The organism is Shinella sedimenti, assembly GCF_022601905.1.
GTDB lineage: Bacteria > Pseudomonadota > Alphaproteobacteria > Rhizobiales > Rhizobiaceae > Shinella > Shinella sedimenti.
Genome location: NZ_JAKVIN010000015.1, coordinates 1 through 44,928 on the forward strand (window position 1 = coordinate 1; position 44,928 = coordinate 44,928).

Sequence of the window (44,928 nt, forward strand, 5' to 3'; positions counted from 1 at the left end):
GACCTCGAAAAGGACCATGACCCCGGCACGGACAAAACAGACTTGACTAAGTCCCGCAATTAAAGGGCCGAAACACAGGAAAGGCAGAGATCTAATCGAAGAGATAACATGCGTGGGAGACGCCATAGATTTTCTCGAAGAGTGGCCTCGGAATGATCGTGACATCGCACACAACGCGACCATCAAAACGTGCCACATGGCTTTCGATGGCCTCAAACCGATAAAAGCCGGTCGCGATGCCATCCGCTCGTTTGGGGACAAGAAGGGCATTCTGATGAAAGCTCCCGGCGTGCAACCGTGGACGATCAGCTCGCGCTCCGGCGGCGGTCGCGTATCCTCTTAGTGAAATGAATGATGGTGGGAGGGACTGCAATCGCAGCCTCCGCTTGAGGGAACATTCTACCGCCGCCCGCTTTTCCTATAAACTAGCCGCTCCAAAGGAGGACATCATGGCCATTGCACCAGCTGAGCCCACCCCGAAGGATCCACCCGGCATTCCCAGTCCGGCACCCGATCTGCCAGCCCCCCCGATCAAGGAACCCGCACCTGACGTCTTGCCCGATGAATTACCGAACCCGAACCCAGACGAAAACGAAGACTTCCCGAGAAAAGTCTGACTTTTCGTGGTGATCTTGAGAGAGACGCTGACTTGGAAAATACGGTTAAGCTGTCTATCCTGGCGGCAGGGTTTTGTCACTGGTTCTTTACCTAGCTCTCCCAATTTTGGATGACGGAAAATGTTTTTATATTGCATTAAATTTAATACAGAGGGCTGATGTTTCATCCTTTAACAACGTAATACGAACATCTTCGAAGCGGCCATATAAAGTTTTATAGGCGTGAACCGGACCCCCTATCTGAAGGAATGATTCTGAAGGTGGAGCGTTACTGACAATGGACGATCCTTTCCAACTCAATCGATTTGTCGAAGCACAGGAGCCTATCTTTTCAACTGCTCTTGGAGAGTTGCGCGCAGGCCGCAAACAAACCCATTGGATGTGGTTCATCTTTCCGCAGCTTCGCGCCCTCGGCCGCTCGCCCACCGCAGAGCTCTACGGAATAGCTTCACTGGATGAGGCCCGGGCGTATCTACTGCTTCCTGTTCTGGCAGGCCGACTGGTGGAAGCGATCGATGCGGTTCTGATGCACCACGACCGACCGGCCAACGCTATCTTCGGCTCGCCCGACGACTTAAAGTTCCGATCGTCAATGACGCTGTTCGATGCAGCCGCTGATCACGATAACGCGCAGTTTCGGATTGCCTTGGAACGCTTCTACAGCGGCAAGCCAGATGAACGGACGTTGCAACTTCTTGGATGCTGGAGCGATTGAGACCTTGGAGGTCGCAAAGTGAAGCTCGCTACCTATAATGTTAACGGTGTCAATGGCAGGCTCCCTGTCCTGTTGCAATGGCTGGAAGAAGACGCACCCGACATCGTCTGTCTTCAGGAGCTCAAGTCTCCGGACGAGCGCTTCCCCCGGCGCGAGCTTCAGCGGGCGGGATACCAAGCCGTGTGGCACGGGCAGAAGAGTTGGAACGGCGTTGCGATCCTGGCCAGAGGTGCCGCGCCCATTGTGACGCGACGTGGCCTGCCGGGCGATCCGGATGACACACATAGCCGCTATATCGAGGCTGTCATCGATGGCTTTCTGATTGGCTGCCTTTATCTTCCAAATGGCAACCCGGCACCCAGCCCTAAATTCGACTACAAATTGCATTGGTTCGAGCGCCTCCAATCCTACGCGGCCGAGCTTCTGTCGCTAGATGTGCCAGTGGCGCTCGTTGGGGACTTCAACGCAATACCTGCCGATCTCGACGTCTATGCACCAGAGCGGTGGCGCGATGATGCGTTGTTCCGGCCAGAGGTCAGGAATGCCTATGCTAATCTCCTAGCCCAGGGCTGGACGGACGCTGTCCGCAATCTCCATCCGCACGAACGCGTCTATACGTTCTGGAAATATTGTCGAAACGCTTTCGAACGCGATGCGGGCTTGCGCATCGACCATTTCCTCCTTAGTCCGACGCTAGCGCCCTGGCTGAAAACAGCAAGTGTGCGCCTCGGCCCGAGAGGCTGGGATCATACCAGTGATCACGCGCCTGTTATGATCGAGATTGGGCCGCCATCAGATTAACGTTACGTTCCCGATAAAGAGCTTATCGGCTATTTGGACCCGACCCGAACGACATGGGGCGCGGCGTAGAAAACCGATGGGGATGCAATGGCAAGAGCGCTGATAGCGATCCGCGCCAACCTCATCGGAAACCCCTGAGAAATCCGCTTCCAGGACGAACGTGACGCCGTTTCGGTTTTAAACCAGTCGAGCTTCGCCCTTCAGGTCGGCGGCGAGCAGGCGCTCGATCAGCGTGGTGCCTACCCTTTGCGGGTGGGCAGGACGACCTCGGGGCCGCCGCGCTCTTGGAGTGTCTTGCCCAGGAACGGGCTGGTTTTCCTATCGTACTGCCAGGCAGTGGACACTCGCCCAGTCGGTGCCGAGAGCGCACCGTACTTCGCGGCATTCGGTGCCAGTTCGTGAAGCGCGAGCGTCACAGGAATCACGGCCTTTGGCGGGAGCGAGCCCGTATGGCCGTCTATAATTAACATCTCTGCGGAATATGGTGGTGTTGCCTGCTCAACGAATCGCCCGAAGATCCGCTTTCTGCCAACCTCTGCGAACCACAATGTCCTGCGCGCGGCTACGCGATGATTTCGCAGGAGCGATTGGCGCAATCGAGAAACCGCATACGATGAACGGAATTCAGAACGCTCTGCGATATCTCAAAGCACCTATCTCCGGTGCCGAGAGGCCCATCGCACCTGCAGGTCTCACGCTCGCCGTCTAATCAGACAGGCCATTTATCGCCGGTCTTCCTATGAGAGGACAAGCTCGCATCGAGGCTAGAAAACGGGACAAGGTGCGCAGTGGTCTATGAGACACAACGCGCCTGCACTCCATGATGCTCCAGGTGACGTCGTACACGTCTTAAGGCATATCTCAACAGTCCTGTAGGATCAGCACGGGTAAAGACCTTTATTCTAACTGTTCCGAGACACTGCAAATCCAGATGCGAAACCGAGGCAGCTCTAAGTTGATACCTTACCTAGGAACCCAATCAGATCGCGGTTCAGCCGATTTGGAACAGTTGCGAACAGCCCGTGGGGCTCGCCATCGTATTCTATCAACTGTGCCCCGGGAATGCCTTGCGCAGCTGCACGCCCCGCAGGGCCGATCGGCACCGTTTCGTCGGACGTGCCGTGAATGATCAACGTCGGCATGGTGAAGGACTTGAGATCAGATCGAAAGTCTGTGTGTCCGAAAGCATCAATGCAGTCAATCGTGGCCTTCGGACTTGCCATGACGCCAAGGATAAACGACCAGTCGAGAATGCCCTGACTAACAGGTTTGCTAACCAAGCCCACGCCATAAAACGTCTTAGTGAAACTTTGGAGGAACGCGAAACGGTCTGCCCTCACCTGCTCTTTCATCTCGGCAAATACGCTGGAGTCCACGCCGTCGGGGTTTGTCGAGTCCTTCAGAAGATAAGGGACAACCGACGCAATCAATACGGCTTTCGACACCCGGCCGGCACCATGGCGTGTCAAATATCGGGCTATCTCACCGCCGCCCATCGAAAAGCCAACGAGATGCGCTCTCTCGAGGTGGAGACCTTCAAGGACGGCGCAAAGGTCGTCAGCAAAGACATCGTAGTTGTACGTGCCTGCGGGATGCCCGGACTGACCGAAACCGCGGCGATCATACGTGATGACCCGATAACCGGCTTCGAGAAGTGCCAGTGACTGGTACTCAAACATGTCGCCTGTTAGAGGCCATCCGTGGATCAACACTACGGGGTAGCCTGATCCGATATCTTTGACGTGAAGCTGCGTGCCGTCCTCTGCCTCAATGTAAGCCATTCTTGGTTCCTCAGTTTCTTGGCGTGATGAAACGAAGGTGGCCGACAGTTCGTTCCCTATGAACTTAGGGCGGATTAGACGTATTGACTTCAAGCAACTCTCCACAGGCGCACTCCACCTGCTTAATGAGTGCTCCGCCCTACCGAGAGCAAAAGTGTTCCGCTTTTCAAGCATCACGGATTCTTAGATGAGAAAAGGTGCTGCGTTTTACATCTCTAGCGATTTTGGCCTCCCTTTCGGTCGTTGTCCCAGCCCCGGCCTTTGCAATCGATTGGATTGGCAACAGGTTTGATTAAAATTTTGAAGACCACCTTCGAACCCATCAACAACAGGGTGCTCGACAGTATAATCGCCGCCAAAAGAAACTGCCTAATACTGAACAGCCACGCGCGCTCAGGCGCCATCGCAGCATGTCAGCCGAAGCGGAAAACGAGCGCGTGCCGAAGACCGACGCATTTTGGAAAATCATCGCCCCCGCATTGAGCGAGAGCACCGCCGTCGGGTTGCTCGTGACGGCAAAGCGTGTGCAGATGGACGGTTATAACAAGAGGCGTTTAAGATCGGCGCCCGAGCCGGTCGGCAAATGACGGAAAAATGGTGACAAGTAACGTCACGACCGCGGCTGTGCCGGCCCGAGCTTCTTGGCGTCTATCCTTGCCTCCTCCCAAGGCAATCAGGCTTGTAGCGGAGGATGTGCAGACACTTGGCAGGGGCGGTAAACCTTCGATCTGGTGTCAGCTAGAGGCTCTTCCAAAATCTATTCTGCTTCGGGGGCACCCCGACGCCAATAGGAAACGACGAGATGCTGACTGCTTGCGAGTTGTCGCTCTTGGCGGGCAAAAGAGCGGATAGCGCGGAAAGTATCAAATTCGCAACCGGCCCATAGATAGAGCCGCCCATCCTTACCTGGAAACTCGGTCTCGCGAACTGCATCGAACAAAAGTGTAGTGGTGCCGGGAGGGCGGTCGCCTCGAAAGAGCCACACGACCTCGATTTTTGCTGCCATATCCAGCGTGTGAGTATCGGCACTACCAGCCACTTCAAGGAACGCCTTTCCCTTCGCACCGGCCGGCAGATATTCCAGCATTCGGGCGATCGCGGGAAGTGCTGTTTCGTCTCCCGCAAAAAGATACCAGTCGGCCTCGACTAAACCACCACCGCCGGGACCGACGACGCCGACCTTGTCGCCCATTCGCGCTTTTTCTGCAAAGCCTGAGCCAGGGCCGGCCTCGTGCAGCACAAAGTCAATGTCGAGCGTTCCGGCGGCGAGATCGACGGAGCGTACGGTATACTTGCGCATGAGGGGCCGAAGCTCGGGCTGGTCCCAGGCGATGATGCCGTCGTTTCCCACATGCGGCCACTGTGGCTCGACGGCCTCCGGGCGCTGAATCATGAGGTTGAGATGCAGCGCATCGAGGCCAGCGAAGCGCGCAATGTTTTCACCGGAAAATGTCAGCCGACGCATATGCTTAGTCAGCGCCCGACAGCTCACCACCTCTAGGATCTGGAAATTCGGGGGACGGACGATTTCTCCGCCATCGCCCGTCCAGGCGATGGCCGGCGGGTCGTCGCCGGAAAATTCGAGAATATGGGATGCAATTGACATGCGTGCGAAGTAGAGACCCTCCAGATCGGGCGCAGTGACATCAACCACCGTTTCCTCGCCGTCCTTGGAGAAAGCGGCGCGCGTACTGCCGAACCGAAGCTCTGGACCGTCCGCACGTACGGTCACCTTGGCATCGTGTTCGAGCATGTGATCACAGAACTGCGCGATAACCCGTTCGGGTTCACGGAGCGCGATCCGGGCCTGAGCGGTGTAGTCGCTACCTTGCATATTCTATCCTACGGCTGGAAATCGACCCAGAACGTACCTTCGAGCGGCACGGCCAGAAAGCGTTTGTTAATCTCTGCGAGGGTTTGGGCGGGATCGACATCAACGAAGATCGCGGGATGCATCCACTTGGCAAAACACTCGAAAATGAGGATGTTGAGCACCGAAATGGAGAGCTGATGCGACACGGCGTGAGCCCGGCCTTCCCTCACCGCCGTCAGCGCGTTGCGCATATCGCTTGCGAAAATGGCAGCAAGTGATGTTTGTGCGGCAGCCACGCTGACACCGCCGCCCAGAACGAGACCACCCTGGGCGGCAAGATGTGGCCCGCCGGTCGCGATGTAGACCGTGGGGTCGGCGTCGAGCACATATTCGGAACTCAGCAAGCCGTCATATCCCGGCAAGTCGGCGCCAATATTTCTTCCTCCGGCGAACCGAAGATACTCCGTAATGCGATTTCCCTTGCCGGGCGTCGTGCAGCAAGTCGCGCCAGCATGGGCATCCAATAGCACCGAAACCGGTTCAAGCCCCGCCGTGCGATCTGTGATGCGCTTGTATCTCGCTCGCACGAAATCACCAAAGCTTTTACCCTCTTCCGCCTGCCCTACAGCCTCTGCGAGAAGCTCGACCGAGAACGCGGTCGTTTCTCCGGGGCCCTTGCCGTCATTGACCGGCCCATCGAGAAAGAGAACTGGAACGCCGGCCGCTTCAAGCGTCGTCGCGACTTCCGCCCAGCCGGTCTCCCAGATCGAAACGACGAAGAGATCCGGCTTTACTGAAAGGACCGCCTCGACAGAGGTTTTCGCCGGTAGCACGCTGCCAACCGTCGGTACCCTGTCGATCGCGGGAAAACGCCGTCGATATGCCTCGTACATGCCGCGGTCGATGCGCCGCGGCGCCGCCCAGCCGGCAAAACGCGCCACAGGATCAGCATCGACGAGGGCCAGCGACAATAGAATGAGGCTTTCATTCGTGACGATGCGCCGGGCAGGCTTGGCGAGTGTTACCGTGCGCCCGGCTGCATCGGAAAGGACGATCTGCGCCTGTGCCGGCGCAGCCTCAAGCGTTGCCAGCAGGAGCAACACCACCAAAATCCTGAAGAATGCCGCCGGCAGGCCCGTGCGGCTTCTTCCCCGGGCTTGTCTGCTCGCCAAGCTTACCATGAGTACTTCAGCGACGCCGTGATGGCGCGACCCGCACCATAATTGCAGCTCCCCCCGGTGCTATTGAGGCAATGCGAAACGTAGACTTTGTCGAACAGGTTCGTGACGTTCACGCGAAGCTTCGTGCCTGCGAAATCCTTGTCGAGTGCAGCAAAGTCGTATTCCGCTCCGATATCGACCAATCCACGTCCTGAAATGCGCAGTTCGTCCTTGTAGGTACTGTCCGTCTGGTAGGAAGACAGGGCGCGCACGCCCGCACTCAGGGTCAGGCCTTCAAACACCTCCGGCCGATACGCGAGCCAAAGGCTTCCCTGATGTTCAGGCAGACGCAGGACTTCCCGCCCGAGCTCCACGGGATTGTTGGTCTCAAACACCTTCGAATGCGAGTAGGCATATGAGGCAAGAATATCGACGTTCGGCGTCAGCTCGTATTTGCCCTCGATCTCAATGCCACGAACGCGCTGGCGGCCAGACTGGACGTTATAGAGCGTATCGGTCGGATCCGGCGTCAGCCCATTCTTCAGCGTTAGATCGAAGAACGATGCGGCGACCATGCCACGCCCCTCCGGCGGCTCATATCTGATACCGAATTCGTACTGTGCGGCCGTCTGCGCCTTAAAGGCCTTGCCATCCTTGTCTGTCCCCAGCGTCGGTAGAAAGGCGGTGGAGTAGCTGGCATAGGGCGCAACGCCATTGTCGAAGAGATAGGCAACGCCGGCCCGCCAGGTCAGTTTCTGGTCGTCGGTCGAGACGACCGGCGACGGTGTCAGCATCCTGTTCGCGCTGTCAATATCGGAGAAATCGTAACGCATGCCGACCGTGCCCACCCAGTTATCATATCGAACCTGGTCCTGCACGTAGAGACCAACCTGCTGGCGTTCCTGAAGCCCAGAACGCTGGATGGCGGGCACGGGAATATCGACTTCGCCGTAGCGCGGATTGAGAAGATCTAGCGATGGAACACCGGCAATGGCGTTGCCGAAATTGGTGGATGACGTTGCCTTTAAATAGTCGAGGCCGAAGAGCATGGTGTGGTCTAGTGCACCGGTGCCGAAGCGGGCCTCCACCTGCGTGTCGACATTAAAGCTCGATACCCAGTCGTCGGAAATCGCCGCCGCGCGGTTCAGCGTGTGGCCATCCGGCTGGTACGCGAAGGCCGGGTTGACGAGAACGAGCAGCATGTTCTGGTCAGAGCGACCGTAGCGCAGGTTTTGCTTCACCGTCCAGGTTTCATTGAACTCGTGCTCGAACTCATAGCCCAGCATGTAGAAGTCACGCTCGAAGGTACCAAGGTTGGGATCGCCGAAATTGATGTCGAGCGGGATTTGGCCAATCGGGTTTTCCAGAAGCGTGCCCACGGCGGGGTAAAAGCGGGGATTGAAGTTTTCGGGGCGATCTTTCTGATAGTATCCATAGAGTGTGAGCGATGTCTGGTCGGTGGGCGCCCAGGTGAGGCTGGGCGCGACGACCAGTTGCCGTTCACGTTCCCGATCGACCTGTGTTCCCATGTTCTTGCCGAGAGCGGCGACCCGGTAGAGCCACTCGCCGTCCTCCGTCAGCGGGCCTGTCATGTCAAGCGTAGCCTGCAAACCGCCGTTCGAGGAGGTTTGCAAACCGACTTCGTTATGCGCGGTTGCCTGCGGCCGCTTGCTGACCTGATTGACGAGCCCGCCCGACACCGAGCTTCCGTAAAGCACGGAGGTCGGCCCCTTGATAACGTCGATACGCTCCAAGGCGAAGGGGTTGACACTCGGCGTCGCGTAATTGCTGGGATCTCCCGCCAGAGCGAGACCGTCGAGCCACATCGTGCCGTAATTGCTGGAGCCGCGTATGTAGAGCCAATCATAGCGGATATCGTAACCGTTAGGGTCCGGAAGAACGCCCGGCGTATAACGCAGTGCCTCGGCGACCGTATTCGCGCCCTGCTGATCGATTTGGTCGCGCGTCACGACGCTTACCGCTTGTGGCGTCTCACGTATCGAGGTGTTCGTCTTGGCAGCGCTGCGAGCACTTTTGGCGACGATGCCTTTCTCCGGCTCGCGGCCGCCATGTGCGCCTCCTTCGATGGTGATGGTTTCCAACACGGTCGCGCCAGAATCCTGCGCATGCGACGGGGCCGCAGATCCGGTAACGAAAAGTGCAACGGAAGAGATCAGCCACAAGCGCCTGCGCAATGCCCCGCCCCTTCTCGTCTGCCCTGCATTCATGTCTGCGCTCTCAAACAAAATCATCATCACGGCCTCACCCGACACGTCGCCTCGTATAAACTTGACCAACTAAATCAAGTTAATATATCTCTTAGGTCAGCATTGGCACGACAGGCAATGGCGGTTCCTTTGCGGAACGCGCAGACATCTTTGCAGTCCGAGAATTCTCGGCGCGCTTCAAGGATCGACAAGACCAGGCGGTCAATGTTGGCGGGTTTTTACGCGGGGCAAATGAAGGATTGAGCATGGACGCCGCATCGGGCGAAGCCGGGAAAGGAGCGAACGAGGGGCGATTGCGCGTGCGCGACTTCCTGCGGCACGACGGCATTGCGCTAGACAGCCCTGATGACCGCCTCTCCCCCGACGATACGCTGATGAAAGGGGCGTTCCTGCACAAGGAGCTGCGCCGCGGCCTCGTTCTGCATGTCAGCGATGCGATAGAAGAGCGGGCCTTCACCGCAACCTCGCTCCTGCCGGAGGAGCTGTCGTGCATCTTCTTCCTTGAGGGCACCGTCGACCTGTCGATCGGTGACCGCCGCTTCGCCTTTCAGGCACATCGCGGTGCGGCTCAAGGGGTAGCGATTATGAATACCTGCCCCGAGCATTTCGCGCGCGCCTCACGCGGACACCAGCACCTGCGTCATCTCGTCGTCTCCGCCACGCCGGAGTGGCTGCACCGGGATGTGCTTGAAACCGTTGTCGACAACAAGGGCGGCGCGCGCCTGCTGCGCGATCATCTGGCCGAGCACCGCTGGACGCTCACACCTCGCATGGTTGCGCTCGTGCGCGAGATTTTCGCACCTTCACCGCTCATTCCGCAGCTGTGGGACCTTTATCTGGAAAGCCGGGCCGTGGAACTTGTGGCCGAGACCATGGCCGCGGTGCTCAAAGCCGACCGCAACGAACGCGGCGGGAGCATCGTGACACGGCACGATGCAAACTGCCTCCAGCGTGCCAAAGATTTCATCGATACCCGTATCGCCGAACCGATCAGCGTCGATACCATCGCCCGGGAAGCCGGCATCAGCGCTAGTGGTCTGCAGCGCCTGTTCCGCATCTCGGAGAACCGCAGTATCTTTGACTACGTGCGCAACATCAGGCTCGAACGCGCATTCACCGTTCTCGCAAGCGGCGATGTCAGCGTACAGGACGCGAGCGCAATCGCAGGCTACACGAACCCCGCAAACTTCGCGACCGCATTCCGCCGCCGGTTTGGCGTCGTTCCCACCGCAGTGAGAAAGAAGGCATAGTGGTGCGCGCTCGGACCCGCCATAGCCTCCCGCAGCATTTAATCCCCGAAAGGTGGTAGCCGAAGAGAACTAGGGGGGCGAGTGTGAGGTCATGGTGCGCCCGCCATGGATCGTGTCCGCGACAGACGTCCGCAGAGGCGACCATCTTGTCAATAATCCTTGTAAGGTTGGCGTATCAACAAACACTCTGGCAGCAAGGTCGCCCGTCGGCATGCCGTTGACGGCCTCCAGCGCCCTCAAAACCCGCTACTGTTCAATTGAAAGCCATAGGGCTTGATTTCTAGTTCATCCGAGGTCGCACATTCTAGAACGACACCTACCTGGTATTTTTTCTCCTAGTTACACATCCGAACGTAGTTAATCTACGATCATTGAGCGTTCTACGTCCAGCCTTACTAAGGGGAGCTTTCCCGCAGCACTATTTTTGGAGAGGGCTATAAAGTAGGGGAAACATCATTGCCTATCACGGAAACCCCGCCGCTATTTTGAAGTGAGGGCGCGTTATTCCATCAGCGCATAGGCGATCTTTGCCTTCCGTCGGCTGAAAACATCTGGATTTTGCTTTAATCTACAATTTTATGGAGAATTATCGAGCCAACCGGAGAATAACGGCGCTCGTTAGAAGGATCGCGAGACGATCGTGCATTCTCGGAGGGATTCTCAGTAATCCTTCATTGACACGGTCTAAGCAAAACCGGTCGATTTCAGCGTACAAACAAGCCATTTTTCGGGTTAGGATCACGTTTGGATATTCACGCCAATACCTGCCGGATACTTCGCTACAAATACGTTACTCGTCATCAATTTGCGGCATCGATGCCACAGGGCCCGGCCACCCGATTTTTTAACCTTAACGAAGCATCTCAAAGAAAAAACTGGAAATCAACCGGATATCATTATAAATAGATCGTAAATTCTAAGCTTTTATGCGCCGACATTGGCAATTTATGGCACAATAGTATCCCTAAATAAGCTGTCACAGCAATATTAAGTATTATTTTGCAAATCGACAGAATCTATAGCGGGCATTAAACACGGACCTCGATGAAATGAGTAAACAATCTGCTGATAGATTCGATACATCCGTAGACTTATTGCCATGTATATCACATTATTGTGATCACCCGTTGTTTGGAGAAGCACTTCGGCGGGCCGCCTATCATATGATAGCAATGCACGACGCGGCGCCGCGTATCGTACGTTACACTGCAAATTTACAGAAGTGGCTTCTAACGCAAACTATAATTGCTCTTCACTTCGAGCACCTCGTCGACTCTTCCCAGCCTGAACTCACTGCGGCGCGTCTTATCGAATTCATGGTGAACAAAAGTATTGCGAGTAAAAATACCGCCGTTGCGCATCTTTCCGAAATGCGAAACTATCAGTTGGTTGTTGACGGGGTCCGTTGTAGCGACAAACGTGCTCGCCCTCTCATTGTTTCAGCTCTTGCCGAAACTTTAATTCGCCAATGGTTTGAAGGGCATCTCCATTCGCTCGACACTCTCGATCAAGCAGGACGCCTGGAGATTTCGCGTGGTGATCCTACCCTGATGAGCCGCGTACACCCCCGCGCGATACGCCATCTCCTAACAAATCCTGCTTGGTGCAATCCTCCAGAAAGTGTTGCCACATTCGTCTGGACAGAGTCGGGGAGTAATATCCTTCATGACCTGATCGCAAGGACGGCGGCGACAACGCCGCTTGAAGCTCCCATATGGGTTGGTCCTCTCAGGCTCACAGAGATCACTAATCGCTACATCATCTCTCGCAGTCATGCGCAAAGGGTGTTCGCGCGCGCGCGTGAACTCGGTATCGTCGGGTGGGAGCTCCCAGGCAACAGTGGCTCGTTCTGGATTTCGCCGAAACTGATTAATGACTACAGAGCTTGGCAGGCAGTGAAATTTGCCGCTTTGGATGAGGCTTTCACATGGACGTCTCTACAGCGCTAGCGTGAACGGCCACTTCAAAGCACGGCTGACAACCAAGCCAGAATCTTAAAGTTTTATGAATGGTAACATTGCATTTTTATCATTCAGATTATTCGATCATTTTCCAAGTACATGATGATGTTGCTTAATTTCTTGGAGCTATAACTTGTCTCATCAACAACGGGGAGACAAGAAATGAACAACGTAGCCGCAATTTCTATTTTTCTTTTCGGATCGCTCGCAAGTGTATCTACAGCATCAGCTGGAGCGGAACTCTCTTCGCCAGCTTTTGTGCAGCAGGCTAATGCCGGCGGCGCGGGCTTCGCCTCCATCGACACAGCCGCGATCATGAAGCCTGTTATGGATCTCGTCGTGTCTTCCGCTCCGGTCAACACAACTTCCACAACCGGAAACCTGTCGTTTGTGTATCAGAGCGGCGACTTTAATACCGCCTCGATCGAACAGAGCGGCTCGCGCAACGTCGGCCTCATCCAGCAGATCGGTTACATGAATGCGGCATCGATCACCCAGTCGGGTATGGGACATCAGGCATTCATCGCCCAAGAGGGTCGTAACAACGTGGCCATCATCCGGCAGCGTTAATTGATAGCTTCGCGTAGGGACAACTGCGCGTTATGCTTCCGTTCGAAGGAGCCCGATATTCGGGCTCCTTTGCATTTCGTCAGTTACCGTCATCAACGTCAGGAAGCTCAACCGGATCCGGGTTGGGCTGCGGAACACCGCCGAAATCGGGAAAATCGATGGTAAAACCAGGGCCGCTCGAGCTTGCGCCTTCGCCTTGCGCACTTGCTTGTGAAAGCAGCCAGTTGCCGTTCAGCGGATCACCACCAAACGACGGATTGATCGGTCGATAGACAAGTTCGGAAGCAAATCCAGCGCCAGCGGTCGAAAGCGTGAGCGCTGCAGAGAGCAGTGCGAGATGAAGCACTTTCATGGGAATCTCCTTTTTCATATGACCAATTCGTCAGCGTTTCGGCAGAACGTACATCCGGCCAGGCACGACAACGACTGTTTTGTTTTCCAGTCCCCGCAGACCCGTGGGCATCATGTAACGACCGCTCTGCTCGGTCTGGATAGCGACGACGGTTGAATTTTTTGAGTCGCGCACATCAAGCACGCCGGCCAAGCTGTTACCGTCTTGAACATAGGCAATCTGATTGTTTTCACCGGAAACGCCGACAAGCTGGAAGTTGTTATCCCCCCTGCTAGCTTGAACCACCGAGTTGTTTTTACCGCCTTGCACGAGCAGCGCAGCAGAGCTGTGCCCTTCAACTGCCTGGACGGCGCGGTTGCCTGTGCCAGCCTGCTGTATCACAGCAAGACTGCCGTTACCATTAATCCCGGCATGCGCACTGTTGCCTTCTCCGAGCTGTATGATCGAGGTGGTCGAGCCAGCTTCACTGCCAAGAAAGGGTTGAATCGGCTCCATCAGCGCGTTGATTGTCGCCGGGCTGGCTTCATAATCGGCGATCAACATGCCTTCAGCAGCCGCTGGCGCAATCGTCGCTGCCAGGGTCCCGACAACCAATGCCCCTTGAAGAAAGCTTGCTAGTGAATTTCTGTAGCGTTTCATCTTCGTATCCGCCCGTTTATCCTCTGTCAGATCGGCGTCGGCGTTTGCTCGAGCTCGATGATCTGATCGACGTTACACAATTGGTTTCCCGTCTCGTCCGTCACCGCTAGTGCGATGCGTGCTCGGCCCGAGCGGTCAACGACGACCTCCGCGTTATCGAGCGTGCCGGTTGAAAAGCGGTTTTGCTGCCTGGTTGAACTGCGCCCTGAAGAAGAGAGTTTAGAAACTTCAAATGTAAAGTTGCCTTGGAGCTCGCTTGCGGCGTGGATGAACGGTCTGATAACGGCGAACTCTTCACCCGATATGCTAATACCGCATGCCCTGACGCGGGTATCACTGCTCGTCCCGTAGATAACGTGACCATTCATCGAAGTCGCACCTACTTGAAGACAGATAGATGTTGTCGTTACTGAAACGAGGATAAGTCGAACTGATTGCAGCATGACCGTCCCTCGGAAAGATGGAGCGCCCTGCGGGCGCTCCATCGATTTCGTTAGTTCTGGCTCACGAAGGCCACGTTGGCATGACCAGCCTGAATGACGACTGAGCTCTGTCCGCTGTTGCCCTGGCTCACCACCGCGTAGTTGCGGTCAGTATCGCGGCTACCGGAACCGTACTGCAGGACGACCGAGTTGGAGGCAGATCCGGTCTGGCTGATCCAGGCATTGGAGTAGGCGCCAGCCTGAATGACTGCCGACGAATGGCCGCCTGCGCCCGACTGATCGACAAGCGCAATCGACTCTTTCGATGCCTGTACGATCAACGAGGTATTGCCCACCGTGTTCGACTGGGTGGTCGCTGCTACGTTATGCTGGCCGGCCTGAACGGTCAGAGCGGTGTTGCCCAGGCTTGCGATCTGCGTTGTGGTTGCCGTGTTGTCGTTACCGACCTGAATGATGCCAGCGGCCGACAGAACGGCGCCGTTCTGTACGTTGCCAGCACCGTTGCCATCACCATATTGAACGATCGCGCCGATCGAGCCGATCGTGGCGGTCTGGACGTTGGTCGCACCGTTTTCGTCACCCACTTGAACCGCTGCCCCCAAAGAGCCGGCTGCGACGGTCTGGAAGTTAAAGGCACTATTGTCGTCGCCAACCTGCACGATGCCAGCCGCCGAAGCCACTGTGGGGACATTGATTTCCCCGAGCGGGTTGGTGAATGGCGTTGTTGTGGTGGCGGTCTGTGTCTCCTGCGTGGTTTTTACACTCTTTGGAACGCCAAGGAATTTTGTGTCGCTCACGGTTGTTTTCGTGGAGTAAGTTGTCGTGGTAAGGCTCAGCGTACCACTTCCAGGAAGGATGAGTTGCCCAACCTGGGAGTTTGCTGCGATGTTGCCGTCACCGAACTGACCAATAACCGCGACGGAGTCTTGTGCAGGAGCCGAACCTTGGCCAGTCGCGACCGTCGGGCCACCTTCTACCCCCCAAACATAACTGCCCACGCCGAAGACGTTCCAGTTATTGTAGTTCGGCAGCAGAACGTTCGTCGTAAGATCGAACGCCGGCAAGACTTGGTACGAAACGGTTTCCGTCCCGCCCTGCGTATTGTAAGCCGTGTTATCAGAGCCAACCTGCAGGATACCCGCGATAACGTTGCTGCTGTCTGCCTGCTGCAGGTTCCCAGCGGTATTGCCCCAGCCGAACTGGCCGATGAATGCGCTCGCGCCGCTCACGTCATCCTGAACGTTGAAGGCTTCATTCAATCCGCCCGCGCCCTGGATGATGAACGCGTTCGAACCCATGACCGAGCTTTGGCTGTTGCCCGCTTCATTGAAACGGCCATCCTGCACGATCGTCGCGCTTACGTCAGAGCTTGCCGTCTGCAGGTTCCTGGCCGAGTTTTCGCGTCCGCTCTGCATAATTGCTGCGCTACCGCCGGTTACAACGGACTGGAGGTTTGTCGCGTCGTTACGGTTGCCTTGCTGAACGATTGCGGCATCCGAATTGGATACGCTCGCCTGCATGTTGCCAGCTTCGTTACGGTTTCCATCCTGGAGGATGAAGGCCTGTGCATTCGCGCTATCGACCTGGACGGTGCCAGCATCGTTGCGGTTGCCCTTCTGCAGAATTACGGTTTTGAGTTCCGCGCCGTTCGACTGAAGGTTTGTCGCCTCGTTGCGCACACCATCCTGAGCGATCAGGGCGCTGGAATTGGCTACGTCGGCCTGCAGGTTGCCGGCTTCGTTCGCGCGGCCGACCTGAAGAATCGAAGCGCCCGTTTCGGTAGCATCAGACTGACCGTTGGTGGCTTCGTTTCTCACGCCGCCCTGGACGATGTTGGCAGCCGCCTGCACACCGCCGCTCTGCGTGTTTGCGGCATCATTGCCTGCGCCAACCTGAAGGATATTGGCGCTGTTCTCCATGCCCCCGCCCACCTGGGCGTTGGCCGCGTCGTTATCCCGGCCGAACTGCGCGATGTTTGCATCGTTGTCGCTGCCGGTGTCCTGGAAATTGGTCGCATCGTTGCGCCAGCCGAACTGGCCGATGTTGGCGCTGTTGCGCGTGAACTGTTCGGAGCCGACAAGATCGTCCTGGTAGTTGGCGGCAGCATTGCCATTTCCGAGCTGGAGAACGGTAGCGTCATTGCCATTACTTTCGTTGCCGCCGCGGCTACGCACGTTGAATGCAACGTTGTCGTCGCCGAATTGCCCAATCGCCGAGCTGTGGCTAGTGCCGCCGTTCGAAAGATTATAGCCGCGGTTGCGGTCGCCGCCTTGTACGATTGTCGCCGTCGAGAGACGTCCGTCGTTTTGGTTATTGAAAGCGACGTTGTCGTCGCCCACCTGGCCGATCGTTGCCGTGTTGCCGTTGTTGTAGCCGTTGGCGTGAAATTCACCAATCTGGTTGTTGTAGGCTTGGTTACCATCTCCGACCTGAACCGTCTGTGCGGCGTTGTCTTTACCGCCGTTGGCGCCGCCAGTTTGCGTATTGTAAGCCTGGTTCAGATTGCCGTTCTGAAGGATCGAAGCATTCAGGTTTTCACCGCTGCCGACGGCTGAGCCTGGGGACTGCAGGTTGGACGCCGTGTTGTCATTGCCGTCCTGCAGAACGAAGGCGCTCGAATTGTTGACCGAAACCTGCGTGTTCATAGCGCCGTTGTTGGCGCCGCTCTGAATGGTGGTCGCAGACGTCGGGTCAACGCCCATTTGCAGGTTCATCGCCTTGTTCTTATCACCGTCCTGAGCGATCAGAGCGGTGGCGTCAGCAGAGTTTTCCTGGGTGTTGATCGCGCTGTTTTCAGTACCGACTTGCAACACGCCGGCTTGGCCCTTCATGCCATTCGTCTGGCTGTTCAGAGCCGCGTTGCCTGCCCCGCCTTGCGCGATGACGGCCGTAGAAGAGGACTCGTCCGTCTGGTTGTTGACAGCGCCATTCCCAGAACCACCCTGCAGGATCCCCGAGAACGAAGCGCCGGTCTGACCGACCTGATTGCTCTCAGCATAGTTGCCGCTTTGTGCACTGAGGTTCAACTGAATGATGCCCGCATCGTTGGAGCTCGCACCGTCCTCCTGCGAAAGCCGGGCCACGTTCTTGTTGCCGCCCTGGAAGATCGTGCCGCGGTTTGCGCCATCCTGTCGGAAAGTGTCGACAACGTTGTTGTTGCCGAACTGAGCGATACCGCCGATGTTGGTTCCCTCTTGCAGGAAATTGCTGCCAACAAAGTTCTCGCTGCCGAGCTGCATTACGCCGAGGGCGTTGGAGACCTTCTGGGCATCGCCGGCATCCGTTCCAGACAGCGGAAGGAAAACGTTCTTGCTACCGTGCTGATAAATAAAGCCCTGGTTGGAGCCATCTTGCGAGAGGTAGGCAAAGTTGCTGTCGTCGCGTTGGCCGATGTAGCCGATGTTTGCTTCCTGCGCCGAGACGCCTGCGGTCATCGCAAGGACGGCGGCGCCGGTCAGAAGCAAGGTTTTTCTTGCTGAAGATTTCATGGACTTCTCCCTTGTGTTCGGCGCGGACGTCTTTGCGTCCAGAGCGTCTAGCTCGATTAGAGTGTTAACAATTAGTTTAATAGCATTTTGGACTGCACCCAAACAAGGCGCAAATACAGAACTATTAATTGTTAGTTAACTAAAAAGATGAACGAACCCAGTTTTGGGACGGGCGACGCGCGTCCAATGAAAATAAAAAAAGGTGCGCGACGGGCCTTTTTATAGGTCCGCCGCACAGCAATTGAACTTATTAACAAGCCTATATTACAGTACCTTCAGTTTTACTTTGCATTTTTCGCGACGGCGAAGGTAGTTTGATACTTCTCGTCGTAACGGCGAATAAATTCAGCCTCGCCGGACCGATCCTTCAAATGCCAAAGTCCTTGACGGACGCCGTCAACGGCGAGCGAATAGACGGCAAGCTCGATGCCTTCACGAACGGCCAGAGAGCCGGGGTCATTGCGTGACTGACCAAGCTCGATTTCGAGGAGTTCGCCAGCCGTGGCGAACTTGTATGCACCGCCGCGCACCTGTACCGAATAAATCTGCTTGGTGGTGGTGGTCGATGCCAGGACTTCACCCGTTTGTACGCTGACTGCGCGCAGGTTCACCGTGACGACGTCGGAGCGATATTGAACGTCTCCGCCAATTCCAAGATAACGCGCGCCAGCACCACCAGTAAGCTCATTGGAGTCGTAGCCGACGATACCACCTTCCAGGAGCAACCCTGCAAAACGAACTGGTGGCAGGCCACTGGCGCGACCGTAAGCACGTTGCGTATTTTCGATCAACGTACGTTCCTGGACGAGATTCTTCAGGCCCGACCTCTCAACGACGCGGAACCACTGCCCCTGTCCGGTTTTCTTAAGGACATCGACAAGAATAGCGGCACCACCCTGCGTCACAGCACGGCTGTACTCCGCAAAACTTTCGTTCGGCTTGGCCTGTCCGGTCAGGTCGGGGAAATCATACACCGCGACATCGACGGGAATTTCCGGGAGCGGAATTATGCGCACCTTTGATGATGTCTTGGTCGGCGCCGTCAAGGTTGCTGCGGGCGTGTCAAGTTTCTGCCCGCTCTGACATCCGGCAAGGAGCCCACCAACTACACAAAGAGCCACCAATTCGAATTTCATTGTTCCCCCGTCCGGCCCGCCAACTCTGGCATGTAGCCACGTGCAAGAGCGCCTCGACCGAAAAACGGCCAAAGCCACAAGACAAACGCGATCGCTTCGGAAACTATAGCTTCCGAGCAACTACGTGATGATAGTATTTACTTTCCCTCTCAATCTCGCCGCACAGAAGTGTCTCTCACCCGAGCATGCGAAATCTTGCAATGCTTCGTAGCACTGATTTTTTGCTAAAATGCAGTCCCAATTTTGGGTGCATTTCGGCTTTTGATCAAAAATCGACCAATAATCGACGCATTGGTTAACGTCGTGGCAACCAAACAACAGTCGATATTCTTTATCGGGCGGCCGCGCCGCGTCCTACCGTAGGCCACTCCGTATCTGCGGACGAAACTTTCACAATCGCCGCGGAACCGGCGCCCACGCTGGGAACCGCCTGCTCTACGGCAGCCCGGATCGCGCTTGATCCACCCGTATTCGATGCCTTGGAAAGCTTCCGCTTCAACGGACTCTTCGTCGTTACGACAGGCTGCGCTCCTGCGGGCATTTGGCTGACATAGGCGCCGTTGCCTTCACCGCGGTTGACCTGATCAATATATGCTTGAGCGGACACGGCTTGCGGAATGGCAAGCGAAAAGCCAACCAAGGCCGCAATTCGGCAGCGAGAACGTGAGATCATCTTCTTCACCAGACCTGAGATTTTCGAATGGACATGAGTATTAGGCCCTTATTCCCAAAATCACAATCTTCAACTCTGGTTTGACTCGGATAATGTTTCGTGGAAGAGAATTCACAACAGGATATATTGGAGCCAAGCTCATGACGTCGATGAATTCAAGGAAATTTCTTGCCTGCCTAACTATGGCGGCGTTTTTTTCGCAGCCATTGCCATCGATTGCGCAAGAGGCGGCTGGCCCGATGTTCTCAACACCCGCCGAGCGATCAACGACGGGTGTTCCCATTCTTAGTGACCAAGGCAGCGTTCGCAACGACACCATTATCGATTCCACGGGCGGCCACTCACGTACGCAACCCGTCGCTTCCGACCAAAACCGAAAAACGTCATTCAAACCTGATCAGTTCAAACAGTGGGCTCTGCAATGCGTCGACCAGGCAAATACGCAAAAAAGATGCCAGATTTCCAGCACGACACTTTCGGCTGACAGCAAACAGGCTGTTCTTGTTGTAAGCTTGGCTTATCGTCCCGATGGAAAGTCGGTCGCGATGCAGATGGCCGTCCCGCTCGGCATCGCGCTGAAGAATGGCGTCGAGTTAAGCGTCAAGAGCGGTTCATCCACAACATTCCAGGTAAGCCGGTGTACGCCGCAGGGATGCCTCGTCGAGGATACTGTGGAACCGGCCCTGATTGAAGCGATGAAAACAGGAAAGAACGCTACGGTGTCGGTCATGACACCAGAAGGTGCAATAATTCCGATAGGGCTCTCGCTTGACGGTTTTTCGGATGCTTATTCGGCACTGATTGCGCACTGATGCCCGAATACTGACGGTTTAACTCGTGTGGCTATGGCCTGAAAGCACCTTGAGCCCTCCGGCTGGCAGAGCTTTGTCTATGATACGACGATCGCTGAGAACCGAGCCGTGCGGCTGCGCTAGGTCACCCGCCGGAAAGCGAGTAATCCGGCTCTTCGCAACGGGTTGCTGGGGGTGTGCAGCTAATTGCCCGCAGAGTAACTAGAACGGCTTCGGTGGCACGATACGATGTCGCTTTTCGAATTCTGCGCGTATTATTCGAGGTTGGCGTCAAAAATACTTTAATAGAACGTCATTTAATTATCCACATCGCACATATAGCACCAATCAATGAATTTATCTTTACGTTGGTAAAGAATGCTGCATATCCTGATATCGATGTAAAACCTATTATATTGAGAGGGCGCGATACATTCTTTAAATTAGCGCTTAATATATCGGATTGCCGGATTTAAGTTTCCCAAAAAGCCTCACTCGATCGTGAGATTTTATAAATTTTTTGCCGCAGTCAGAGACGAGCCATGCTTCGAGCGCCAGTTCCATCGAGAGCGCCAGAAGCATAGACTCGACACCGACATGTGTACGTTCGCTAGGAGTTGAGGGCTTCTCGAATTCTCTCGCTTCGAAGCTCCTGTTGTTCGGAAAATCGCCCTTACTGCATGTCGAATCCTGAAGGTGCTGATGGATGATCATGAATATGGCAGCAAGACATTCCGGGAAGCTTTGCAGGTAAAGAGCATCGCATACTTCATCTCGTCGAGCCGCAGCGGGATGGTGTCATTCTTCTGTGACAAGCCACAATGCCAGTAGCGCCACAAGTTCTTGAACCTCGTCGCCAACCTCATGGCAATGTGCCAAGCCGTGATACCGCAGATGCGCGAGTGCCGATCCGGCGTGATCTTCAACGTCACCTCGAGCGTCACGCTTGCCACAATGCCGCTGGCGGAGGTCTACACCGCAAGCAAGCAGGCGATCGAGGGCTTCACAGGTTCGCTCGCGCATAAGGTCGGCTATTTCAATATACGCGCCAAGCTAGCCGAGCCCGGCAATGCCCCTACGACGCGTTTCGCGCAGAATACGTGAGGATCGACGACCTGATCCCGCCGGCCTATGCGGGCTTCGCAGCACCGATCTTCGCGGGATTTTCTAATCCTGCAGTGACAACGAACGAAGTCGAGGTCGCCGAGGCTGTATGGACCGCCGTTCACGACGCGTCGGACGGCCTTCAGTTTCCGGGTGGAGCAGACGCGGTCGCACTCTACGAAGCGCGTCATCGATGATGACCGAAAACGTCCTGATCATAAAGGATAGACACAGCGCGGCATCTGCCTGCGACGCCTTTCTGAAAAGAGATTGCAATGGCGCCGAAGGCGGTTTCTACAACACAAGTTCATCTCGGAAGCCGACCTGCATCCGGAAGACCTTGTTGTTTCACGGGAGCTCACGACCTACCTAGCCAACTTGGCGAATCCCTTGGCAAGAATGGGACCGGTCGGACGTTGGATTGGCGAACCACCTTCATCTTCGAGGGTTATCTCGTAGAGCTGTGCGTCCTCGGGCGTGGGAAGTGACCACCCCTGCAACCTCGCCGAACGTGCCTGGTCAAGTACTCCGAGAGACATTGGCCCCATCTCGGGCGAAGGTAACGTCCAGACCTGCATTGTCTTATGCGCTGGGACAACGAAATCTGTCAGTAGCCTGACATTCGCAGTATCGTTTCCGTAATCCTCCACCACCGCCTGCACCTCGCCCGCCTCGTTCATGAGCACTGCTATAACGATTGGGTCAAGCGGCCGTGTCATGCTCCACGTCAGGCCAATAGCCAGAATGACCGAAGCAGCCATTGCCGAGATGGCGGCCGCTCGCCAGCCGGAAGCCCGATTGTTATTGGCTGCGGAGACAGGATTAGCCGCAACTTGAAGCGAAGGCTTCGACCAGTCGGGCAGTCGAGAAGAAACGGCATCCCAAAGGCTTGGCGATACATCCACTGGGGCGAGGCCTGTATCGAGCGGGAGGAATCGTTCGCGCACCTCATCAACGGCCTGCCGCAATGCCACATTCCGCTCGATCTCCGCCTCGACATACGCCCGTTCGGGTCCTTCGAGCAAGCCAAGCACATACTCGTCAGCGACGGCGGGGATATCGTTGCGCTCCAATTTCATGCCATACACTCCCGCAATGAGGAAAGGCCCCGCCTAATCCAGGACTTAGCGGTGCCAAGCGGCAGCCGTAGCTTTCCGGCAATCTCACCATGGGTGTATCCTCCGACATAGGCCATCAGAATGCCGCGTCGGCGTATCTCTTCAAGCCCGTTGAGGCACTCGTGCAAACGGCTGTTTCGGTCCAGCGTATGCCAAGCCGCCATGATCTCGTCCAGCTGATCGGAATCTTGTAACGCTTCCACCTGATCGTCGCCGACCAGGTCCTCGCGACGCCCGTCACGTAGCAGATTGAGTGCACGGTTTCGGACAATCGAATAAATCCAGCCCCGAGCCGAGCCGCGCCCCGGCGAATATTGATGCGAATGGGTCCAGATGCGGATAAAGCTTTCCTGCACAACTTCTTCCGCAAGCTCACGTCTTCGCAGTATCCGTTGCGCGACCGCCACCAGACGCCCGGCTTCCTGGTCGAATATCCGCTTCAGCCCGTCCCGGTCTCCTTTTGCACAATCGGCAAGCGCTGCTTCGAGGTCTGTCGATTGATCCGTCACCGAGGCCAAGCGCCTTCTCCTGATGTTTTCGTGGGCAGAGCGTCCGTCTCTGCTGTTGCCATGCCGTCATATTCTCGTCCAGTCCAGCCCCTCTGGCGGTGGTGAATTCACCTTATTGTGACAACACATAAGATGGCGATTGGGATGCAGCATCGAAAATATTTTTCGTGGCTGCATCCGCAGGCGGTTTCTCATGTGTCTCCTGATGGAGAGCCTGCAAACGGCGTACGCCGCAAGCTCTCACCGACTTGAAACGCAACTGGAGAACAACATGACCCTCGCTCGCACCGCTTTTGCCGCCTCGACTGTCCTCGTCGTATCCATAACCGTCGCGCACGCCGCCCCGGTCCTCGGACTGACGGGAGAAAAGACGTTGATCATGTTCGACACAGCACAACCTGCTGTCACGAAGACAATGGAGGTCAACGGCGTCAACAAGCTCGTCGGCATCGATTACCGCCCAGGCACAAAGACCGTAATTGGGGTGACACCGGAACATGCAATCGTATCCATCGATCTTGAGACCGGCGCAGCAACAGAAGTTGCAAAGATGGACAAGATGCTTCCCCTGACCGAAGCACCGGTGGTTGTTGATTTCAACCCCATGGCCGATCGTCTGCGCTTCATGACGGGCACCACAAATCACCGTGTTCATCCCGATACAGGCGCCGTAACCATTGACGGTACGCTGGCTTTCGAAGACGGGGACATGCACAAGGGCGAAACCCCGAACATCGTCGCGGCCGCTTACACGAATTCAATCGGAAAGCCGGAGAAGACGGCGATGTACAATATCGACGCGACCATCGGCGCGCTTGTTCAGCAGACCAAGCCGAATGATGGCACGCTCAAGGCAATAGGAAAGCTCGACTTGAAAGAAAAGCCCGCGACCTACGCTTTCGACATCCAGGGTGAGGACGGCGGAAAAAACACTGCCTACCTGGTAGCGAGCAAGATCCTGTATACCGTCGATCTGGAGACGGGTGCGGCAACTGAAGTGGGCGCTATCAACGGCCTTGATAATGAGCTACGCGACATCGCCGTTCTGCCTGCCATGTGATCAATCGGTGCAGCGCCTCTTTTCAAGAGCCGCTTGGTTGAACCTTAGGAATGAATCGATCGGCCGCCCATTGAGGCGGCCGATCTCATTTTACTCCAGAGTGAAGAGCCTACATCTTAGGAAGCAGAACCTTGTCGATCACGTGAATAACGCCGTTTGACTGCTTGACGTCAGCAATCGTGACATGGGCGACATTTCCATTTTCATCCGTCAGGGTTATCTTGCCCATGTCCTCCTTGGCCTTGACAATGCAGCCGCCGACCGTTTTGACGTCATGTGTGCCGTTGTCATCTTTGATCATCTTCTCGATGGTCGACGCCATCGCGTCGGCAGCGACGACATGGCAGGTAAGCACCTTCGTGAGTTTCTCCTTGTTCTCAGGCTTCAGGAGTGTATCGACAGTCCCCTTCGGCAAGGCTTCGAACGCCTCGTTGGTCGGTGCGAAGACGGTGAACGGGCCGTTGCCTTGAAGCGTTTCGACCAAGCCAGCAGCCTTGACGGCAGCGACAAGTGTCGTGTGGTCTTTCGAATTCATGGCATTCTCGACGATGTTCTTGTCTTCGAACATCGCGGCGCCGCCAACCTTCGGGTTCTTTGCGTAAGCGCTGCCGGTTGCAATGGCGAGAATGGTTACGCATGCAGCAAGACGAGTGACAAACTTGGGCATAATCTGCTCCTTTGCGCCGATGACCCAGACGCGGACCGCGTCTCCCAAGGTTCGGCTCCCGACTAAGGGACAGAACAGGTACGAGGCGGCCACAACAGAAGTTTCAAGAAATCGGCACCGCCCGTGGAAAACCAGTCATCTCTTTCAGTGAGTGAACTGTTCCGTCAAGACCAGCGCACGACAACCGTGGGAGATGCCTGGTCAGAAGCTTCGAGCAGTCCCGCTAGCGACAATAGGACCCGTCGCACGACCGGTCGGCGCTCCGCCAAATGGTTCCAGTGTCACGGCAAGCGTTGCTCCATCGCGAATTCGGTCGCGAAGATCAGTTGGGATGACGAGATCCCCCTCAGTATCTGGGGGTAGTATACCAAGCGACAGCGGGTCGCCCTCGCCGGGAACGAGCCAAAGCTCCAAGGACTTTTCTTCACGCGCGCCGGCTGCTACCGGTACGATGCGCATACGACCGCTCGCGGAATTATAGGTGGCCAGCATGCTCACCGAATTGGCCGGCGCAGATAATTCAGCGATATATTCACGATCACTCACACCCAAGAACACACTTCCTGACGCGTAGATCACTGCGCTTGCGGCTATCGCCGATGTCCCAAAGGACAACCAACGCCAGAAAGACACTGAGTTCCAGACACCGTTCCGGGCTTTTACCACTTGCTGCTCACCGAAAATGCGACCTTTGATTTGGCCTAGAACGGCGTCACTCGGCGAGACCTCATCATAGGCGTCATTGAATGACGATAGGTCACTTTCCCAGTGCTGGATGAGCGTGGCAAACGAATGATCCTCCGCCATTCGACGTTCGACAGCTCGCCGGGCCTCGAGCGAGAGAAGCCCTAGAACATATTCGCCTGCGAGAATCTCGTCCTTTGGTGTGGCGTTACCTTGGCTCATCGCTGCATGCACTCCCTAAGTTTCAAGAGGCTGCGGCGCAACCAGGTGCGCACCGTGTTCATAGGGACTTTCATCTGCTCTGAGAGTTCAAGGTAGCTCAGTCCCTCAACATAGGCGCGGCGAACCGCACCAGCATGAACCGGATCTAGCTCAGCCAGGCATTTATCGATCCGGCGACCCTCATCCTTAATGCCAACCTGTGCTTCGGGGCTGGGCATTGTGTCGTCCGCAACGTCATAGGCGGCTTCGAGATCGTCAGGGGCCGGCTTGCGGGCACGAATAAGGTCTATTGCGTGGTTGCGGGCGATAGTGGCGAGCCACGCAGTCGGGTTGCTGCTGCCAGCCGCAAAGGTTCGCGAACGCTGCCAGACTTTTACGTAGATCTCCTGGACAGCGTCTTCAGCGTCGCCGCGATTATTTAAAATGCGTAGGCATATGCCCATCAACTTTGGGCTGGTCATTTTATAAAGGGAGATGAACGCCGCCCGATCACCTATCGCAACACGATTGATTAGGCCTTCGATATCGTTGCTTTGCATTGAGAATGATCCTGCCACTGCTTCATATAGAGAGCGACCCTCATCGAAGACAAGCGCAGCTTTGACACGAAGAGGTGCAAGAGGCCGGAATTCTCAATTATTCGGACCGCCGGGTGGCTATCTGCGTAGGACATAGTTGTGTATGCCACCAAAAGTTTGAGAAAAGACCGATCCGGACAATGAGCTGCGTTCTACATAATGAACCCCGTCGGCTGAAGAGCAACATCGCAACCGTTACTCGAGCGGTGGGGTCGGATTTGCCATAGCCCATACCCATATCTCCTTTCCTAATGATTGCGGTCTAGAACCGACGTTCAGCGCAGGCAGACAGATAAGATGTGATAACTCCTCACAGCCTACCCGACGGTAGCAGTGCCACATTTGGAGTTACGGAAAGTGGCGCGCCTTAGTTTCAGGAAGACCACAAGTTCCACCATTTTATGCGCGTACAATCCGGGTGAGGCGGCGTTTGAGCTTTTTGTGCGTCACATCCAATGGAGAACAGCGTGATCAGTGCCGAATTCGTAAAGCGCGCCCGGCTTCTGCCGTTAGGACGCCGATTTCGGGGTTGGCAATGCTCTACCGATCGCGCGCACGAAAATACACTTCAGATGCCCGGAACGCGCCGCCGACACGCTTACACTGAACGACAACATCAACCGAAGCACGAAGTAGGGTCAGTACTTCGGTACGTTCCATGCCTCGACCAGCGTCAGATTCCTTTACCAGGAGAGCCAGTTGCTCAAATGCCAGAACCACCGAGCCGGCATGAACGGTGGTGATCGAACCAGGATGTCCAGAATTGACGTTGCGAATATAGTAGAAGGCAGTTCCGTCGCGGAGCTCGTGCAGCATAATGCGATCCGGGCGCATGCGCAAACTCGCCTCCAGCAATTCCTTCGGGCCTGCATTGGACAGCCCCTGCCCATCTTTCGAATAGAACAATCGGACGTTGTTCTGCTGTGGAATAACAAGCTCTGCCGTGTCCTCGATTGATATAATTCGCTCCTCGCCGGGTATTTGTTTGATGAGAGCTTTGCACAATGTGGTCTTCGCGGAGCCGGTCGCGCCCGAAACCACAATGTTCATCCGAGAAATCACGGCCTGTCGTAGGAAGTCCTTGATCCGGCCGTCGGTGTAGAGCCTTGCCAAGTCATCACGCCCAGTGGGTGCGTCGTTCGAAACGGTGCACGTGTTCGCGAAAAACTGACGGTGTTCCAGATCATCGAGCGTGAAGTCGACTGACGATGGTTTCCGTATCGTGATGCTCACCGTGTTTTCTAGCGTTGCCGGTGGGATGACGATCTGAATGCGCTCGTTTCCGGGGAGGATTGCTGAGAGGATCGGCCGTCGCTGATCGATGGATTGATGTGAGAAGCTGGCTACGGCCCTAGCAAGCCGCATGAGCTTATCGAATGTGAGGGTCGGAACGTCAAAGGCCCTCCACCCATCCATACCCTCCGTCAGCACTTGACCAGGCCGATTGATGATCACCTCATACAGTGATGTGTCCGCAAGGAAGATCGCTATCGGTGACAGTAGCTCACGAACTACCGTGGCGTCGGTTTCCTGCGTCATCTGGCTTTCCCTATTTCGTCACAAGCTTTGTGTCTGGAGCAAAGTCACCCATTACAGCCCTATCTAGGATGCGGCGCTTGGGCTCGGTAACCCGCAGGTGATACACGTCCGAGAAGTCGAGATCGCGAGCTACGAAGATTGACAGGACCCCGCCTTGATGCATGGTCAAGGTCGGCGGAATGTTGATCGACTGCTCGACAGCAATGGCTGCGGCCTGCTGACCGGCGCTCGCGGTGTTCCGCCCATCAACATCGCCGTTCTGCAACCGACTGTTCGCATAGCTTGTCGCATCGCCTATAATCGAAAGCAGCAACGCGCTGCCGAACCGCTCCCACCAATGGGTATCGAGATGGCCTACGATGCCGGCGCGGCCGAGAGCATCGGTGGCCGGTGAGGCAAGGGTGACGATCACGCCCTTTGGGGTTTTTGCTCTGGTCCACAGAACGAAAAGTCTTTTGTGCCCTCGCTGCAGGGCACCCCGATATTCTCCGACGACATGGGTGCCCTTCTCCATGAGAACGACCCTGCCATTGTCGGAAAGAACGTCGCGGTTGATAACGCAACTGGTAAAGCCCGGTTGATCCGAAGCCAGTGCGGTCTCTAGCACGCAGGGGATAGATGTCCCCATCGCAACGATGAAATCTCGATTACCAAGCGTTCCAGCGCGCGAGCCTTCAAGACGCGAGGGCTGCAAACGACCTTTAAACTTCTGCTGATCAGCGTCCGACCGGATCTGGCTTGTCATGTTATTGTCCAGGGGAACCCAATCGCTGTCTATCGAAACGGCCTGGTCATTGATTTCGACACGAGACGAGGCGTTTCTCTGGCTTCCGCTATAAGCCATGACAGGCGCACGTCGTGCTGAATCCAGCAGTTCGTCCCTTTCCTCGACAACAGGCGTGGGCAGCTTGACCTCTGGGACGGCCTGGATCGGCTCGATTTTCTCCCGGGCGGGCTCGAAGGTGTTGGTCTGGCGTATGACGACCCGCTGGGGCTGTGTTTGATCGTCCTTCCTCTTGTTTCCTGAGGTTGACCAGATCGCAAATCCGACAAAGCACAAGACAGCGAGCGCCACCGCACCGCGTTTGAGAACGGGGTTGCTGTCTATTCGCCTGGCCGTGACTGTCTCGGCACGTTCGCCGGGGATGCGGGTCTCGTCTTCATGTAGCATTGTCGCCGCCTCCCCTATTTTGCCGTTTGATGAGATTTCACAACGCGCTCAACCGAAGGAGATGTCGTGTAGGTTTCGGGGTTGATCCCAACTCGTTCATAGGCCTCGTTAAACACGCACAGGACGTCCTTGCCGCGGCGCAGGATAAATTTGCGGCTGATCGCATGGATCATCACAAGGTTGCCGTCGACCGACTTGGGCACCAGACTCTCCGAGCCGTCCGAGTTTTCGATATAGATCGCCGGCATCTCCTGGTTGCCCAGAAAGGCGAAGGTCGTCATCTTGCCATTGTCGTAGACGCTCTGCGGCTCGAGCGCCTGAGACCCCTGCGCCGAGTAACGCCAATTGCGCGGGCCGTACGCTTCATGGAGTGCCAGCACAGTATTGGCCTCCTTTGCCTGGGCGGCAAGTGCGCGTGCCGCCGCCTGCTGCCGCCGCAGTTCAGCCTCATCCGCGGGATATCGAAACTTCACATAGAAATACGTATTCTGGCCGACTTCAACTGTGCCTTCGCGCACCGTCAACTCCATCTGGTAGCTGCGGGTCGAACCGTCCCGCCGTGTTGTCACGACAGAAATATTCGTGACGGGCTGCTTCTCGCGGGGCTTCAAGAAAAGGATGTTGCCGGCCGGCGCTACTTCCCAAGCCACACTGTTGCCTAGCGCGACATGAGCGACCTCTTCGTCTGCCGCGAACTCGACCTGCACGGAAGAGCGGAGCGAGCCAACTATCTTGGTGATATTATAGGGCTGATAATCCACGAAGCGGACACGGCTATCCTGTGAAGCGCCGCGCGGGATCTCCAACGCATGAGAGTTCGAGACGGCTCCTGTTGAGAGAGCAGCAACAAGGAACATTTTTCGTATCAATTGATCGCCTCCGGGTCGGCACGGTACTCGCTCACCGCAAAGCCGAGGGGATTTACAAGCCGGTCCGTCGCGGACATTGGAGCGTTGGCATAGGAGTAGGTCAGAGTCGCGACCCAATGGGTGGTGCGGACCTCGTCGGTCCGCGTAACCGTGCGCATGTACCGCACCGAGACGACGTTCTGATTTATGAGCGAAATCGACGCAATGTTTATCTTGGCCGTTGCTGAGTGACCGTAGATGACCTGCGGCGACTCCGGATTACTTCCCCGATAAGTCGCTGCAAACCGATCTTGCTCTGCCTGTGTAGACAGGAGTGCAATCGTCCGAAAATTTTCCTGCGCCTCGCTCCACACATAGCCCTCGCGGGCACGGACATATTTCGCTGCGAAATATTTCGTCACGGCTTCGTCATAGGTAGCGTCATTCGACGTCAGGGCAGAGACGACATCGACGATGCCAGTTGAGTTGTCGACACGGACGACGAACGGTTCGACCGTCTTAAGGGGACTCAAACCGGCCACCGCAAAGACAGAAACGACTGCCAGGACACCGGCCGCGATCGCAATCGCCCACGCCACACGGTTGGAGCGTTCGATCTGAATCATCCTATCCTGGTCGAAACGCCGCGCCCTCTCGAAATAACTCTTCAGGTTCTCTGTTCCAATCATGTCCTCACCCCACGCAGGAACCATGCGAGCCCTCGATATCGAGGTGGGCAAAAGCCTCCAACTCTTCGAGCCGCGCGGTATACGGCATAATAAACGTCGATGATCTCGTCTCCGACCGGCTGGATTGCAGACTTCGGTAGCCCTCCCATTCCCACATCGAGCGATTGAGGGGACGGCGCGAATAGCCATCACATTTCGGCAGCGGGTCGGTCAGCGATGCACAGCTGCCAAATACGGTGGCCATCGCGAGCAGGAGGGAGAGCCTCATCATTTGGGAGGACCTCTTCATACTGTTGTTGGGAGAAATCATTGTCTTGATCCGCTCCTGCCGGCCGCTCGGCCAACAAACCGAGCTGTCTGTGCGATGGCATGCCCAGTGCTTCTGGTTCCACGGGCAAGCATCCCCTCATGCGCGTCGCGAGCGGCACTGTAGCCATAAGCCAGCGACGCACCACCGGCGGCGAGCGCTGATGCGATGCCGGGGAGCTGATAGAAGACGTAGAGCGCCGCAATGCCAATGGCGCAAAGCGCGGTCGGTCGCATGAGAACATCGCTATAACCGTCGATCGCCGTGAAGGTGGAATCGATGCACGAGATCAGCAATGATCCAACGGCCACCACGAGAACCTGGAGTACGACGAAGTTGGCCAGTTGGCCAATCCAGGCCTCCGTGAAGCGACGTGTGGACTGGAACATCGCGAAAGCCACGAAAATGGGGCCGATCGCCAACACGATGGCGAGCGCCAGCCGAGCATACAGCGAGACGACGTAGCCTAAACCGGCGACAAGGAAGCTCACCACGATCACCATCATTCCGCCGACGCCAGTGACGATATCCACGGGCCAGGAGGCGCGCGACCAGATATCTGTCGCCGACGCCTGCCCCTTGTCCAAGAGGCCGTCGAACGTGCTGGCGCTTGGTGTGGTGCCGGAATTCAGAGCCTGTGAGACCTCGCGTGGGAGGAAATCGAAGAAAACATTGGTGACATACTTTTGGTATTCGCCAGCGTTTTTGACGAGCAGGACGATAATGGCGAGCTTGATTGCACGGAAGACGAACTCAAGGACCGGCTCCGAGACCGAACCGCGCAGAACGAGATAACCATACAGCACGATATAGATGGTGACCGCGGCAGTCAGCGGACCGGTGACCCATTCTGCGATATTCAACGTCCCGTCGGAAACGAACGTCTCCAACGGTTGTTTAAACTGTCCGTCGATGAACTCGAACACCTGATACATCTTGTCATTCCTCAAGGGTTTGCGCTTCCTCTGAAGGTGCCGTCTGCGGTCGGCAGCTTCAGCGTTTGCGCAGTTGTTCGTGTCTACACCGCTTAAACGAGTTGATGCGGCAGTCGGACTGGATGCGGACGAGCAGTGTCTCATCCGCAGTCAAATCGCTGACGGAATGAGCCTCGCTTCTCTGCGGAGCACCCAGTGAGTACGAGGAGGCGAGCCACGGCGGCAAGCTGCCTTACCGCAGCGCCGCTTTCATCGAATCCATGCGCTGGCGCCACTCCTCGGCTTTGCGCTGGACATCGACCTGGGCTTGAGCGCGCTGAACCATTTGCAGACCCTCCATTCGCATAACGTCCAATTGCAGAAACGCCTGCTCTGCCTGAAGGCGAGCCTGCAGATCCGCGATTTCTTTCGCGTCGCGTGCCGACGAAATTTTTCCACGCAGTTCGTCGATGCCTTCCATGCGTTTCGTCGCCGCATTGTAAATTTGTTGGCCGAGGCTCATCTGCCCAGCATACTGGGCCTGGATCCGCGATAGTTCTTTTGCGTAGAAATCGTCAGCGTCCGTTCGGTAGTTCGAATTGAGCTCGACGAATCTTGAAGCGGACTGGCCGAAGACCCCTGACCCAGTCCCTTTCAGCAAATCCTCAATAGTGGCGAAATCGGACGGAAGGGCTTTCCGAACGGCAGGGTCGTTCAGCACATTGGCGACATCGGCCATATCGGTCAGCTTGTTGAGCGAGCCATAGAGCTGCTGCGCCTGCTCAATCTGCTGGTGTAGCGCCGTCAATTGGGATTTTAGCTGCGCAATGCTCTCGATGTGCTTCAGGATCGCCGTCTGGTCGATCACGGGAATCCCGTGGCTTGCGGCCGTTCCGGCAGAGAAGATCATTATAACCCCCACCGCTGCGCCGTGCAGCCTGTTCATAACCATCAACGCACACTCCTTCGCTCGTGGAAAATAGGAAGCCAGTCCGCTTGATCGCCGCCGACTTGTGCGCGGATCGCATCCGCGAGCTCGACATTGACGGTTCGTCCGGAGAGTATTGCGAGTTCGTCGTCGAAGCCGTTGAGATCTAACTCAGCGACGACGCTGTTGTGCCCTTGCTTCACTACGAACCGTCGGCTTTCGATGGAGAGCTCGCGCGCGATAATTTCATATTCGCGTTGGGTCAGTTTGAAGCCGCTCACGTAATCGGCGTGATCGCCACGAGCATTCGGAAGAAAAATCTGGGTCGGGCATTGTTCGATGATAGTGTGGGCGATCGATGAGTTGATCGCGTCGCGTGGGCTTTGCGTGGCAAACAGCATGAGACCGTTTTGCTTGCGGATCGTCTTCAACTTGTTCTGAGCGAGATCCCGGAATCCCTCGTCCTGCAGCGCCTTCCAGAATTCGTCGATAACGATAATGATCCGTCGGCCGTCGATCAGTTCTTCCACGCGGTGGAAGAGGTAGGCCATCAGTGGCGTGCGGATTTCCTCGTTGTCGAGGAAATCGGTCATGTCGTAGCCGACCATCTTTCCGCTGAAGCCGAGATCTCCGACGCCGATATCCTCGATGGCGTTGTCGAAGACCCATCCAAGCGGACCTCCCCGTTCCCACCGACGCAGCCGCGCGGCGATGCCCTCGGGGTTTGTGTTGTCGAGGAAGGTCCGGAGGGCGCCAATCGTACGGCGGTCCATCGGCAGGTCGGCCAGACCATCGATCGCAACGGCAATGTCTCGCAGCTCAGTTACTGACAATTCCCGCGTACAGGATCCGACCAGCTTTCCGACCCATTGCGCAAGGAACACCTTGTTTTCCGGCGTAAGCTCGAGCGCCTTTAGGGGAGCGCAACCGGTCGGCGTTCCGTTCTTCAGGGGGAAATAGGCTCCGCCCGCAGCCCGGACATAGAGATCGCCCCCACGGTCCTTGTCGAAGAAGACGACATACGGATCGTGCTTCTCAAGTTGCGACAGCATGAAGTTAAGCAATACCGTCTTTCCAGCGCCTGACGGGCCACAAATGAACGTATTGCCAAGATCGCCATAGTGGAAGTTAAAATAGTAAGGTGATCCGGACGCGGTCTTCAGAAGCGCGACGGCTGGGCCCCACTCGTTTCCGTCCCTTCGACCTATGGGATAGGAATGGAATGGCGAAAGCGCCGCGAAATTCCGTGATGTGATAGCACCAGACCTCGCGCGGAACCGAAAGTTGCCGGGAAGTTGCGCCCACCATGCCGCTTCAAGGCCAAGGTCCTCGCGCGCGACAACGGCGCCCCCGTTTGTCAAGCTCGCCCGGGCCGTGGCAAGATGATCTGCCAATTCCTGCACCGACGGCGCGAAGACCGCGAGTGACAAATGATGCTCGCCCAAAACGAACCGGTTCGACTCAAGTCCGTCCATCGCGCCGTCGAGTTCGTCGACTTGCGATACCGCCTTGTCGCCACTGCTGAGCATTTGATTCTGCTTGCGGCCCATTATGGTCCGCGCATCCACCTTCGAGATAAAGGAGAAGGATTGCGACAGGATTAGTTCGAACGGGCTTTTCAAAACATCGTCCAGCATCCCGGGTCTGGTGGTGGCTGGATATTCCTTGAAGCTCATCATGCCGGCAAACCGGCTCTCGGCCTCGTGTCGAATCTCGATCGTTTCGCGGCCAATGATGACGCGGTCCGAATAGATCGCCGAGGCAATGCGGCCTTCTGTAAGAGGAACTGGTTCCGATCTTCCACCGACGAGTTGGTGGAGAACCTCGCTCGGCTGGGAGAACGCGAGCCCCTCATGGTCATAAAGCGACAAGACGCGAGGCTTGAAGCGCTTCAAGCCGGCCTTAATATCGATGACCTTGTCGCGGAGTTGCTTCAGCGCCTCTTCGTCGAGCTCTACGCACGACCGCCTCACCCTGACCAGGCGTGACAACAGTTTCGCAGCCCTCTCCGCCGGGTCGCGCGGCGGCGACCAAACGACGGATAGGTAGAGGTCGTTTCGAAAGAGATCAGCACGAACGATGCGCTCGCGATATTGCCTGTTGAGTCTGGAGGAAAACGGTGCGTTGAATGTCCCTTCTGGATAGGAGTTATCGCGACGACGGATCAGGTGCGCCCAGAGTGAAAGCCGCTCGTCCGCAATGTTCCTGTAAAGTGTGTTGAGGTCGCCATGTAGCGAATTAAGATCGTGAACATCCGCGGTCTCGAAGGAGACGCCTTCGAGTGCGATTACCATCATTAGCGCCCGCGACTCCAGAGCAATTGTTCTTTCATCGACATGGCGTACGTAAGGAATGAAGGTTTCGGGATCGAGCTCCCTCAACCTGATCGTTGCGGCACTAGGCAAAGCCGAAATCCCTTTCATCGAAACGGCGAGAAAGCCTCAGCGGCGAGACAGATGTGCCTCCCCAATGGAATGTGTTACGTGATCGTCCCCGCGTTTCCACCCAGGCAATCGCGATGCGGAACATGTTATGGTCGTGCTTGACAAGCGCCCGGAAGAGAAAGTGAAAGACCACGCCTATCAGTGCGTACGCGACCGAGCCGGCGGTAAGGTAGAAGATCGTTGTGACAATGACATTGATACCCATCGCCTCTACGGTCACACCTGCGAACATCGCCGGCCGCGTGCAAGCGATGAACAGCGTGTCTTCCTCAAGTGTCGAGCGCCCCGTCACCATAGGTCAGCTTCCGATGATCGTACTGACGAGCTCGGAAGAGCCCGCGATGACACCAATACCGACGATCCAATAGCCAGCACGTCTGAGGTCCATGTATCCAAACATCCATGCGAGCGCGATCAAGATCACAGCGATCGTCGCGAACAGGCGGAATACGTTGCCCTGCAAAATATCCACCACATTCTGCAAGATCGTCTCGATCCCGGCAGCCTGGGCGAAAGCTGGTTCGGCCGGTGTCAAGAGAAGGGCAATCGCCATCACGGCGGAGGTCGCGATCGAACGGGTGCGATAATCGAGGATCATGTCATTCTTCTCCATTCTTATTCTGAAAAACGAGGATCGACGAGCGTTGCCGGGCGTTAAAGACGTCCCATGAAGGCACTTTTGCGTCGGGTTGGGTCGCGTGAGGGGAATTCTCAGCCGGGTCTTCGAGCAAGCGGCCTTCTGATCGGGGATCCGCCTCATTGCTGTTGATCTCCACGAGGTGACCGATTGTCAGCGTCGCAATTGCTGACTTTGACCGTTCAATCGCGCGCCTAACCTGATCGTCGTAGTTAACCAGAGCGCCGATTGATGGATCACCCCGTCCATAGAACGATTGCAGCATGATCTGTTCGGCCCGGTACTTATCGGAACCAGAGTTGATGGCGACGCGATAATACCCATCGAGCAGCGTTGCCGTTGCCTTCAGGTTGAGGCACGGGTCAAATGCGTCGGAAATTGAAAGGTTTAATTTATCGAGGTCGTCCAGTTCGATCCCGCCCAAGCCAAGCTTAATATCGTGGCGTTCGGCGGCGAGTGCCGTGGCGGTTTCGATCGCCTGAGCCAACGTGGTCGGCTGTTTCACTGAAATGAGCCCACTGTTGATGCGGATGTTTAGGGGCGCGAATCGGCTTTCGAGACTGATGACGCCTGCTAGTGTTTCGGTCGCAATAAAGGGTGCGCAAGCCTGCACAAGATCAGCAAAGGAAACGGGCATGACTAGAACCACACCCTCTGCTTGCCGGCACCCTCAATGATGACTTCGATGTAGCGCGGTTTCTCACGTACGAGCGGGCTGGAAGTCGAAAAGGCGGTGCAGTACTTGCGCCCGTCCTTCCATTCCCAACGGGCGGGGAATGATGAGGGATAGCCTCCTCTCCTAGAGGTGCGGTCGCGTCCGCATTGGCGATCATCCACGACCTGCTTTGAAATAGACACGCAGGTCGCATGACGCCCGGACTGACCTTGTCCCGCGATCAGGCGATAACCCTCGCCACAATAGAGAGGCTCGTATTGTGGACGCGAACTTTGGAACCCGGCGCCGCTGCAAGTAGGGAATGATCGGCCTTTTGCCAGCCACCTCCAGAGTTTGTGTATCGGCGGCCTGCATGCCGCAAACTGCGTTGGGCCTCCGGGATTGGAAAGGCATAAGATAACTTGGCAGCCCCAGTCATCGGCGCGAGCGCTTTGTCCGGAAGTGAGATATACTGAGCCGAAGCCTAAAGCCGCTGTAACCGTTCGAAAGAAAAGGCGTTTCATGCCCTAGAGCCTCCGATTAGAGTTCCGTTCGGACCGGACGAGAGATTCGTCTTGTCACCACGATCTTACTATGCGAATAATAGATAGTTAAACCAATGGCAAGCAAATTAAGCGACCGATGGCAAACCCAGGCCTTACCTCTCTTTGCCGTGCGAGAGATTCTTGACAAACCCCTGGAGGATGAGACGCCGCAATCCCGCATCAAACAGATCGGCATGATGAATATCCTGTACATGATGCACCAGGCTCATGAAAAGCTAACGCTCTCAAATGTAATAGAGTTTACCGGGATGACGCGAAGTGGAGTTCTTGAGACGATCGAACTCTTGGTCCGGCGAGGAGTCCTAATCGAGACGCTCGGGAAGAACTCCATGGGCAGGGGAACGGCTAGACAGTTTGCATTCGACCCCCAGGTTTTTAGGGCGCTTCGCGGTAACGCCACGAATGAAGCAGAGTGATTTTACCTATCGATAGTTTTCATTCTCACTTGATACGGCAGACACCATTTCAGTGATAAAGAAAGTGATCTACCTGTCGCGTTGTGGGCTCGGACTCTCATTGCAAAAGGGAGCCCGTATGCAATGTAGGTGGTTGCGAATCGGGAGTGAGGCTGCGGTGCGGCCCGACTTAGGTTAATCGAGCGAGCCAAAACCCCTATCCGCTTTCCTGGCGCATTGACGCTTCTTGGGTCGCTTCGCTACGAAACGCCGCGTATTCTTCGTGTGATCATAATGACTGTCACGGCAGCCGACAGGACCGCGAGGAGGTTGTAGGTCATCGCGCCTGAGAACGCGTCGGCATATCGCTGCGCCTGCGATAGCCCTTCGACGGGTTTTTTACCAAGAATGCCAACGAAGAAGATGCCGACAACAGAGACCCCGAAGGCGCCTCCAACCTGCTGCATGGTGGAAATGACGCCAGCCGCCATACCGGCCTTTCTGTCCTCGATGACGCCGATCACCATATTTAGGAGCGGCGTCATCGAGAGGCCTTGTCCAAATCCGAACACAACGAGCGCTGGCAGAAGCGCCCTTTGAACAGGTTCATCTCCAAGATTACCGACACTCATCATGAGCCAGCCGATGCCTGCCGCATAGACCATCATCCCGCCAGCGACTGCTATTTTTCCACAACGATCCACGAGCTTCGGGGCGATCACCGATGCGGCGACGAACCCCACGCTTGCCGGTGCAAACAGCGTACCGGCTTCAAAAGGTGTCATGCCGAGACCCGACTGTACCAGCAAGGCGAAGCAAAGAAAGAGCGAGGTTGACGTTGAATAGATCAGAAGCACCACCAGGGACCCTGCGGAAAACTGGGTACGTCGAAACAGGCTAACGTCAACCGCAGGAGAACCGCCGCTCTTCGTTACATGGCGCTGCCAGACCAGAAATGCCCTGAACATCGCTACTGAGGCCGCCATGCTGGCCCATGTCCACAAAGGCCAGCCAGCATTCGGCCCTTCCAGCAACGGTAAAAGCAGCAGCAACAATGCCGCTGTTGCCAGCGCAATACCAGGCCAGTCAATGCCGACCGTATCAGCCGAGCGCGATTCGGGGATCAAGCGTGCCAACGGAACCGCGATCACGCCAATCGGAAGATTTATGAGGAATATGATCCGCCAACCGAAGCTAAACAGATCGCTTTCCACGAGAAGCCCGCCGAGGACCTGTCCAGCGATGGCTGCTAGCCCCAGTGTCATTCCAAGGATGCCGAAAGCCCAGCCCCTGCTCGCTTCGTCATACATTACCCGTAGCAGAGCATACACCTGTGGAAACATGATCGCGCCGGTCGCGCCTTGGAAAAAACGTGCACCGATAAGGCTAGTTGCATCGGGCGCGATGCCACACAGGAATGACGTGATCGCAAAACCCGCCATCCCGAGTGAGAACAAGCGGCGACGGCCGTAGCGGTCGCCAAGCCTTCCGCCCGCGATCAGCAAGACCCCAAAGGCAAGTTCATATCCAGCGATTACAAACCCAACCTCGGCAAAGCTAGCGCTAAAGTCAGACTGTATTGAGGGAATAGCGACATTGACCACGAACAGGTCAAACACGGTGATGAAACCGCCGAGCAACAGGATGGCCAGCGCAAAAGCCGAGGGCCGTGCTATAGCACGGCTCCGGCGGATACGGGTTCCAGCAGGGACTTTATCGAGGTTCATGAGCAACTCCTTCGTTCTTGAAGTCGCTTCGCACACGCTTTAAACTGTTACTATGGAACAAATTATCCTATTACTATGAACAACGTGTTTGACAACCGCCTGGATCGCAAGCACGGCGAACTGGCCGATTTTTTGCGGCGACGCCGAGAGAGCTTGTCACCGCTGGATGTCGGTCTCCCAGCCGGGAAAGGGCGACGCACTCCAGGGCTACGACGTGAGGAAGTCGCTGCGCTCGCGGGCGTCGGCATAACTTGGTACACGTGGCTCGAACAGGGCCGAGACATCAAGGTCTCCACCGCCTTTCTAGATAATGTCTCGCGTGTCCTCAAACTGGATGAAACGGAACGACGCCATTTGTTTCTCCTTGCACACCAAAGGCCACCCGCCATTTCGGGCCAAGCATGGTGCGAGGTCCCGACATTGGTGCGCCGGCTTCTGGATGACCTTACGGAGCGTCCATCGTACGTTTTGAATCTTCGATGGGATGTGATCGGATGGAACGCCGCCGCCGAACAGCTCTTCAAGTTCGAGCAGCGCGACCCCGGTGACCGGAATATGCTCTGGATGTTGTTCGCCGATGATCGTCTCAATCGTAGGATCGTGGGATGGCACGTTCAGGCTCCGCAGGTTCTGGCGAGCTTCCGACGTGATTTTGCCCGGGCCCCGGAAGACGAAAGCATGATAGGACTCGTCAGATCCTTAGAGCAGGTATCTTCATCGTTCAGAACGCTGTGGAACCAGTACGACGTGCATGGTCGCTGTGATGGCCGGCGGAGCTTCATTGTAGAAGGCCAAGGAACGGTGGCGTTCGATCATTCGTCCTTCATCGTGGACGAGGAAAAGCACCTCCGTCTCGTATATTACGCGGTGGCTACTGACCGGGAGATTGGTGAAGCGGCGACAAACTGAAAATCCGATGGGCCGGTTGACGAGCGGCGAGCTTTCAAGGCGCAATGGGACTACGCGGGCGGAGGGCGACCACATGGAGAAATCATGTCTTGAGGCATGAGGGCCCACCCGCTCTGAGCGAAGGGCCTGCAATGGCCGGTATGCTGGCGACTCAAGTCCTACGCGGCAGCACCAGGAGTGAACAATTCTTTCGTCATGCCGATCGATAATTGCGCTCTGCATGGTAGTCATCAAGAGCTTGGAGGCGACATTCGCATGCTGACAGCGAAGAACATCAAGCCGATGACTGCAAAGCCCGCGAACACGCTAAACATTGCGACGCCCCCAAACGTCTCGAGAACGGCACCGCCAATCGCAGGACCGATGAAACTTCCAATCATCGAGAACGATTGGGCACCAAAGTAACTCCCTCTATTTCGCTCCGTTGAAGCATTGTCTATCAAAACGTATTCCGATGGAATGACAAGGATCTCTCCGACCGTGAACACGATCATTGACAAGAGGACCCCGGATAATCCGACCGATATCATCAACCCTATCTGGCTTATCACGAAGAACAAGCACCCGACTGCGACGGCTTTGTAGGCACCGAAGCGCTCGACAATACGTCGGGCCAGCGGATTTCCAACAAGGACGACGAAGCCGTTGGTCGATACGGCGTACGCGTATATTTCAACGCCATCGGAGAGGCTGTTTGTAAGATACGGAGCCAGCGTTACGGTCCACTGGCCGTACACTGCGATTAGAAAAGTGCTGCCCGCGATAAAGCTCTGTAGACGACGATCCCGAACTGCGGTCCGAATGTTTGAGAGGAACGCTAGGCCTGCGGCGGGAAGCTGCTCGTCCGCGGAACTTGGTGCTGGAAAATGGATCAGTTGCAGAACCAGGGCGAGCATAAGGTAGATGGCGGATGCGGCGAGAAACAAGGTTGTCGACGCGACCCCCGCGGCCAGACCTATGACGGGCCCAACAGCCCAACCAACGTTTGAAGCAGTGTAACGCCATGAAATGTACTTCAGACGCACAGTCTCGGTGCAAATATCGCTCATAAGGGCACGCGACATCGGGCCATAAAGAGAGATTGCGGTCGCGGTCGTCACCTGGGCTGCACAGAAGACAATTACGGTTTCTGCTAGGGCCAACGCAATCATACCCGTGGCGAGCGTTAAAAGAACCAGCGCGAGAATTTTCTTGCGCCCAAGGCCGTCCGACAGCGCACCTACCACAGGCGCGACGAAAGCCCCTAGCAAGGAACCCGCCCCCAAGAGAAAGCCGATCATTGCGGGGCCGAGGTCAAAATCCTGTTGGAGCTTTATCGCCAGGAAAGATAATGTCATCGCACGCGCGATCGATACCGCGCACGCTCCTGCGACAAGAAACAGAACAGCATATGGAGCCCTAATGTCGGACAGCATGTTACCTCGTCTTCGTATCGCTTGTTGAAGGCGAAGCCGCTTCAATTGAGCGGCACGACCGAGATCAGACCTAAAGCTCCCGCAGCAATTCGAATCCAACGCGTCATTTCACGATCCGTCTAGCTAACGATTTCGGTAGGTTGGCCTGCCCCTCAAACCCGTGGACGATCAGGGCGGCCGGTTCAGTGGTGCGCCACGGTAGCGGCCGCAAACATCGCCGCTTCTGACCGACCAAGGGAGATCGCGGCCGTCCGTCTATCAAGGAGAGGACCATGGTGGATCCACAGATCATCGAACGTTGGCGCACTGCGCCGCGGCTCACGTCCTTCGCCCCTTTCTTCGAACAGACTGCGAGCGGGCAAGGGGGAGCTCCTGACATCGGCAAGCCCGCGCCGGATATCAGCCTTCATGATTTCGATCTCGACTGCGCCGTTTACGCCGATACGCATGTTCGGCTTTTCGGCCCCTTCGACAGCCATTATCACGCGAGCATTCCCTACCGGCTCGAAGAGACCTGCCGTCTCGGGTCGACGATACTGTCAGTCTGTCTTCGCCGCTGGGCGAAAACCGCCCAGGCCTCGACCCTTTACACCTTGGGCGCTGGTACGGGCTGCATGGCGCGGTCGATCGCCGTGCTGGGTGACGGTCGCGTCAACACACTCGCCTGCAGCCCAACGCCCGCGAACCGGGCAGCATTCTTCGCTAAGCGGGGAAGCGAATACGCGCATTTTTTCCTCGGGCCGTTCTTCGAGTTGGATGCGGCTCGCTACGCCAGCGATCCCGACCTCGCCCCCTTTCGCGACGGTTTCAATGTGCTTGTCGAAGACACGACATTCCAAATGTACGATCGGGACCGTGCCGCGCAGCTTTCGTTCATCACACCGCGCCTGCGGCACGGGGGGATTTTAGTGCAGGTCCAGAAGCTTGCGCACAAGGACCACGACGTTTATGCGGAGCGCGAGAACCAGAAAGACAGCTTGTTCAAGAGCCGCTTCTTCTCGGCCAGACAAATATCTAAAAAGAAATCGGAAATTCTCGGAACAATGGCGAATTGCCAAGTCGACTTGCAGGCGACGATCGCGGCCTTGCGGCTGTTCTTTCGCTATTCGGTGGTGACTTGGAACAGCGGAAACTTCTATACCATCGTCTCGTCAAATTCGAGGGCGTCGATCCTAGAGTTCTTATCGCTGATGGTCAAACCGGCGATCCCGCCCGCTTTCTGCTACGAGACACTGCCAGCGGTAATCATCGACACGCCATCTGAACCACTCGGCCCTGCCCTCTCGTGGCGGCGCGCCAACGGTAGGGCGGCAATAGCTGCTGGGTGCGCTAAGGAACCGTGAAATGGATAAACCGTCGGCTTCGAATTCGACGTCGTACTGCAGCCCCGCCGATGTGCGACGATCGCTCTCCTACCTCATGCCTAAGCTCGCCCCCTATTGGGAGAGGCCACTCACTTCGTATGCGTCTAAGCTCTATCGGGTCGAGCACCTCTCCGCTGAGAGCGCTGCCCGCAATCATGCGAGAAATCTCCTCCGCACATGCATCGAGCGCGCGGCGCGACGGTTCAGCTACACGGAAGAAGAAGCGCGGAGCGCAGGTCGCGAATTCGTCGCTTCGCCGGTCCTTCAGACTGGCCCGCATTGTCTGCTGCTGTTCGAGCCGGATGCCTTTTATACGCACCTGTTCAGTATGATGGGCCTGATGGCTCATAATCGGAATTGGTACATCAGCTACTTCGCTTCGACGTCGGGCTTTTCAGAACGCGCGAAGAAAGGACCTGGCTGGATCCGAGTGGGCGGCGAACCACTCAATCTGTTCGGCGTGCCTCGGAATCGAATGGATAGTTCCAGCATAGGCTGCTTGAATGGACCCTACCGCTATGCGCTGACAAACGCGAAGGGCGAAAGCGCGCCCAATGCCCATGCGGCTTGTCTCCTCGTCAATCTTCCCAGTGCAGAGTTCGCCTCGGCGGCGGAGGCGATCAAAGCGGGCAACCGGGATCTATGGCGCCGAACGTTTGTCCCGTCAATCAGACTGCTTCAACTGGATGATTTTGATGTGGCCGACCTGATCGCCGACCATCTCGAAGATCCAACGTCCTGGATATCGTCGCAGTTTGTAGGCAACGGGGCGGTCGCCAATTCAATTCTGACTGCGCTCGACGACTTGCAGACAGGTCCATGGGCGGGTTGGGTTCGTCGAACGACTGACTTCTTCTGGCGCATGGCGGAGAACCGGGTCACTCCTTTGCGCCTTGAGAGCGACGCACTCATGAGCGACAAAGCCCCAACGCTTTCGGTGAGGTTTCGACCCGATGCCATCGCAGCGGCGCTCCGCAACAGGCTTATACTTCCCAACTTACTACTGGCGTTTCTCGTCATCTCCATCTTACCCGGTGTGAGGGTTCTTGGCGGCTTCAAACAAGTCGTCTATTATCCACTGATGCGATATCTGACCTCGGCCGGCATTCAGCAGTCTGGCAATGTCGATCTCCTCGCCGACATGGTGAACGACAACCAGCCCGGTGTATGGGGACATCGCGTGCTACGGCGCGCGGAGTCCGACCCGTTTCATGAGGTTAACGTTGCCGGTGGCATCGCGCCGCTGTTACAGGCCTATGGCAAGCTTTCGCTTTCCGACGCAAGTGGGGATCTCAAGTGTTTCACGGAAGATTGTATGTGGTCGCGGCTCGCGGCAAACATTGCCAACCGCACCATTGCTAGCGCGTCTGACGAATGGAGGTGGTCTGGCCGCTGAGCATGTTGGCTACCTCCAGGGGTTTGCGGATGCCTTGTAAAGGTGGATGGGTGTGCCGACTTGCTGGATGCGGCCCTCGTTGAAGACGGCGATGCGAGCGCGAACCGTAATCTCCTCCTGCTCGTGGGTGACTAAGATGGTGTTCAGCTTCAGGCGCTGCTGGAACTCACGCAGCTCGCCCACGTCGACGCAGATCCTTGCGCCCCAGGTTCGACAGCGCTCGTCGAGCAACACAATCTTGGGCTCGATGGCGGTGCTGCGAGCGATCGCCACCCGCTGCTGCTGCCCGCCGGAAAGCTGCGGACGGCCGCCGGTCACAAGATGCGAACGCCCCACAAGTACGAGAGCATATGCAAGCGCTTTCACATCTAAGCGCGCTGCACCCACCGCTCTTCCACGCTGACGACAATGTTGCGTGCAACCGTAACGTCCGGCCAGAGTGCGTAGGACTACACCAACATATTAATGCCCGCCTCCACGGCGACCTGCCGTGCACTTTAACCGCGGAAAACGACCGCGGCGTTCTGCGCCTCACTGATGCCGGCTATGAGACGCAGCAGCGTGATCATCCCACATGACGTAAAGTCGTAAGCCTCCGGTGAAGGCCACAGGTCAGGCAGCTTGAGCGTTGACGGTCGGCGGCGTCCAATTCCACGGAAGCAAC

42 protein-coding genes and 1 pseudogene are annotated in these 44,928 nt (G+C 56.4%); 14 read left to right on the forward strand and 29 right to left on the reverse strand.

Going from position 1 to position 44,928, the window contains the following annotated elements:
- Positions 1 to 58 precede the first annotated feature (58 nt).
- The 3 genes from MKI86_RS23015 (at position 59) to xth (ending at position 2,133) form a co-directional block, all read left to right on the forward strand.
- Positions 59 to 343 carry a DUF982 domain-containing protein gene (locus MKI86_RS23015; protein WP_306424492.1) on the forward strand — a complete coding sequence of 95 codons (285 nt, stop codon included), beginning with the start codon at positions 59 to 61 and terminating at the stop codon, positions 341 to 343.
- Positions 344 to 894: 551 nt separating this feature from the next.
- The gene (locus tag MKI86_RS23020; protein ID WP_241605728.1) at positions 895 to 1,332 is read left to right on the forward strand and encodes a DUF1810 domain-containing protein; all 438 of its coding nucleotides are present in this window, start codon (positions 895 to 897) and stop codon (positions 1,330 to 1,332) included.
- Between the two features lie 18 nt (positions 1,333 to 1,350).
- Positions 1,351 to 2,133, forward strand: coding sequence for an exodeoxyribonuclease III (gene xth, locus MKI86_RS23025; RefSeq protein ID WP_241605729.1), 783 nt, complete (start codon positions 1,351 to 1,353; stop codon positions 2,131 to 2,133).
- Positions 2,134 to 3,083: 950 nt separating this feature from the next.
- Here the strand turns inward: xth and MKI86_RS23030 are convergent.
- On the reverse strand, positions 3,084 to 3,914 hold the full coding sequence (locus tag MKI86_RS23030; RefSeq protein ID WP_241605731.1) for an alpha/beta fold hydrolase: 831 nt from the start codon (positions 3,912 to 3,914) through the stop codon (positions 3,084 to 3,086).
- Positions 3,915 to 4,324: 410 nt separating this feature from the next.
- Here MKI86_RS23030 and MKI86_RS23035 point away from each other — a divergent pair, with 410 nt between their 5' ends.
- The gene (locus MKI86_RS23035; RefSeq protein WP_241605733.1) at positions 4,325 to 4,501 is read left to right on the forward strand and encodes a hypothetical protein; all 177 of its coding nucleotides are present in this window, start codon (positions 4,325 to 4,327) and stop codon (positions 4,499 to 4,501) included.
- A 170-nt stretch (positions 4,502 to 4,671) separates the two neighbouring features.
- On the opposite strand, the gene MKI86_RS23040 is transcribed toward MKI86_RS23035, so the two are convergent.
- The 3 genes from MKI86_RS23040 to MKI86_RS23050 form a co-directional block, all read right to left on the reverse strand.
- Entirely contained in the window at positions 4,672 to 5,748 is a 1,077-nt protein-coding gene (locus MKI86_RS23040; protein WP_241605735.1) for a siderophore-interacting protein, read from the reverse strand.
- A gap of 8 nt (positions 5,749 to 5,756) precedes the next feature.
- Positions 5,757 to 6,830 (reverse strand): ABC transporter substrate-binding protein, encoded by a 1,074-nt coding sequence (locus MKI86_RS23045; protein WP_241605737.1) that lies wholly within the window; start codon positions 6,828 to 6,830, stop codon positions 5,757 to 5,759.
- 71 nt (positions 6,831 to 6,901) lie between these two features.
- Complete coding sequence (locus tag MKI86_RS23050) at positions 6,902 to 8,992, reverse strand: TonB-dependent siderophore receptor (RefSeq protein ID WP_241605739.1); 2,091 nt, start codon at positions 8,990 to 8,992, stop codon at positions 6,902 to 6,904.
- A 368-nt stretch (positions 8,993 to 9,360) separates the two neighbouring features.
- Here MKI86_RS23050 and MKI86_RS23055 point away from each other — a divergent pair, with 368 nt between their 5' ends.
- From MKI86_RS23055 to MKI86_RS23065, 3 genes are all read left to right on the forward strand, one after another.
- Complete coding sequence (locus MKI86_RS23055; RefSeq protein ID WP_241605741.1) at positions 9,361 to 10,365, forward strand: helix-turn-helix transcriptional regulator; 1,005 nt, start codon at positions 9,361 to 9,363, stop codon at positions 10,363 to 10,365.
- 1,049 nt (positions 10,366 to 11,414) lie between these two features.
- Positions 11,415 to 12,314 (forward strand): hypothetical protein, encoded by a 900-nt coding sequence (locus MKI86_RS23060; protein WP_241605743.1) that lies wholly within the window; start codon positions 11,415 to 11,417, stop codon positions 12,312 to 12,314.
- Between the two features lie 174 nt (positions 12,315 to 12,488).
- Positions 12,489 to 12,896 carry a hypothetical protein gene (locus MKI86_RS23065; RefSeq protein ID WP_241605745.1) on the forward strand — a complete coding sequence of 136 codons (408 nt, stop codon included), beginning with the start codon at positions 12,489 to 12,491 and terminating at the stop codon, positions 12,894 to 12,896.
- Between the two features lie 79 nt (positions 12,897 to 12,975).
- Here MKI86_RS23065 and MKI86_RS23070 read toward each other — a convergent pair whose 3' ends face one another.
- The 5 genes from MKI86_RS23070 to MKI86_RS23090 all read right to left on the reverse strand — a co-directional run bounded on the left by MKI86_RS23070 (position 12,976) and on the right by MKI86_RS23090 (position 18,954).
- Positions 12,976 to 13,248 carry a curli assembly protein CsgF gene (locus MKI86_RS23070; RefSeq protein WP_241605746.1) on the reverse strand — a complete coding sequence of 91 codons (273 nt, stop codon included), beginning with the start codon at positions 13,246 to 13,248 and terminating at the stop codon, positions 12,976 to 12,978.
- A 30-nt stretch (positions 13,249 to 13,278) separates the two neighbouring features.
- Positions 13,279 to 13,887 carry a hypothetical protein gene (locus tag MKI86_RS23075; RefSeq protein ID WP_241605748.1) on the reverse strand — a complete coding sequence of 203 codons (609 nt, stop codon included), beginning with the start codon at positions 13,885 to 13,887 and terminating at the stop codon, positions 13,279 to 13,281.
- A gap of 26 nt (positions 13,888 to 13,913) precedes the next feature.
- A complete protein-coding gene (csgH, locus tag MKI86_RS23080; protein ID WP_241605750.1) occupies positions 13,914 to 14,330 on the reverse strand; it encodes a curli-like amyloid fiber formation chaperone CsgH in 417 nt (138 codons plus the stop codon).
- A gap of 50 nt (positions 14,331 to 14,380) precedes the next feature.
- Positions 14,381 to 17,818, reverse strand: a complete 3,438-nt coding sequence (locus MKI86_RS23085) for a beta strand repeat-containing protein (RefSeq protein ID WP_241605752.1) — start codon at positions 17,816 to 17,818, stop codon at positions 14,381 to 14,383.
- Positions 17,819 to 18,099: 281 nt separating this feature from the next.
- Positions 18,100 to 18,954: a CsgG/HfaB family protein gene (locus MKI86_RS23090; protein WP_241605754.1), complete on the reverse strand. Its 855-nt coding sequence runs from the start codon at positions 18,952 to 18,954 to the stop codon at positions 18,100 to 18,102.
- Between the two features lie 813 nt (positions 18,955 to 19,767).
- Between MKI86_RS23090 and MKI86_RS23095 the strand changes: the two genes are divergently transcribed.
- Together MKI86_RS23095 and MKI86_RS23100 are read left to right on the forward strand one after the other, a co-directional pair.
- Positions 19,768 to 20,439 (forward strand): invasion associated locus B family protein, encoded by a 672-nt coding sequence (locus MKI86_RS23095; RefSeq protein ID WP_241605755.1) that lies wholly within the window; start codon positions 19,768 to 19,770, stop codon positions 20,437 to 20,439.
- An 843-nt stretch (positions 20,440 to 21,282) separates the two neighbouring features.
- A pseudogene (locus tag MKI86_RS23100) lies at positions 21,283 to 21,719 on the forward strand (SDR family NAD(P)-dependent oxidoreductase); the annotation flags it as partial.
- Positions 21,720 to 21,887: 168 nt separating this feature from the next.
- On the opposite strand, the gene MKI86_RS23105 reads toward MKI86_RS23100, so the two are convergent.
- Entirely contained in the window at positions 21,888 to 22,601 is a 714-nt protein-coding gene (locus tag MKI86_RS23105) for an anti-sigma factor (protein WP_241605757.1), read from the reverse strand.
- Positions 22,598 to 23,149, reverse strand: coding sequence for a sigma-70 family RNA polymerase sigma factor (locus MKI86_RS23110; RefSeq protein ID WP_241605798.1), 552 nt, complete (start codon positions 23,147 to 23,149; stop codon positions 22,598 to 22,600). Before MKI86_RS23110 ends, MKI86_RS23105 begins: the two co-directional genes overlap by 4 nt.
- Before the next feature lie 271 nt (positions 23,150 to 23,420).
- Between MKI86_RS23110 and MKI86_RS23115 the strand changes: the two genes are divergently transcribed.
- The gene (locus tag MKI86_RS23115; protein ID WP_241605759.1) at positions 23,421 to 24,209 is read left to right on the forward strand and encodes a DUF4394 domain-containing protein; all 789 of its coding nucleotides are present in this window, start codon (positions 23,421 to 23,423) and stop codon (positions 24,207 to 24,209) included.
- A gap of 109 nt (positions 24,210 to 24,318) precedes the next feature.
- Here MKI86_RS23115 and MKI86_RS23120 read toward each other — a convergent pair whose 3' ends face one another.
- The 15 genes from MKI86_RS23120 to MKI86_RS23190 form a co-directional block, all read right to left on the reverse strand.
- On the reverse strand, positions 24,319 to 24,876 hold the full coding sequence (locus MKI86_RS23120) for a fasciclin domain-containing protein (RefSeq protein ID WP_241605800.1): 558 nt from the start codon (positions 24,874 to 24,876) through the stop codon (positions 24,319 to 24,321).
- A gap of 201 nt (positions 24,877 to 25,077) precedes the next feature.
- Positions 25,078 to 25,782 carry an anti-sigma factor gene (locus MKI86_RS23125; RefSeq protein WP_241605761.1) on the reverse strand — a complete coding sequence of 235 codons (705 nt, stop codon included), beginning with the start codon at positions 25,780 to 25,782 and terminating at the stop codon, positions 25,078 to 25,080.
- A complete protein-coding gene (locus tag MKI86_RS23130; protein ID WP_241605763.1) occupies positions 25,779 to 26,321 on the reverse strand; it encodes a sigma-70 family RNA polymerase sigma factor in 543 nt (180 codons plus the stop codon). Before MKI86_RS23130 ends, MKI86_RS23125 begins: the two co-directional genes overlap by 4 nt.
- Before the next feature lie 579 nt (positions 26,322 to 26,900).
- The gene (gene virB11 / locus MKI86_RS23135; RefSeq protein WP_241605765.1) at positions 26,901 to 27,899 is read right to left on the reverse strand and encodes a P-type DNA transfer ATPase VirB11; all 999 of its coding nucleotides are present in this window, start codon (positions 27,897 to 27,899) and stop codon (positions 26,901 to 26,903) included.
- Positions 27,900 to 27,909: 10 nt separating this feature from the next.
- Positions 27,910 to 29,070, reverse strand: coding sequence for a type IV secretion system protein VirB10 (virB10, locus tag MKI86_RS23140; RefSeq protein ID WP_241605767.1), 1,161 nt, complete (start codon positions 29,068 to 29,070; stop codon positions 27,910 to 27,912).
- A 14-nt stretch (positions 29,071 to 29,084) separates the two neighbouring features.
- Positions 29,085 to 29,927 (reverse strand): P-type conjugative transfer protein VirB9, encoded by an 843-nt coding sequence (virB9, locus tag MKI86_RS23145; RefSeq protein WP_241605802.1) that lies wholly within the window; start codon positions 29,925 to 29,927, stop codon positions 29,085 to 29,087.
- An 8-nt stretch (positions 29,928 to 29,935) separates the two neighbouring features.
- The gene (locus tag MKI86_RS23150) at positions 29,936 to 30,607 is read right to left on the reverse strand and encodes a VirB8 family type IV secretion system protein (protein WP_241605769.1); all 672 of its coding nucleotides are present in this window, start codon (positions 30,605 to 30,607) and stop codon (positions 29,936 to 29,938) included.
- 4 nt (positions 30,608 to 30,611) lie between these two features.
- Positions 30,612 to 30,917 carry a hypothetical protein gene (locus MKI86_RS23155; protein ID WP_370880056.1) on the reverse strand — a complete coding sequence of 102 codons (306 nt, stop codon included), beginning with the start codon at positions 30,915 to 30,917 and terminating at the stop codon, positions 30,612 to 30,614.
- Entirely contained in the window at positions 30,914 to 31,849 is a 936-nt protein-coding gene (locus MKI86_RS23160; RefSeq protein ID WP_241605771.1) for a TrbL/VirB6 family protein, read from the reverse strand. The genes MKI86_RS23155 and MKI86_RS23160 overlap by 4 nt, the downstream gene beginning before the upstream one ends.
- Before the next feature lie 232 nt (positions 31,850 to 32,081).
- Positions 32,082 to 32,780, reverse strand: a complete 699-nt coding sequence (gene virB5, locus MKI86_RS23165) for a P-type DNA transfer protein VirB5 (RefSeq protein ID WP_241605773.1) — start codon at positions 32,778 to 32,780, stop codon at positions 32,082 to 32,084.
- A complete protein-coding gene (locus MKI86_RS23170) occupies positions 32,780 to 35,161 on the reverse strand; it encodes a VirB4 family type IV secretion/conjugal transfer ATPase (protein ID WP_507200886.1) in 2,382 nt (793 codons plus the stop codon). Before MKI86_RS23170 ends, virB5 begins: the two co-directional genes overlap by 1 nt.
- Positions 35,154 to 35,495, reverse strand: a complete 342-nt coding sequence (locus MKI86_RS23175) for a VirB3 family type IV secretion system protein (RefSeq protein ID WP_241605777.1) — start codon at positions 35,493 to 35,495, stop codon at positions 35,154 to 35,156. The genes MKI86_RS23170 and MKI86_RS23175 overlap by 8 nt, the downstream gene beginning before the upstream one ends.
- A 3-nt stretch (positions 35,496 to 35,498) precedes the next feature.
- The gene (locus tag MKI86_RS23180; protein WP_241605779.1) at positions 35,499 to 35,798 is read right to left on the reverse strand and encodes a TrbC/VirB2 family protein; all 300 of its coding nucleotides are present in this window, start codon (positions 35,796 to 35,798) and stop codon (positions 35,499 to 35,501) included.
- A gap of 1 nt (position 35,799) precedes the next feature.
- Entirely contained in the window at positions 35,800 to 36,474 is a 675-nt protein-coding gene (locus MKI86_RS23185; protein WP_241605781.1) for a lysozyme family protein, read from the reverse strand.
- A 2-nt stretch (positions 36,475 to 36,476) separates the two neighbouring features.
- Positions 36,477 to 37,016, reverse strand: a complete 540-nt coding sequence (locus MKI86_RS23190) for a hypothetical protein (protein WP_241605783.1) — start codon at positions 37,014 to 37,016, stop codon at positions 36,477 to 36,479.
- Between the two features lie 95 nt (positions 37,017 to 37,111).
- Here MKI86_RS23190 and MKI86_RS23195 point away from each other — a divergent pair, with 95 nt between their 5' ends.
- The gene (locus tag MKI86_RS23195) at positions 37,112 to 37,474 is read left to right on the forward strand and encodes a transcriptional regulator (protein ID WP_241605784.1); all 363 of its coding nucleotides are present in this window, start codon (positions 37,112 to 37,114) and stop codon (positions 37,472 to 37,474) included.
- Between the two features lie 239 nt (positions 37,475 to 37,713).
- Here MKI86_RS23195 and MKI86_RS23200 read toward each other — a convergent pair whose 3' ends face one another.
- Positions 37,714 to 39,180 (reverse strand): MFS transporter, encoded by a 1,467-nt coding sequence (locus tag MKI86_RS23200; protein ID WP_241605786.1) that lies wholly within the window; start codon positions 39,178 to 39,180, stop codon positions 37,714 to 37,716.
- A gap of 75 nt (positions 39,181 to 39,255) precedes the next feature.
- Between MKI86_RS23200 and MKI86_RS23205 the strand changes: the two genes are divergently transcribed.
- Positions 39,256 to 40,089: a helix-turn-helix transcriptional regulator gene (locus tag MKI86_RS23205; RefSeq protein ID WP_241605788.1), complete on the forward strand. Its 834-nt coding sequence runs from the start codon at positions 39,256 to 39,258 to the stop codon at positions 40,087 to 40,089.
- Between the two features lie 230 nt (positions 40,090 to 40,319).
- Here MKI86_RS23205 and MKI86_RS23210 read toward each other — a convergent pair whose 3' ends face one another.
- Complete coding sequence (locus MKI86_RS23210) at positions 40,320 to 41,504, reverse strand: MFS transporter (protein WP_241605790.1); 1,185 nt, start codon at positions 41,502 to 41,504, stop codon at positions 40,320 to 40,322.
- A 272-nt stretch (positions 41,505 to 41,776) separates the two neighbouring features.
- Here MKI86_RS23210 and MKI86_RS23215 point away from each other — a divergent pair, with 272 nt between their 5' ends.
- Positions 41,777 to 42,847: a class I SAM-dependent methyltransferase gene (locus MKI86_RS23215; RefSeq protein WP_241605792.1), complete on the forward strand. Its 1,071-nt coding sequence runs from the start codon at positions 41,777 to 41,779 to the stop codon at positions 42,845 to 42,847.
- 1 nt (position 42,848) lies between these two features.
- Positions 42,849 to 44,264, forward strand: a complete 1,416-nt coding sequence (locus tag MKI86_RS23220) for a hypothetical protein (RefSeq protein WP_241605794.1) — start codon at positions 42,849 to 42,851, stop codon at positions 44,262 to 44,264.
- A 9-nt stretch (positions 44,265 to 44,273) separates the two neighbouring features.
- On the opposite strand, the gene MKI86_RS23225 is transcribed toward MKI86_RS23220, so the two are convergent.
- Positions 44,274 to 44,630 carry an ATP-binding cassette domain-containing protein gene (locus MKI86_RS23225; protein ID WP_241605796.1) on the reverse strand — a complete coding sequence of 119 codons (357 nt, stop codon included), beginning with the start codon at positions 44,628 to 44,630 and terminating at the stop codon, positions 44,274 to 44,276.
- Positions 44,631 to 44,928 lie beyond the last annotated feature (298 nt).

Bases quoted from the DNA above. Each gene is read 5' to 3' on its own strand.
- virB10 (WP_241605767.1), bottom strand. From the start codon at position 29,070: ATGCTACATGAAGACGAGACCCGCATCCCCGGCGAACGTGCCGAGACA.
- MKI86_RS23090 (WP_241605754.1), bottom strand. From the start codon at position 18,954: ATGAAATTCGAATTGGTGGCTCTTTGTGTAGTTGGTGGGCTCCTTGCC.
- MKI86_RS23210 (WP_241605790.1), bottom strand. From the start codon at position 41,504: ATGCTGTCCGACATTAGGGCTCCATATGCTGTTCTGTTTCTTGTCGCA.
- MKI86_RS23120 (WP_241605800.1), bottom strand. From the start codon at position 24,876: ATGCCCAAGTTTGTCACTCGTCTTGCTGCATGCGTAACCATTCTCGCC.
- MKI86_RS23060 (WP_241605743.1), top strand. From the start codon at position 11,415: ATGAGTAAACAATCTGCTGATAGATTCGATACATCCGTAGACTTATTG.
- MKI86_RS23195 (WP_241605784.1), top strand. From the start codon at position 37,112: ATGGCAAGCAAATTAAGCGACCGATGGCAAACCCAGGCCTTACCTCTC.
- MKI86_RS23020 (WP_241605728.1), top strand. From the start codon at position 895: ATGGACGATCCTTTCCAACTCAATCGATTTGTCGAAGCACAGGAGCCT.
- MKI86_RS23175 (WP_241605777.1), bottom strand. From the start codon at position 35,495: ATGGTGACGGGGCGCTCGACACTTGAGGAAGACACGCTGTTCATCGCT.
- MKI86_RS23055 (WP_241605741.1), top strand. From the start codon at position 9,361: ATGGACGCCGCATCGGGCGAAGCCGGGAAAGGAGCGAACGAGGGGCGA.
- MKI86_RS23070 (WP_241605746.1), bottom strand. From the start codon at position 13,248: ATGAAAGTGCTTCATCTCGCACTGCTCTCTGCAGCGCTCACGCTTTCG.
- MKI86_RS23125 (WP_241605761.1), bottom strand. From the start codon at position 25,782: ATGAGCCAAGGTAACGCCACACCAAAGGACGAGATTCTCGCAGGCGAA.
- MKI86_RS23160 (WP_241605771.1), bottom strand. From the start codon at position 31,849: ATGTATCAGGTGTTCGAGTTCATCGACGGACAGTTTAAACAACCGTTG.
- MKI86_RS23040 (WP_241605735.1), bottom strand. From the start codon at position 5,748: ATGCAAGGTAGCGACTACACCGCTCAGGCCCGGATCGCGCTCCGTGAA.
- MKI86_RS23205 (WP_241605788.1), top strand. From the start codon at position 39,256: ATGAACAACGTGTTTGACAACCGCCTGGATCGCAAGCACGGCGAACTG.
- MKI86_RS23130 (WP_241605763.1), bottom strand. From the start codon at position 26,321: ATGCAAAGCAACGATATCGAAGGCCTAATCAATCGTGTTGCGATAGGT.
- MKI86_RS23150 (WP_241605769.1), bottom strand. From the start codon at position 30,607: ATGATTGGAACAGAGAACCTGAAGAGTTATTTCGAGAGGGCGCGGCGT.
- MKI86_RS23075 (WP_241605748.1), bottom strand. From the start codon at position 13,887: ATGAAACGCTACAGAAATTCACTAGCAAGCTTTCTTCAAGGGGCATTG.
- MKI86_RS23085 (WP_241605752.1), bottom strand. From the start codon at position 17,818: ATGAAATCTTCAGCAAGAAAAACCTTGCTTCTGACCGGCGCCGCCGTC.
- virB11 (WP_241605765.1), bottom strand. From the start codon at position 27,899: ATGACGCAGGAAACCGACGCCACGGTAGTTCGTGAGCTACTGTCACCG.
- MKI86_RS23155 (WP_370880056.1), bottom strand. From the start codon at position 30,917: ATGATTTCTCCCAACAACAGTATGAAGAGGTCCTCCCAAATGATGAGG.
- virB5 (WP_241605773.1), bottom strand. From the start codon at position 32,780: ATGGTTATGAACAGGCTGCACGGCGCAGCGGTGGGGGTTATAATGATC.
- MKI86_RS23200 (WP_241605786.1), bottom strand. From the start codon at position 39,180: ATGAACCTCGATAAAGTCCCTGCTGGAACCCGTATCCGCCGGAGCCGT.
- virB9 (WP_241605802.1), bottom strand. From the start codon at position 29,927: ATGTTCCTTGTTGCTGCTCTCTCAACAGGAGCCGTCTCGAACTCTCAT.
- MKI86_RS23030 (WP_241605731.1), bottom strand. From the start codon at position 3,914: ATGGCTTACATTGAGGCAGAGGACGGCACGCAGCTTCACGTCAAAGAT.
- MKI86_RS23115 (WP_241605759.1), top strand. From the start codon at position 23,421: ATGACCCTCGCTCGCACCGCTTTTGCCGCCTCGACTGTCCTCGTCGTA.
- MKI86_RS23180 (WP_241605779.1), bottom strand. From the start codon at position 35,798: ATGATCCTCGATTATCGCACCCGTTCGATCGCGACCTCCGCCGTGATG.
- MKI86_RS23095 (WP_241605755.1), top strand. From the start codon at position 19,768: ATGACGTCGATGAATTCAAGGAAATTTCTTGCCTGCCTAACTATGGCG.
- MKI86_RS23220 (WP_241605794.1), top strand. From the start codon at position 42,849: ATGGATAAACCGTCGGCTTCGAATTCGACGTCGTACTGCAGCCCCGCC.
- MKI86_RS23190 (WP_241605783.1), bottom strand. From the start codon at position 37,016: ATGAAACGCCTTTTCTTTCGAACGGTTACAGCGGCTTTAGGCTTCGGC.
- MKI86_RS23035 (WP_241605733.1), top strand. From the start codon at position 4,325: ATGTCAGCCGAAGCGGAAAACGAGCGCGTGCCGAAGACCGACGCATTT.
- MKI86_RS23065 (WP_241605745.1), top strand. From the start codon at position 12,489: ATGAACAACGTAGCCGCAATTTCTATTTTTCTTTTCGGATCGCTCGCA.
- csgH (WP_241605750.1), bottom strand. From the start codon at position 14,330: ATGCTGCAATCAGTTCGACTTATCCTCGTTTCAGTAACGACAACATCT.
- MKI86_RS23215 (WP_241605792.1), top strand. From the start codon at position 41,777: ATGGTGGATCCACAGATCATCGAACGTTGGCGCACTGCGCCGCGGCTC.
- MKI86_RS23185 (WP_241605781.1), bottom strand. From the start codon at position 36,474: ATGCCCGTTTCCTTTGCTGATCTTGTGCAGGCTTGCGCACCCTTTATT.
- MKI86_RS23105 (WP_241605757.1), bottom strand. From the start codon at position 22,601: ATGAAATTGGAGCGCAACGATATCCCCGCCGTCGCTGACGAGTATGTG.